General features: G+C 57.4%; 51 protein-coding genes (2 of these 51 only partly in view). 24 read left to right on the plus strand and 27 right to left on the minus strand.

The features are described 5' to 3' along the window. Nucleotides 1–108, minus strand: the start of a protein-coding gene (locus Q8N00_14295) for a hypothetical protein (GenBank protein ID MDP2383963.1). The gene continues 1,215 nt to the left of window position 1, outside the view; 108 of the gene's 1,323 nt are visible here — the first part of the coding sequence; it begins with the start codon at nucleotides 106–108; its stop codon lies off the left edge, out of view. 237 nt (nucleotides 109–345) lie between these two features. Between Q8N00_14295 and Q8N00_14300 the strand changes: the two genes are divergently transcribed. Beyond that, nucleotides 346–1,899 carry a cytochrome P450 gene (locus Q8N00_14300; GenBank protein MDP2383964.1) on the plus strand — a complete coding sequence of 518 codons (1,554 nt, stop codon included), beginning with the start codon at nucleotides 346–348 and terminating at the stop codon, nucleotides 1,897–1,899. 118 nt (nucleotides 1,900–2,017) lie between these two features. Here the strand turns inward: Q8N00_14300 and Q8N00_14305 are convergent, their stop codons facing one another. After that, nucleotides 2,018–2,833, minus strand: coding sequence for a helix-turn-helix transcriptional regulator (locus tag Q8N00_14305; protein MDP2383965.1), 816 nt, complete (start codon nucleotides 2,831–2,833; stop codon nucleotides 2,018–2,020). Nucleotides 2,834–3,103: 270 nt separating this feature from the next. Continuing rightward, complete coding sequence (locus Q8N00_14310) at nucleotides 3,104–3,934, minus strand: ATP-binding protein (GenBank protein MDP2383966.1); 831 nt, start codon at nucleotides 3,932–3,934, stop codon at nucleotides 3,104–3,106. A 269-nt stretch (nucleotides 3,935–4,203) separates the two neighbouring features. Here Q8N00_14310 and Q8N00_14315 point away from each other — a divergent pair, with 269 nt between their 5' ends. Further along, on the plus strand, nucleotides 4,204–4,827 hold the full coding sequence (locus Q8N00_14315) for an acyl-homoserine-lactone synthase (GenBank protein ID MDP2383967.1): 624 nt from the start codon (nucleotides 4,204–4,206) through the stop codon (nucleotides 4,825–4,827). 75 nt (nucleotides 4,828–4,902) lie between these two features. Here Q8N00_14315 and Q8N00_14320 read toward each other — a convergent pair whose 3' ends face one another. Continuing rightward, nucleotides 4,903–5,718: a LuxR family transcriptional regulator gene (locus Q8N00_14320; GenBank protein MDP2383968.1), complete on the minus strand. Its 816-nt coding sequence runs from the start codon at nucleotides 5,716–5,718 to the stop codon at nucleotides 4,903–4,905. A 200-nt stretch (nucleotides 5,719–5,918) separates the two neighbouring features. On the opposite strand from Q8N00_14320, the gene Q8N00_14325 reads away from it, so the two are divergent. Continuing rightward, the gene (locus Q8N00_14325) at nucleotides 5,919–7,274 is read left to right on the plus strand and encodes an outer membrane protein transport protein (protein ID MDP2383969.1); all 1,356 of its coding nucleotides are present in this window, start codon (nucleotides 5,919–5,921) and stop codon (nucleotides 7,272–7,274) included. 265 nt (nucleotides 7,275–7,539) lie between these two features. On the opposite strand, the gene Q8N00_14330 is transcribed toward Q8N00_14325, so the two are convergent. The 6 genes from Q8N00_14330 to Q8N00_14355 all read right to left on the minus strand — a co-directional run bounded on the left by Q8N00_14330 (nucleotide 7,540) and on the right by Q8N00_14355 (nucleotide 15,733). Next, nucleotides 7,540–10,818, minus strand: coding sequence for a PAS domain S-box protein (locus Q8N00_14330; GenBank protein ID MDP2383970.1), 3,279 nt, complete (start codon nucleotides 10,816–10,818; stop codon nucleotides 7,540–7,542). Nucleotides 10,819–11,115: 297 nt separating this feature from the next. Continuing rightward, nucleotides 11,116–12,924 carry an excinuclease ABC subunit UvrC gene (uvrC, locus tag Q8N00_14335; protein ID MDP2383971.1) on the minus strand — a complete coding sequence of 603 codons (1,809 nt, stop codon included), beginning with the start codon at nucleotides 12,922–12,924 and terminating at the stop codon, nucleotides 11,116–11,118. A gap of 116 nt (nucleotides 12,925–13,040) precedes the next feature. After that, nucleotides 13,041–13,910 carry a diaminopimelate epimerase gene (dapF, locus tag Q8N00_14340; GenBank protein ID MDP2383972.1) on the minus strand — a complete coding sequence of 290 codons (870 nt, stop codon included), beginning with the start codon at nucleotides 13,908–13,910 and terminating at the stop codon, nucleotides 13,041–13,043. A 148-nt stretch (nucleotides 13,911–14,058) separates the two neighbouring features. Next, the gene (locus Q8N00_14345) at nucleotides 14,059–14,457 is read right to left on the minus strand and encodes a VOC family protein (protein ID MDP2383973.1); all 399 of its coding nucleotides are present in this window, start codon (nucleotides 14,455–14,457) and stop codon (nucleotides 14,059–14,061) included. An 86-nt stretch (nucleotides 14,458–14,543) separates the two neighbouring features. Beyond that, the gene (locus Q8N00_14350) at nucleotides 14,544–15,023 is read right to left on the minus strand and encodes a GNAT family N-acetyltransferase (GenBank protein MDP2383974.1); all 480 of its coding nucleotides are present in this window, start codon (nucleotides 15,021–15,023) and stop codon (nucleotides 14,544–14,546) included. After that, nucleotides 15,020–15,733: a polysaccharide deacetylase family protein gene (locus Q8N00_14355; GenBank protein MDP2383975.1), complete on the minus strand. Its 714-nt coding sequence runs from the start codon at nucleotides 15,731–15,733 to the stop codon at nucleotides 15,020–15,022. The genes Q8N00_14350 and Q8N00_14355 overlap by 4 nt, the downstream gene beginning before the upstream one ends. On the opposite strand from Q8N00_14355, the gene Q8N00_14360 reads away from it, so the two are divergent. Next, nucleotides 15,732–16,958: a site-2 protease family protein gene (locus Q8N00_14360; protein ID MDP2383976.1), complete on the plus strand. Its 1,227-nt coding sequence runs from the start codon at nucleotides 15,732–15,734 to the stop codon at nucleotides 16,956–16,958. The two genes, Q8N00_14355 and Q8N00_14360, sit on opposite strands and share 2 nt — an antisense overlap. Nucleotides 16,959–17,001: 43 nt before the next feature. Here the strand turns inward: Q8N00_14360 and Q8N00_14365 are convergent, their stop codons facing one another. From Q8N00_14365 to secA, 17 genes are all read right to left on the minus strand, one after another. Then, complete coding sequence (locus tag Q8N00_14365; protein MDP2383977.1) at nucleotides 17,002–18,360, minus strand: hypothetical protein; 1,359 nt, start codon at nucleotides 18,358–18,360, stop codon at nucleotides 17,002–17,004. Nucleotides 18,361–18,530: 170 nt separating this feature from the next. Next, nucleotides 18,531–19,415: a YihY/virulence factor BrkB family protein gene (locus Q8N00_14370; protein MDP2383978.1), complete on the minus strand. Its 885-nt coding sequence runs from the start codon at nucleotides 19,413–19,415 to the stop codon at nucleotides 18,531–18,533. Between the two features lie 327 nt (nucleotides 19,416–19,742). Next, nucleotides 19,743–21,227 carry an NADH-quinone oxidoreductase subunit N gene (locus Q8N00_14375; GenBank protein ID MDP2383979.1) on the minus strand — a complete coding sequence of 495 codons (1,485 nt, stop codon included), beginning with the start codon at nucleotides 21,225–21,227 and terminating at the stop codon, nucleotides 19,743–19,745. Further along, the gene (locus tag Q8N00_14380) at nucleotides 21,224–22,786 is read right to left on the minus strand and encodes an NADH-quinone oxidoreductase subunit M (protein MDP2383980.1); all 1,563 of its coding nucleotides are present in this window, start codon (nucleotides 22,784–22,786) and stop codon (nucleotides 21,224–21,226) included. Before Q8N00_14380 ends, Q8N00_14375 begins: the two co-directional genes overlap by 4 nt. Before the next feature lie 6 nt (nucleotides 22,787–22,792). After that, nucleotides 22,793–24,691 carry an NADH-quinone oxidoreductase subunit L gene (gene nuoL, locus Q8N00_14385; protein ID MDP2383981.1) on the minus strand — a complete coding sequence of 633 codons (1,899 nt, stop codon included), beginning with the start codon at nucleotides 24,689–24,691 and terminating at the stop codon, nucleotides 22,793–22,795. A 115-nt stretch (nucleotides 24,692–24,806) separates the two neighbouring features. Beyond that, a complete protein-coding gene (nuoK, locus tag Q8N00_14390) occupies nucleotides 24,807–25,112 on the minus strand; it encodes an NADH-quinone oxidoreductase subunit NuoK (GenBank protein MDP2383982.1) in 306 nt (101 codons plus the stop codon). Then, nucleotides 25,109–25,627 carry an NADH-quinone oxidoreductase subunit J gene (locus tag Q8N00_14395; GenBank protein MDP2383983.1) on the minus strand — a complete coding sequence of 173 codons (519 nt, stop codon included), beginning with the start codon at nucleotides 25,625–25,627 and terminating at the stop codon, nucleotides 25,109–25,111. The genes nuoK and Q8N00_14395 overlap by 4 nt, the downstream gene beginning before the upstream one ends. 16 nt (nucleotides 25,628–25,643) lie before the next feature. Beyond that, entirely contained in the window at nucleotides 25,644–26,183 is a 540-nt protein-coding gene (gene nuoI / locus Q8N00_14400; GenBank protein MDP2383984.1) for an NADH-quinone oxidoreductase subunit NuoI, read from the minus strand. 112 nt (nucleotides 26,184–26,295) lie between these two features. Then, complete coding sequence (nuoH, locus tag Q8N00_14405) at nucleotides 26,296–27,390, minus strand: NADH-quinone oxidoreductase subunit NuoH (protein ID MDP2383985.1); 1,095 nt, start codon at nucleotides 27,388–27,390, stop codon at nucleotides 26,296–26,298. A gap of 48 nt (nucleotides 27,391–27,438) precedes the next feature. Next, nucleotides 27,439–30,105, minus strand: coding sequence for an NADH-quinone oxidoreductase subunit NuoG (gene nuoG / locus Q8N00_14410; protein ID MDP2383986.1), 2,667 nt, complete (start codon nucleotides 30,103–30,105; stop codon nucleotides 27,439–27,441). 2 nt (nucleotides 30,106–30,107) lie between these two features. Then, nucleotides 30,108–31,415 (minus strand): NADH-quinone oxidoreductase subunit NuoF, encoded by a 1,308-nt coding sequence (nuoF, locus tag Q8N00_14415; protein MDP2383987.1) that lies wholly within the window; start codon nucleotides 31,413–31,415, stop codon nucleotides 30,108–30,110. A gap of 73 nt (nucleotides 31,416–31,488) precedes the next feature. Beyond that, the gene (gene nuoE / locus Q8N00_14420; GenBank protein MDP2383988.1) at nucleotides 31,489–32,028 is read right to left on the minus strand and encodes an NADH-quinone oxidoreductase subunit NuoE; all 540 of its coding nucleotides are present in this window, start codon (nucleotides 32,026–32,028) and stop codon (nucleotides 31,489–31,491) included. 109 nt (nucleotides 32,029–32,137) lie between these two features. Further along, nucleotides 32,138–33,892, minus strand: a complete 1,755-nt coding sequence (nuoD, locus tag Q8N00_14425; protein ID MDP2383989.1) for an NADH dehydrogenase (quinone) subunit D — start codon at nucleotides 33,890–33,892, stop codon at nucleotides 32,138–32,140. Between the two features lie 84 nt (nucleotides 33,893–33,976). Then, on the minus strand, nucleotides 33,977–34,456 hold the full coding sequence (locus Q8N00_14430) for an NADH-quinone oxidoreductase subunit B family protein (protein MDP2383990.1): 480 nt from the start codon (nucleotides 34,454–34,456) through the stop codon (nucleotides 33,977–33,979). Nucleotides 34,457–34,535: 79 nt separating this feature from the next. Next, nucleotides 34,536–34,907, minus strand: coding sequence for an NADH-quinone oxidoreductase subunit A (gene ndhC / locus Q8N00_14435; GenBank protein ID MDP2383991.1), 372 nt, complete (start codon nucleotides 34,905–34,907; stop codon nucleotides 34,536–34,538). Nucleotides 34,908–34,912: 5 nt separating this feature from the next. Continuing rightward, nucleotides 34,913–36,163, minus strand: a complete 1,251-nt coding sequence (locus Q8N00_14440; protein MDP2383992.1) for an SAM-dependent methyltransferase — start codon at nucleotides 36,161–36,163, stop codon at nucleotides 34,913–34,915. A gap of 248 nt (nucleotides 36,164–36,411) precedes the next feature. After that, a complete protein-coding gene (gene secA, locus Q8N00_14445) occupies nucleotides 36,412–39,132 on the minus strand; it encodes a preprotein translocase subunit SecA (protein ID MDP2383993.1) in 2,721 nt (906 codons plus the stop codon). Between the two features lie 173 nt (nucleotides 39,133–39,305). On the opposite strand from secA, the gene Q8N00_14450 reads away from it, so the two are divergent. From Q8N00_14450 to Q8N00_14545, 20 genes are all read left to right on the plus strand, one after another. Continuing rightward, complete coding sequence (locus tag Q8N00_14450; protein ID MDP2383994.1) at nucleotides 39,306–39,611, plus strand: hypothetical protein; 306 nt, start codon at nucleotides 39,306–39,308, stop codon at nucleotides 39,609–39,611. Nucleotides 39,612–39,735: 124 nt separating this feature from the next. Then, nucleotides 39,736–40,851 carry a transporter gene (locus tag Q8N00_14455; protein MDP2383995.1) on the plus strand — a complete coding sequence of 372 codons (1,116 nt, stop codon included), beginning with the start codon at nucleotides 39,736–39,738 and terminating at the stop codon, nucleotides 40,849–40,851. A gap of 30 nt (nucleotides 40,852–40,881) precedes the next feature. Beyond that, the gene (locus tag Q8N00_14460; GenBank protein MDP2383996.1) at nucleotides 40,882–41,436 is read left to right on the plus strand and encodes a TlpA disulfide reductase family protein; all 555 of its coding nucleotides are present in this window, start codon (nucleotides 40,882–40,884) and stop codon (nucleotides 41,434–41,436) included. An 88-nt stretch (nucleotides 41,437–41,524) separates the two neighbouring features. Further along, a complete protein-coding gene (locus Q8N00_14465) occupies nucleotides 41,525–41,950 on the plus strand; it encodes a hypothetical protein (GenBank protein ID MDP2383997.1) in 426 nt (141 codons plus the stop codon). Then, nucleotides 41,950–42,960, plus strand: coding sequence for a TonB family protein (locus Q8N00_14470; protein ID MDP2383998.1), 1,011 nt, complete (start codon nucleotides 41,950–41,952; stop codon nucleotides 42,958–42,960). Before Q8N00_14465 ends, Q8N00_14470 begins: the two co-directional genes overlap by 1 nt. 103 nt (nucleotides 42,961–43,063) lie before the next feature. After that, nucleotides 43,064–44,350, plus strand: coding sequence for a sialidase family protein (locus Q8N00_14475; protein MDP2383999.1), 1,287 nt, complete (start codon nucleotides 43,064–43,066; stop codon nucleotides 44,348–44,350). Nucleotides 44,351–44,597: 247 nt separating this feature from the next. Then, a complete protein-coding gene (locus Q8N00_14480; protein ID MDP2384000.1) occupies nucleotides 44,598–45,110 on the plus strand; it encodes a TlpA disulfide reductase family protein in 513 nt (170 codons plus the stop codon). Then, entirely contained in the window at nucleotides 45,107–45,415 is a 309-nt protein-coding gene (locus Q8N00_14485; GenBank protein ID MDP2384001.1) for a hypothetical protein, read from the plus strand. Before Q8N00_14480 ends, Q8N00_14485 begins: the two co-directional genes overlap by 4 nt. Before the next feature lie 121 nt (nucleotides 45,416–45,536). Then, on the plus strand, nucleotides 45,537–47,861 hold the full coding sequence (locus tag Q8N00_14490) for a TonB-dependent receptor (protein ID MDP2384002.1): 2,325 nt from the start codon (nucleotides 45,537–45,539) through the stop codon (nucleotides 47,859–47,861). Nucleotides 47,862–47,979: 118 nt separating this feature from the next. Beyond that, nucleotides 47,980–48,159 (plus strand): helix-turn-helix domain-containing protein, encoded by a 180-nt coding sequence (locus Q8N00_14495; GenBank protein MDP2384003.1) that lies wholly within the window; start codon nucleotides 47,980–47,982, stop codon nucleotides 48,157–48,159. A 272-nt stretch (nucleotides 48,160–48,431) separates the two neighbouring features. Continuing rightward, nucleotides 48,432–48,986, plus strand: a complete 555-nt coding sequence (locus tag Q8N00_14500) for a redoxin domain-containing protein (GenBank protein ID MDP2384004.1) — start codon at nucleotides 48,432–48,434, stop codon at nucleotides 48,984–48,986. 12 nt (nucleotides 48,987–48,998) lie between these two features. Then, entirely contained in the window at nucleotides 48,999–49,307 is a 309-nt protein-coding gene (locus Q8N00_14505) for a hypothetical protein (protein ID MDP2384005.1), read from the plus strand. A gap of 92 nt (nucleotides 49,308–49,399) precedes the next feature. After that, nucleotides 49,400–50,473, plus strand: coding sequence for a transporter (locus Q8N00_14510; GenBank protein MDP2384006.1), 1,074 nt, complete (start codon nucleotides 49,400–49,402; stop codon nucleotides 50,471–50,473). A gap of 470 nt (nucleotides 50,474–50,943) precedes the next feature. After that, nucleotides 50,944–52,563: a hypothetical protein gene (locus Q8N00_14515; protein ID MDP2384007.1), complete on the plus strand. Its 1,620-nt coding sequence runs from the start codon at nucleotides 50,944–50,946 to the stop codon at nucleotides 52,561–52,563. 82 nt (nucleotides 52,564–52,645) lie between these two features. Continuing rightward, nucleotides 52,646–52,963: an excisionase family DNA-binding protein gene (locus Q8N00_14520; protein ID MDP2384008.1), complete on the plus strand. Its 318-nt coding sequence runs from the start codon at nucleotides 52,646–52,648 to the stop codon at nucleotides 52,961–52,963. Between the two features lie 100 nt (nucleotides 52,964–53,063). Continuing rightward, nucleotides 53,064–53,372: a hypothetical protein gene (locus Q8N00_14525; protein MDP2384009.1), complete on the plus strand. Its 309-nt coding sequence runs from the start codon at nucleotides 53,064–53,066 to the stop codon at nucleotides 53,370–53,372. A 346-nt stretch (nucleotides 53,373–53,718) separates the two neighbouring features. Continuing rightward, complete coding sequence (locus Q8N00_14530) at nucleotides 53,719–53,919, plus strand: hypothetical protein (GenBank protein ID MDP2384010.1); 201 nt, start codon at nucleotides 53,719–53,721, stop codon at nucleotides 53,917–53,919. Further along, nucleotides 53,916–54,269 carry a hypothetical protein gene (locus Q8N00_14535; GenBank protein ID MDP2384011.1) on the plus strand — a complete coding sequence of 118 codons (354 nt, stop codon included), beginning with the start codon at nucleotides 53,916–53,918 and terminating at the stop codon, nucleotides 54,267–54,269. The genes Q8N00_14530 and Q8N00_14535 overlap by 4 nt, the downstream gene beginning before the upstream one ends. 94 nt (nucleotides 54,270–54,363) lie before the next feature. Next, the gene (locus Q8N00_14540) at nucleotides 54,364–55,821 is read left to right on the plus strand and encodes a hypothetical protein (protein MDP2384012.1); all 1,458 of its coding nucleotides are present in this window, start codon (nucleotides 54,364–54,366) and stop codon (nucleotides 55,819–55,821) included. A 73-nt stretch (nucleotides 55,822–55,894) separates the two neighbouring features. Then, nucleotides 55,895–57,671: the 5' portion of a TonB-dependent receptor gene (locus tag Q8N00_14545; GenBank protein MDP2384013.1), read on the plus strand. It continues 485 nt past the right edge of the window; only the first 1,777 of its 2,262 coding nucleotides appear in the window; the start codon lies at nucleotides 55,895–55,897; its stop codon lies beyond the right edge, outside the window.

A 57,671-nucleotide genomic window follows, 5' to 3' on the forward strand; every position in this document is an offset into this window, starting at 1 on the left:
CGGAATTTCCATTCCACATCCGAAGCGACGCGTCTTTCTGTGTCGCAGGACTTCCAGGACTGATTGCAAACCAACCGTATGTGATTGGTGGAGTGTGGGTGCTGTCATGGCATCCTCCTTCTCGTGAGGGACTCAAGACGCGTCTTGAACGTGTGTGGTTCCGAGTCGATGAGGACACGATACTCGGCAGTGGGCAGGAGGGGACCTACCCGAACGGGTAGGTCCCCTCCATACACAATTGTCCTAGCCTGGCGTCGTTGAAGCAGGCAGGTAGCAGCAAAGAAAAGATATCGGCCGTTCACTCATCTTCCTCACGTGCAGAGGAAGTGCCAAGGAGGAGGCATCATGGATACTTCTGCTCAGGCGACATGTCCCTTTCACGTCACATCTGCCACTAAGGAAGGAGGGCGGTCGACATCCGTTCATTCCCACCGGACACTCAAAGAACTCCCTGGGCCGGATGGGCTGCCAATATTGGGAAATATCCTGCAGCTTGATTTGAAACAGCTGCACTCGATTCTTGAGCAATGGGCCGGTACCTATGGATCGATCTATAAGTTTCGAATCGCGCAGAAGACCGTGGTGGCTATTTCCGACACAGGTCTCATCAATGAGGTGTTGCGGAAGCGCCCGGCTGCGTACCGTCGTCTTGAGTCGATAGAGCCTGTTCTTAAGGAAATGGGAATCGATGGCGTGTTCTCAGCGGAGGGCGAGCAATGGCTTCGGCAGCGGCGTACGGCCATGCAGGCGTTGAATACCGCACATCTGAGGAGTTTTTTTCCGACATTGACGAAAGTGACGGAGAGGTTGAAGAAGCGATGGGATCAGGCAACGTCAGATGGTGCCCCGATCGATGTGCAAGAAGATCTGATGCGGTACACCATTGATGTCACCAGTAATCTCGCGTTTGGGTACGATGTGAATACGTTGGAGGGGCAGGGCGACGATATTCAGCGGCATCTTGAGAAAGTATTTCCCATGGTCAATCGGAGAATCAACGCGCCCTTCCCGTATTGGCATTTCGTGAAACTTCCGGCAGACCGCGCCTTAGACGACGCGCTCGTGGCCATCCGTAAGGCACTGGCGGAATTCATTGCTCATAGCCGTGAGCGGCTGGCGCAGAACCCCGAGCTAGCAACGCATCCAACAAATTTTTTGGAGGCCATGCTTGCGGCACGGGATGTTGATGGAGCCGACATCACCGATGAGGAGATCTTCGGCAATGTTCTGACCATGCTGATCGGAGGCGAAGATTCTACTGCTGCGACGATGGCCTGGATGCTTCACTTCTTGACCGAATATCCCGACATTCAGCTTCGAGTTCAACAGGAGCTGGATGAGGTGTTGGGCTCTGCCAACGCGCTGCATGACATGCGCGATGCCGAGCGCCTTACGTATCTGGAGGCGGTGTCGTTCGAGACGATGCGCCTGAAGTCTGTCTTCCCTATCCTGTTTCTTGGAGCCAATAAGGATGTGGAGCTGGGTGGGGTACATATTCCGGAAGGCACGGCGATCTTCCTCCTCACTCGCAAGTGCGGGATGCAGGAACGAGAGTTTACGGCAGCGGATCAGTTTCAGCCAGAGCGGTGGCTTGCTGCTCATGGTGGTCAGGAGGGAGGCCATAATCCCAAAGCCTTTGTGCCCTTTGGAGCAGGTCCCCGATTGTGCCCTGGGCGCAATTTGGCGTTGTTGGAAATGAAGTCCGCAATGGCCATGCTCTTCAGAAATTTTTCCGTTGAAAAACTGGAGGGTGCAAAGCCTGTCGAGGAACACTTTGGCTTTCTTATGGCGCCTGAAAATTTGTCTGTCACCTTTAGACGGAGAACGCAGTGTGTCTCTCAGGAGGCAGGGTACGCGGAGGTTGTCGGCAATTATCCGGCCATGACGGTTGGCGCATAGTCTATCGTACCCAGGCCGTTCACCGTACTGGGGACGAGGGGGTGCACTATCTGCTCGGGGGATAAGGGCGAATACGGAGCGATGGTCTTGTGGTGAATTCTGTGCGAACGTGTGTGGGCTAGAGGGATGGGGGCGTGGTCTCAGGAGAGTTGTCCTGATGTGGGGGCCTGTTCTGGGGAGTCGGGTTTGATGCGCTCCGCTGCCACTGTGCCACCGCTGCCCAACGGTTCTCAACCCCTCCGAGCTTGTAATACACGTTTTTCAGGTGAAACTTGATCGTATTTAGGCTCACGTGGAGAATAATAGAAATTTCCCAATTGGTCTTTCCTTCCGCGACCCAATGCATGATCTCTTCTTCTCGATTTGTGAGGGAAGGTGTTTCCAGGAGAGGGTGACCATCGTTTGCCGTCGAGGTTGCTTGCATATAGGCGAGATGGAGATGCGGTCCAAGAATTTGCATCATGGTTCTGAACTTGTTCATCAGGTGCTGGTCGAAATTACTGAACGCAAAGTAGGTACATAGGCCTAATGCCCCGCGCACTCCGACCGTCAAACATTCCTTAATCCCCGCGTCGAGTTTAAGGCCAGCTACTTCCTTCGAGATTTCGAGATCGAGGAGATCCTCACTCGAGACGGTTCCGATCTGGGTGGCTTCTAAGAGGTGAATGGCAGGATCCCACTTGTAGCCTTGCGTCTCATAGAGGTGGGTATGCTCCCTCCCGTAACTCGAGTGGCCAATCTGTAATTGCTTATTGGAAATATCGAATATCCCGCTCGCAGAATATTCATGAGGCGCGATCGTGCCAAAACATGCAGCCAACATCGGTAATTGGTCTCGATGTTGAATGCTTCGCACCTGGTGCATGATCTCGCCCAAGTGCTGAAACTCTTTTCTGGATGGATATTGGAGGGTTTCAGGTCCTCGAAAGATCACGGGTGCACCTCCAGGTATTTCACGGGTCGGTCGTGAGGTGTGACACTGTTGAGAGGATACAGTGGTGTCTTCAGGGCATGGGCTGCAGGAGATTCGCTGTTGGTGGTCATGTCGTCAGTCCATTCACGCTTGAAGAGACGAGTTTGAGCAATAGATGCTCAGCTGGCCTATCCGATGGTGGTTGCGCGTTGCTGTTCGGCACGGCCATGCTGAAACTCTCCGCCGATGGTCGGTCATACGGCCGTAAAATCCTCGAATCTCTCTTTGCTCTTACGGCTCGACCAGTCGAGAATGAATGCCGGAACTCGTAGTCTCATCGTTGTTGAGTTCCGCCAGGTCTATGTCTAACTGAGGGCCTTCTGCGGTGATGCAGGTGCCTTGACCGATCGTGGACTCGATGTTCAGGTGCCCCCCGATCCTCCGAGCCCGCTCCCGCATATGCGCAAATCCAACGCCCGCTGTTTGTTCTTCCGTGATGTCGAAGCCAGATCCGTTGTCGCGAATGCTCAGGCTGACTCGCGAGCCGATATGCCGAAGGGCGATCTCGACTTCTGTAGCTTGCGCGTGTTGTACGCAATTATTCAACGCTTCTCTCGCGATGGTGACGAATTCATGTCCCTCTTCGTTGGTCAAGATTTCCTCTGCTGTCGAGTCAATCTCCATATCAATCCGCACCTGCCCCATCTGCTCAAGGGTCTGGGCGAGAAATTGCAGCTCTGAGACCAGGTTGAACGGCTCAATGTGGTCGGATTCCACAGCCAGGATCATCCGTCGGATGTCTTGGATGAGACGCTGGAGCTGATCGACGGCCTGGTCGCGTGAATGCACAAGGCCTAACTCGATGGCATAGAGCGCTTGCAGCACAGACTCGTGCAATTCACGCCCGATACGGCTGCGATCGTGAAGCAATGCGCTCAAGCGTTGCTCGGATGCCGTGAGGGCTGCGGTGAGGCTGTCTTCAATCTGTTCATGCAGCAGGCGGGGAATGGACTCACGGGTGCTGTAGGGAATCCCTTGCGCGAGTGTTGTGCGCGGCTGCATCGGTTTGTCGGGAGATTGCCGATACCCGTGGATGAGCTGGAACCCCAGTCGAGATTTCATCAGGTGGAATGTCCTTTCTCCATATGTGACCAGGAACCGCTACGAATTCTCTCCTGGTAGAGCATCCCTGGTTCGAGACTGCACTACTAGTACACGACCGTTCCGCCTCCCGTCACCTGGCGGATCCGCCAGGTGACCAATGGGTCTGAAATTTGGAACCATTCAGGCTCAGTTCCATATTGCTGTAGTAGCTCAACCCAGTGGAGGTACACATGAGCGACGGAGTCAGGCAGGGAGCGCGGCCGATTGCCTTTTGCGAAGGAGAGTTCTTGGTCAAGGCCCTTGAAAGCGAGGAGGAGTTTCGGCAGGCGTATCGTCTTCGGCACAGAGTTTTTGCGGAGAAACTCAGATGGGTGCCAGAGCGGGAGGACCGACTCGAGACTGATATTTATGATGCGTGGAGCACCGCCATCGGTATTTTTTCCAGTCAAAATGAACTCTTGGGAATGGTACGGATGACGCCTGCTCCCTTCCCGTTTATGCTGGAAAGCGAGTTCAGCGGATGCCTGGTTGGATCACATCACGTTCGCAAGGAGCTCGACACCGCGGAAATTACCCGCTTGACTGTGGATCCTGCAATTGTCGATCGAGGTCTTTCCGCTAAGCTGATGCGGACTATTTTTAAGGGCATGTATCACTGGACTCTCGCGAATAATATTCGCTACACCTACCTGGTTGTTGAAAGTAGGCTTCTCCGTGTTGTGCAGCGAATCGGATGGCCCTGCCATGCAATCGGTGCTCCCGCCGCCCTTCCTCCTGCGTATGTGCTGTCAGTTGGGGCGCTGCTCGATCTCGACGAGTTTCGCGCAAATGCAGCGTTGCGGCAACCCGAGATGCTGGCGTGGTTACATTCCACGGAGCCAGTTACGACCGCGACTGTAGAGAAGCTGTGAAGCATTTCTTGGCTTTGAATAGGTGAAGTAGCAGCCTTTTACCGATGCCAGTGAAGTGAAGCGTGAGCAGGAAGGTCAGATCGCGCTCGGAAGACCGTGCAGGGTGGGAAGTCCATGTTCCATGGCCGCGGCGACTGCTTGTGAGCGGGTGGTCACATCGAGTTTGGCGAAGATGCTTGCGAGATGGAATCGTACTGTCCGTTCCGTCACCCCAAGAATCTGGCCGACTTCCCAGTTCGTCTTGCCATTTTTTATCCAATTCAAGATGGTCACTTCGCGTGGGGATAGTTCTTTTACGCACTTTTCCGTTGCGGGCGCATCCTTCCTTGCTGTTCGCATGAGGGCAAGGTGGAGATGGCGTCCAAGGTACTCCACGAGTGGAGCGTATCGCACAGCGTCGGTACTTTCCCCTCCTGCAAAGGAATAAAACGTGGCGAGGCCGCATGTCGGGTCGACCGAACTGGTAGTGATTCCGTCAGCCAGGCCAAACCCTTTAGCGGTTTCGATAAAGTCTAATTCTTCTTTGGAGGTCGCTTGGAGATAGGTATGTTTCCAGACCTGAGTGCTGGGAGATTGAGAGGCTGCTCGGAATACGGGGTCAATGTCGGCGTACCCGTTTTTCCAGTAGAGATAGAGCCATTCATCTGGATAGCTGACATTCACTACGTTTGTGAAACCCTCAAATTTTCCGCTAGGGCTGAGGCGTGCCAATCCACCGAGTAGACGGTCAAAAGGGAAAAGACTCTGAAAGCGAACGAGAGTATCTCTCACGTCATCAGAGGTCTCTGCTTGCGCGGCGTAGTGGAAGACTTCCAGCGCGTGCTGACATTCCTGCTTTGAGAGATTCTCGAATAACTGACCTGGAAAGGAGTTCTTAAGACTTTGCGCCATAGTCAATCCAATCTGAGCAGGAGACTGAACCTTGGGAGTGAATTATACGCCGTCCATGCAATAGATGGAATAGCCATTCCTGCGTCAGCATGATGCCAAATGGCCCTATTCGCAGGTATTTTAGTATTCTGGCATGGAGAAGTGCCCCCCCATTCGGTATGATCCCTCCTCTTTTACACTGAAGAAGGAGCGAGGCAACCATGAACTGGATATTGGGCTCAGTGGTCAGCATGGTAGTTTTTCTTCTGCCATCCTATACATTTGCTCAAGCGATTCGATTTCAACCTCAGGGGGCTGCTGCGGCCGGTCAGGGGAATGCCTTTGCCGCACAGGCGGATGATGCGTCAGCCATTCATTTCAATCCAGCTGGGTTAACTCAGCTGGATGGGGTTCAAAGCATGGTCGGGACGAACCTCATGGGAGGGTCGATCAAATACAAGAGCCCTGCGGGTCTCGATACAAGAGGTGATTTCGGGGGAAGCATCACCTCTCCACCGCCCAGTCAGTTCTATCTAAGCGCGAATCTTGGAGCTCTAGGTCTCTCGGCGCTCTCCCCCGTCACACTAGGGATTGGCCTTACTTCCCCATTTGGTACGAGTACCCGCTACCCGATGAATAGTCCCTTCAATACCGCCGTGACATCGGCGACATTGCCGCTCATCGATATCAAGCCAACATTCGCCTACAAGGTTAATGACGATTTGTCGCTGGGTGTCAGTGCGGATATCTACACCTTCGCGGGCTTTCTTGGGGAGGGGCATGTAGAGCAGCGGCAAGTGGGAGCCGGCTTGTTCGGCGTTCCAGCTGGAACTTCCGTTGAGTTCAACGGGAAAGGGACCGGGGCTGGTGCAACAGTTAGCCTGCTCTATACTCCCCTGAGAAATAATGAGGGCAAACCGATTGCCTCCATCGGACTGGTCTATCGCACCCAGGCGGTCGTGCCGTTGAGCGGATCGTTATCGGTGAACGGGGCGAAGGTTGCCGATGCCCGTACCAATCTTGTGCTGCCGCAGATCTATACCGGAGCGATTGCGGTCTGGCCTGTTCGTACGAATGAGCGGGAATGGAAGCTGGAACTCGATGTGGAATATGTCGGCTGGAAGTCGAATCGCGACCTCGATGTGCATCTCTCGACGGGAGGGGTGATCCCGCAACCACAGCAATGGAAGACGGTGCCGGTGGTGGCGGTCGGCACCGAGTATAAGTGGCTCAACCCTGAATGGCTGCCCCATTGGGATGTGGCCGTTCGATCGGGGTATACCAGAACGGAGAATCCCGTTTCCGACCTGACCTTCAACCCGGGCACGATTTCATTGTCCTCCAACACGCTGTCTATCGGGGCTGGATTCTTGTGTAAGGGCCAGGGACGATTTTTAGGAATGGTGCCTTGCGGAGGGACGTCCGCTCTCTGGCCTAAGGCCATGGGGCTCGATGTGGCGTTCCAGGAATGGTTTTATGAGCCGAGGGCGGTTACCAGTAACCAGAACCCCACCGTCAACGGGACGTACCATGCCTATGTGCATTTGGGGACCGTCAGCCTCAAATTCATGTTTTAGCAGGATGCTGAAAAAGTCCGTCAGCGGCGTTCTCGCGTCGTTCAGACCCTCAACGTACCCTACGGGTACGCTTCGGGTCTTCGCTTGCTGCGGCCTTGCGGGCGGCCTTTTTGAGCATCCTTCTCGATGTGCCCCTGTTGTCCTTACCGTCAAGCTCGTGAGATTCAGGCGCGCCTATAGAGATTTTTCGCAGTATGTTGGTGGAGAAAAGCAGGCACGTTCGCCAATTTTGAAAGCCTGCATCCCACCTCGTGCTCGACGTGGACTATGCCGTGGCTTGTGGGGCAGGTAGAGGGATGTTGAGCACGACCTGCGTGCCTTGTCCAGGACGGGATCTGATCGTAAGCCTCGCGCCGAGTTTTCGCGCCCGTGCCCTCATGTTGGCGAGGCCCAGCCCGGATGATTTCCGGGCTGTTGGGCGGAAGCCCTCCCCATCATCGGAAACTTCCAGTCTGAACTTCCCACGATAGAGTTGGACGGTGACCCTGCGGTGAGCGGCTCCAGCATGTCGGAGGCTGTTGCTCATGGCTTCTTTGGCGATGCTGAGTACAGGGCCGCATTGGGTATGTGAGAGTCCTTCGGCAACGGACTTGTCGATGGCCAGTTCTATGTCGCCTGCGCCGGCAACGGCCAACGATTGTACGATGGCGAGGAGTGCCTGGTCGAATGCGCCATGCTGGATGGCGGGTGCTTGCATGCGAGGGATGAAGCTTCTCACTTCGCGGATGACATCGTTTAGTTGGGCGACGGAGGTATCCAGCCGGCGGGCGTTTGTGGGGGAGGTCCGCTTCACGCGCTGCCGGGTATGTTCCAACCCCATGCCGACCGCATAGAGCGATTGAAGGATACCGTCATGGAGGTCCTGACTAATCCGTTCCCGTTCCTCCGTGACCCGCATCCGTTCGGAAATATCTTTGACCACCGCGAGCAGAAGCGGGCCGGTCTGGCCAGGCAGTTCGATCCCGGTGGTGGTGACGGAGACCCAGATCATATCCCCGGTTTTCCGGATGTAGCGTTTTTCGTAGGTATAGCTGGAACGTGTGTCCTCAAAGAAGGCATTCGTGAGGGCAAGATTGTCGGGTAGATCGTCCGGATGGGTATAGAGGGCATAGGTATTCCCAACGACTTCCCGTTCACTGTATCCTGTCAGAGCGCAGAAAGCCTTGTTGGCACTCAGGAGTCGTTTGTGGTTGTCCATAATGACCAGTCCGACCGGTGCATTTGCCACGAACTGACGCCACTGGACTTCACTGGTGCGGAGGGCCTCTTCTGCCAGCTTTCGTTCTGAAATGTCCCGCGCAAAGGCAAAATTCAACTCCTGGCCTTCGAAGGCCACGTAGTTGACGACGATCTCCACCGGATAGATCTCGCCGTTCTTCGTCCGGTGGCGTGTTTCAAATCGGAGCTGTCCGGCCTGCCGAAGTTCTTCTAATAGACGTGGCGATGGCTCAGTCTGATGGTCGGGATCGATGTCTGCCACACGCATGGAGAGAAGCTCTTCCCTCGAGTACCCGAGCCGTTGGCAGGCTGCATCGTTCACATTGACGAAGCGTGATTCCGTATCGATCCAGAACACCATGTCGGCGGCCCGGTCGACCGCGCATTGGGTGATACGCAGCGCCAGTTCCGCCTGCTTCCGGTCGGTAATGTCGTGGCCGACCGTGATGAGGCAGGGGGTTCCATTGAGAGTGATCCGTTCGCTCGAGACGAGCAGGTAGATGGCCGTACGATCCTTCTTCCACATGCCGAGCTCACGATTCTTAACGGATCCCTCATTCTGCAGTTGTTGAAAGTACCGGGCGCGGTCCTCGGGGGTCGGCCATAGACCGAGCGAGAGAACGGTTTGGCCGATGGCTTCATCCCGTTGGTAGCCGAACAGCGTCAGCGCTGCATCATTCACTTCCAGACAGCGTCCGGTCTCGAATTCCGTGAGAATGATCGGGTGGGGGCTTAATTGGAAGGCTTTGGCGAATCGTTCTTCGCTGACCCGCAGTGCCTCCTGTGCTAGGATACGTGCTTCTTCGGTCTCGATCGCTGACGCCAGAATACCTATGAATCGTTCGTCTGCCTCGGTCGGAATAAAATCGTGCTGAAAGACGATGCAGAGCGATCCGACCGACTCTTGGCCACGGGTTACGACTTTGCCGACGTAGGTTTCCAAGCGAAAGCGGCCGACATTGGGGTCTGTCGTGGCATAGGACGTCTCTGCGAGATGACGAATGGTACGGAGGTGTTTCTCTCCCTGCTGGATAAGGTCGCAACAGAGATGCCCTTTAGCTTGGTCTACCGGATTAAAATCAGGAGGAGTCTGCCATTGGCCGATCGAACAGAGGAGCTCCCCCTCAAGACGAGAGTACAGGGCGCAGGTGCCTCCGAGCAGTTCTCCGGCCAGGGCCGTCAGGCGATTGATGTTCGCCAAGGGATCGCTTCCGAACTCCAGGAAACATTCGTTGATTTTTCTCAATCTCTGCTCAGTCTGCCTGCGGTCTAGCTCTCCGCTGATCCATCGCGCCATTAACTGAAGGAAGTCTTTGTCCGCCTCGCTGAATGTCCCTGGATAGGGGTCTGGCCCGAAGAAACACACCGTGCCATATACTCGGTGCTGTTCCAACAGTTTCGTGCCGATGTAGCTCTCTATGCCCAGGGCGGCATACCCGGGATGATGGCGCCAGTCGGACGATCCTGCATGTTCAAAACACAAGGGCCCTTCCGTCTGCAGCGTGGCGCTACAGAAGGATTGGGAGAGGGGGATCAGTGCGCCTGGGGCCGGATTACCGGTCGCTGGCCAGACCTGATTCAGTTCGATGTAGTCGCCTACGACTCTGGTCAGCACGCCGATCGGCATCCGGAAGCGGAGGCAGCCGAGTTCCAGTACCGTCTGCATTCGTTGCTCGAATGTCAGGCCTGGCGCCGAGGTCGCGGCTTGGAGGGACCGGATGGCCTGCTCGCTTTCGTGCAGCGTCGACTCGACCTGTTTGCGGAGGGTGATGTCGTCGCAGACGACGAGAATCAAGATTTTGCCTGCTCCGTCCTGAATCGCACGCGCACGCTCTTTGACCCACAGCCTGGTGCCGTCCTTACGGATCTTTTGGATTTCCCAGTGGAAGAGCGTAGAGGGACTGGCGGCGCATGCGCTCAATTGTTCGAGCACGGCCTGATGGCTCTGGGGATCGAATACGCGGAGTACAGAGTGATTCGTCAGTTCCTTCTTGCTGTACCCCAGTTGCTCTGCCCCATAGGCATTGACTGACAGGACGGTGCCCTCATGTGAGAGGGTGAAGTACATGGAAGGATTGTCGTCGTACAGGGTCTGGTACTGCTGTTCGTTGGCTTTGAGCGTCGCCTCCACTTGGGTTCTTCGTGCAACCTCCGCCTCAAGATCAGCAACCGCCTGTTCCAGTCCTTCGGCGCGCTCGCGGACTCGTTGCTCAGCGTCTTGGCCACATTCTTGTACCGCGAGCTTCTGTTCGAGTTGCGCCACGAGCGCACGAAGGTGGGCGAGTTCGGTGAAGGGAAGGTTTGTGCGATCCTGAGAAACGCTCATCGCAGGCTCAGTTCAGGTTGCGGCTCAGCCGGTCATATACCCAACGCTGGAGATCAGTGCCGGTACATCCTCGGGGCTTGCAGGCGCTTGTGTGGCATGTCGCAATGCGGGGTGTAGGATAAAGCGGGCAGCTTGAGAAAATCTAGAGCCGTTAGGCCCTGGCCTGAGCCGTTACAGGCGTTCTCTGGAGGGAGAAAGCGGGGTCCCGGCGAGGCGATTGACGGTTTTCGGCTGTGTGTTCATCCACGGAAGCCCCTGCTCGCACCGTCATGTGTGCTGGCATCCACGCCGAGCTCTCTATTCGGCGAGTGCTTTCCGAAGCTCCGTGAGAGTCCTAGTATCAAGACCGGCGTCCTGCAGCGCCTTGTCGCTGGCCGCCGAGATATTTTCGAGACTGCCGAACTGTTTGAGGAGTCGATTCCGTGTGACCTCGCCGATGCCGCGTACGCGATCGAGTGGAGAGGCCAGCATGGACTTGCCTCGCAGTTTGCGATGGAAGGTGATCGCAAAGCGATGAGCCTCGTCGCGGATACGTTGGACGAGATGGGTCGCCGGAGAGTTCGCGCGCAGGAGAATGGGGTTTTTCCGGCCGGGGAGGAAAATCCGCTCCTCCTTTTCACCGCGTGCTTTGGCCAGGCCCATAATAGCCAAGTCTGGATGTCCGACCCGTCTCAGCCCTTCCATGGCCGCGGCGAGTTGGCCGAGCCCTCCGTCGATGAGGATGAGATCCGGGCGCGCGAGATGCTCGCTATCTCCGTAGCGGCGCATGACGACTTCCTGCATGCTGGCGAAGTCGTCGGCGCCAATGACGGTTTGGATGGTGAATCGCCGATAATCCGCTTTCTTCATCTGGCCATCTTCCCACACGACCATGGAGGCGACGGATTGCTGGCCCATCGTATTCGAAATGTCGAACCCCTCGATACGCCGGGGCAGGACCTCCAGCCGGATGAGCCGCTTGAGTTCTTCGACAGCCTGCTGTCCGACTTCTTCGTCTCGCAGGTGGTTGGCGACGGCGGCGGCGGCATTTTCCTCTGCCAGGAGGAGCAATTGGTGTTTCACGCCACGCTCCGGTGCCACGACGCGGACGGTGTTTCCGCGTTTGCCTGAGAGCCATTCTTCGATGACCCTGACGTCGTCGAGTTCGGTGGGAATGAGCAGCTCTTTGGGCGGTTGGCCGTCTTTGTTGTAGAACTGCTCAATGGCCGATCGAACCAGTTCTTCGTCTACGGCGTCGGCTGAATGGGGCCAAAAGAAATCTTTACGTCCGATGAGGAGGCCTCCGCGCACGAAGAGAATCTGGAGATCGACCGCTGTGCCTTGCCGCGCCAGCCCAATCACGTCCTGATCGGTCGTCGTCGTTTGGGTGATACGTTGCTTCTCCAGCGTACGTTCGATGTTGAAGAGCCGGTCACGCAAGCGGGCGGCCTCTTCGAATTCCTCCCGCTCCGCCGCCGATTCCATCTGGGCCCGCAAATCGTCCAGCAACTCATGGTCGCGCCCTTCGAGGAACTGGCGAACCTGGGCGACGATGTGGTGGTAGTCCTCTTTCGATTGATTGCCGGTGCAGGGGGCCATGCAGCGTTTGATTTCGAATTCGATGCAGGCCCGTTCCGCCTTGCCGTTGATGTCGATCGTGCAAGTCGCCAGGGGAAAGGACTTCTTGATCACTTTCAAGGTTTCCCGCAAGGCGCCTGCCGGCGTGTAGGGGCCATAATAGAGCGCGCCGTCTTTCTGTACGCGGCGCACGATGGAGAGGCGGGGAAAGTCCTCTTTAATTGGCAGCCGGAGGTAGGGGTATTGTTTGTCGTCCCGTAAGACCACGTTGAATCGCGGACGATGCTGCTTGATCAGATTGCTTTCCAGAATCAGCGCTTCGAGTTCCGAGCGGGTGACAATCGTTTCGAGGTCTGCGATATGGCCGACCAGGACGGCGTTTTTCGGGGAATGATCGGCCCCTTTCTGAAAGTAGGACCGCACACGGTTGGAGAGGACTGAGGCCTTCCCGATGTAGAGCAGCTCACCCTGTGAATCCCTGAATAGATAGACCCCTGGTTGATCTGGGAGGTGGTCGAGCTTGGATTGCAGTTCTTGGGATGTAGCCATCAGCTGTCAGCCTTCAGCGGTCGGCAAGAATAGAATGCCTTCAGGCAACATTCTACGGTCCGAGACCATCTGTGGCAACTTGTCCGATGGAGTACGGCTGATCGCTGACGGCTCGCTTAGCGCAGGCTGCGCACGAACGATGGACTGAGACTTCCCCGAGCCACTTCTGCGACCGGGCCCTTCATGGTGAGGCTGAAGTCCGAGGTCACTTCAATGTTGAGCTGGCCTCCCGGCATCTTCACCGTGACGGGGCTTTTCACCAATCCGAGTCGGACCGCCGCACTGGCCGCGGCACAGGAGGAGGAGCCGGAGGCCTGGGTTTCACCGGCCCCCCGCTCCCAGATGAGGATGAAGAGTTCTTTCGGGCCGGTTGGCACGGCGAGTTGGACGTTCGTACGTTTCGGGAAGAGGGCATGGTTCTCGAGTGCCGGCCCTAATTTCAGGAGATCCTCCCGTGACCAGGCCTGTCCTGCTGATTTGAAGACGACGCAATGGGGATTGCCGACGCTGACACCGGTGAAGATGAGCGACTGGCCTGCGGCGTCGATGGGCTGTTCGATCAGTTCGCTGGTGGTGAGGGTGCAGGGAAGTGCCGCCGGCTGGAATGTGGCCCGACCCATTTCAACGGTCACGGCGCTGGCATCTCCATGCCGGTCGACATGCAGATCGATCGTCACGAGCCCGCCCTTGGTCTCAACGGTGAAGTGTGTTTTTTTCGTTTTGCCGGTGGCATGGAGATAGCGGGCGAAGATCCGCAGTCCGTTGCCGGACTTTTCCGCTTCACTGCCGTCTGGATTATAGATGCGCAGGCCGAAGTCCGCTTTTTTTGACGGCACCAGCGCAAGAATCCCATCGCTGCCCAAGCCCCAATTGCGGTCGCAGATGGATTTGATCCTCGATGGGCTGAGCGAGAACGAAAGTTCTTTGGGATCCATCACCACATAGTCGTTGCCCAGCCCATGTCCGCGAAAGAAACCGTTCTTCATCCTGACTCCTTTGGTATCTCATCGTTCGTAAGCGTGAAGCGGGGGAACAATACTGTGGCTGGACCGGAATCGTCAATGGGGTCAGTCGGGGCCAGGGCCTGAATCGGTGGGGCCTTCTTCACGAGCGACGAGCGACGCTTGACGAGGTTTATACGATCTTCACGCCAGGAGGCCGTTCGATGAGTTCGATCTCATAACCATCGGGGGCATCGATGAAGATGAAGCGGCTGCCGGATGACGTCTGGGTAGGGCCGTCCGTGATCGTGACGCCCCTTGCGGTGAGGGACGTGATGGTGTCGTCCATGTTCTCGACTTGAAAGGCCAGATGGACGAGGTCTTCCTGGACCTTCACCGGCCCGCTGGGAGGAAAACTCGTCAGCTCAATCAGCTCATCGCTGTTGGGAACTTTCAGGAACGCCAGTTGTGATCCGCGAGGCGAGGTCTTCCGTTCAATCACCTCGAGGCCAAGCACGGTCGTATAGAACCGGATCGTCTGATCCAGATCGCTGACACGCATGCGGGTGTGGAGGAGCTTCGTAACTTTCATGGGACCCATTATAGAAGAAGCCGTCAGCGTTCAGCACTCAGCTGTTAGCCTTCTGAGATTATAATCTGATAACTGAACGCTGAAGGCTATGCTTTTTTCTCCCTCGCCGGGCCATTGGTCTTGCGGAGCAGTATTTCGGCGCTGCCGGGGATCAGAAAGTTCGGCATGGGGCCGATTTCCTGATAGCCGTTCTTCTGGTAGAAGGCACGAGCGGTCGCATTAAAATCGGAGACGCAGGCAAAGAGGTTCTTCGTTCTGGAGAAGACGGAGCGCTCCACCTGAGCCAGGAGAGCGGCACCGATGCCCATCTTTCTTGTTCCTGGGGCCACCCCGAGTAATTCCAGGTAATCACCCAGTAAGAACTTCTCGCGAATGAGCGCCACTCCGGCGACCTTCCCATCAACCAGCGCCACGAGGCTCTCACGTCCCTGTGGCAGCGGGCAGAAGATGCGATGCCAATCCGCACTGGTATAGCCCAATGTTGTCCAAGGTTCGGAGTCCGCTAAGAGTTGTACGACGGCGTCACGGTCCTCCGCCTGCATCGGTCTGATGTCCGGCATGGTCATGGCGTCGCCTCATTACAGATCAGGAGGTCGCTCATGGTCATGGGGGTGAGGCGTCGCTCCGGCAGGAGATGTTCCTGGAGGTTTTGCACGACTTCGTGCGTATGTTTGCCCTTTCCGTTGGCATGCATGACGATGACGCTGCCCTTTCGGACTGATCGCTTCATTCGGTCTTCGATCTGGATTGCCGTAATCGTCGGATCTGGATCGCCGGACACCACATTCCAGAGAATGAATCGAAGGCCAAGGGACCGCACCATATTGACCGTGTCGTCGTTGAATTCCCCATAGGGAGGGCGAAACAGGGTCGCGTCATGATGGTATTTGGTTTTGAGCAGACGAACCGGACCGAGGATTTCTTGTTTCTGTTCGTCCACGGAATGGAGCGGCAGATGGGCATGGATTTCTCCGTGGGTGCCGATTTCAAAGAAGGGGATCTGGAGGAGGGCTTGTACTTGCTGGTCGTGCTTCGCCATCCACTTCCCCGACATGAAGAAGGTGGCAGGGATCTTCTGCTCGATCAAATAATCGATTAAGTTCTGATCGTAACCTGTCCCTTTCTGTACCGGGCAGAGGTCGAACGTCAGGGCCACTCCGGGACAGGAGGAGGGCCCAGATTTGATCACCTGGGCCTGCGCGAAGGGCGGCAGTGCCGGGGTCAGCAGCATTGCGAGGGTCAGGCACAACATGGCGGGCGAGTAGCGCGGGTGCATGGTGGCAAGTATACCTGATCCAGCAGGCGATGCCGAGTTGACGCTCGAAATCTCCCGCTGTTACGGTGGACATATGACGTTATCCAATTGGAAGATCGGTCGTGCGCTCGGTATCCCGATTCACGTACATGCGTCCTGGTTTGTCGTGTTCTTCTTTGTCACCTGGTCCCTGGCGACAGGCTATCTACCGGAGACCTTACCTGGTCTGTCGGCCCCACGCTATTGGGGGATGGGTGGTATTGCCGCGCTCTTGCTGTTTCTCTCCGTCCTGTTGCATGAACTGGGACATTCCTATGTGGCGCTGCGCTATCAGATCCCGATCAGGCAGATCACCCTGTTCATCTTCGGCGGGATGGCGCATATGGGGAAAGAGCCGCCTACTCCGCGGGCGGAGTTTTTGATCGCGATGGCGGGGCCGCTGGTGAGCTTGATTCTGGGGGTCGGCTGTCTCGGCGGAGCCATGGCGACGGATGCGTTGTTTGCAGGATCAGGGCTGCAAGGACTTGTCGTCCTGGGAGGGTTGCTCGGCATGGTCAATGTGCAGCTCGGACTGTTCAATTTGATCCCCGGGTTCCCGTTAGATGGCGGACGGGTCTTACGTGCAGGGCTGTGGGCCTGGAGCAAGGATTTTGATCGAGCGACCGGCCAGGCCGCGTTGACGGGAATCGGATTCGGTGTGGCGATTGGGTTGATCGGCGCGGTCTTGATGGTGGGGACTTGGTTCGGCGCCTGGGAAGATTCCATCGCGACAGACGGGGGCTGGCTCATCTTCATCGGTGCCTTCCTTTTTTCGGCGGCGCTGGCCAGCAGACGGCAAGCCACGATACGGGTTTCGTTATCGTCGGTGAGGATTCGTCAGGTGATGGTGCACCCGGTGGTGCAGGTGCCACCGGACATGACGTTGCAGGATGCGGTCGATCAGTACTTCGTCGCGCATGGATTTAGTGGGTTCCCAGTCTGTGAGGAGGGGCAGGTGCTCGGGGTGGTTACTGTGGGGGATGTGCAGGCTGTTTCGACGGCATTGTGGCCATGGCGCCGCGTGCGCGACATCATGAGTCCCGTGTCGCCATCGTTCTGTATTCCTCCGGACTGGTCGGTCATGCAGGCGATGGAGCGGATGGCTCAGGGCGGGTGGGATCGTCTTGTGGTGATGGAGCATGGAGCGATCGTGGGGCTCATCACCCGATCGGCCATCGCACAGTTTCTGGAACTGCATCGGGCGTAAGACGTGAGACGTGAAGGGTGCGCGCCAAAGGGTGATGCGATGATCAGTCCTGTGCGCGGGCGATGGAAATGTTCTGCGCGATGGAAATACGCAGGAGGTGGACCACGAGCAGGAATCCATAGACGACGCAGAAGAACTTAAAGGTGGCGCGGTAGAAGTCTGTCAACAGGATAGGAAGGCAGAGCGCAAAGAGCAGACTGGCGATGAGCGTCATGAAGGTCAAGCGCTTGCAGAACTCATGGGACGGTTCCCGCCCGATGGCTTTGAGTGCACGGGCATACCGCTCGGCTCGTTGTAGCCTGGCTGTCCGAAGAGTTGTCTCCCCGGGGCCCCAGTAGCGCAAGCGGACGTAGCCTGCCAGAATCAAGAGCCATGGTAAGGCCCACAGCGGCCAATAGGCTGTTCCTCCGTACGTTTCGCTGCTGATCAAGGTGGCGAAGGAGGGGGCATAGAGTAACCCCAGCACCAGCGGCAGGATGCGCTCATCGTTCGGACGTTCGCCATCCGGTCCCCCGTGTATCAGCTCCCGTTCAAAGAGTGGGTAGCCATACTTCAGCACAACGAGCGCGATGGCGGCGCTCATGGTCTTGTCCGGAACATACCGGATAAAGTTCTGGAACCAGTTGACGATCCACCAACTCAGGCTTTCACCCCAGGTAAATCCGAAGATGGATTCAAGGTAGAGATGTGCGGTCTGTTCCCATTGGAGCACGCGCTGGCTCACGGACTCGGCGACCTCAGGATTCAAGGCAAAGGTCGTTTGTTCATGGAGCGCGGCTTGGACGAAGGTTCCCGGCAGACTCATGACGATCGCACCACCGACTCCGAAGATATAGAGGAACCAGGCATGGGAGAAGGCGGAGCTGCGTCCGGTGCGAAGATATTTCTGAAAGCCTGTCTGCCTGGCCATCCAGCCCCAATAACATGCGCCGACGATGTTCACGAGCGACCAGGGGAAAATCACCACATCCGCTCCGGTTTCCGGGTAGAGCAGCCAATTCACGACGGAATTCGAGAGGAGCGCGGCGATGGCTCCCCACCAGGGACCCAAGAGGAACGCCACCAGCGCCGTTCCCGTCATGTCGAGAAAGAGAATACTCTCCAGATGGCGGCTCAACGTGAGCCCGACATAATTGAGGAGCAGGCCGGCTGCGACGATGACGCCGGTTTCGTACAACAGAAGATAGGAGGTCCCTCGAAAGGGTTTGGACGAAAAGAAATCGATCGAGGGAGAGGCGCTGGCGGCGGGACGTTCGGTTGGCGACGGTGATTTCTGTTCTTTCTTCCCTATAAACCGGCTGCTGATATCCAGCAATTTCTCCATCACGGTCAACATGGCCGCGACAAAGCCCGCGATGGTGCCACCGAGCATGAGCATGTCTTTGCCGAAGTCTTCTGGCATGGAGCGGCTCCCGTATTGTACCGGTAGTCATTCTAGCCATCAAGGGAAACCTCCGCCAGGAAAAGTCCAGAAGCTGACAGGCCGATCTGGGTGATCTCGTGTATCTGGTTTTTCCTGTTCACCCAAACATGCAAGACAAACCAAAAAACCAGAGCAACCTGCGATTGGTTTTAGACGGGGGGACCATCCGGCAGGGCTTGCTCTGAATGAGATGTTTTCAAGGCAGTGGACGACAGCACCAGCGCCTGTTGCTGGAGGTGGTGGGCGACTTCGGCGCCGATCAGTAAGAGCGCTGCAGAGTAATAGACCCAGAGGAGCAATAGAATGACTTCCAAGAGAGATCCGTAGAGGTGCGCGTAGAGGGTGGCATAGGTGCCATAGGTCACGAACAACAGTTTGGCCGAAACCCAGAGCATACTGAACGTCAGAGCCCCGATCATGGCCTCACGCCATTGCGGCCGTCGCCGGGGCACGAGTCGGTAGAGGCCTGTGACGGTCAGGAAGGCCAGCCCGAAGGGAAGGGTATAGGTGAGGAATAGATCGTGGGCTGCGAGGGCCAGAAGGTCCAGCCCCCAGAGTTTTGGCGCGTATCCCGTTAAGAAGTTGACGGTTTGAGTGGCGACATAGGAAAGAATCAGCACGAGCCCGGTCACACCGAGGGACGCTACCGCGATGGCCGTCGAGATGAGGGGATGGCGGCGCCAGGCGCTTTCGAAGACGACGTTCAACGCATAGTCGAGTTCATAGAATACCAATGCGCCGAACCAGGCGACGGCCAGAAACACGGCCCATCGGACGGTTTCAAGGCCGCTCACCCGATGCAATTCATCTGCGACATGTTCGCCCAGTGAAGGAAGGAAGCCCTTGAGGAAACTGAGGAGCACCTGTTCCCCGATCACGTCCTGACTCACCACAAAACTCAGGGCGTAGAGCAGGAGAAAGACGAGAGGGAAGAGCGAGAGCAGGGAGAAGAACGCGAGAGATGCAGCCAGACTGGCACAGCCATGGCGTTGAAACGATCGGAGCAGGTCTCGGAGAAAACGAAAGGGCTGCATAGGTGTACTGCGTGATGGGCTTGTCGCAAGCGTAGCACGAGTGGCTCTCTTGCGCACCTGTTTCGCTCGCATTGTTCACGTTGGATTCCACGGTATTCGCCAACGGTCTAGCGAAGGATATCGGGCCAGTAGGATGCTCAAAAAGACTGTCCAGCAAGGCCGCAGCGAGTGAAGACCGGAGGCGTACCCCCTGGGGCGCACGGTGCGACGAATAAGGAGCACCAAGTCTGTGCGCGCCGCCGAGTGGTGAGGCGGCCGGGTCCCCGTTGAGGATCTGAACGATGCGAGAACGACGCTGGCAGGATTTTTCAGCATCCTGCCAGAGGATTATTTGAGCGTCAGGACTGATTGTAGCGCAAAGCTGACGAGAGGGTTGGGGAAGAGGCCGAAGAGAATGACGCCGGCAACGGCGCAGGCTAACACGAAGGAGAGGGCCGGCGACGTCACGAGACGTGGCGCAACCGCAGCGGGATCGGGCTCGCGCATATACATCACCATCACGACCCGCATGTAGTAGTACGCCGATACGGCGGCAAAGAGCAGGGCGATGGCGGCGAGCCAGGCCAAGCCTGCGTCGACTGCCGCCATGAAGACATAGAACTTTCCGATGAAACCGGCGGTCGGCGGAATGCCCGCGAGTGAGACCATGAAGACCAGCATGAGAAAGGCCGCGAGCGGTTGGCGCTTTGCGAGGCCCGTGAAATCCTCAATCTCTTCGCCCTCGCGCTCACCCTTCCGGAGCATGCCGATCACCGCGAAGGCTCCGAGCGTCATGAACGAATAGAGGGCGAGATAGATCATGACGCTGGCCAGGCCTGGCGTGGATCCCGACGGGCCGACGGCGCGGCCTGCCGCCACAAAGCCGATCAAGGCGTAGCCTGCATGGGCGATGCTGGAATAGGCCAACATCCGTTTGATGTTGGTTTGCACGATGGCCACGACATTTCCGAGCACCAGGGTGACAAGGGCGATGAGCAGGAACAGGAGCGACCAGTCGGCCTTGAGTCCGCCAAGGCCTTCCACGAAGACACGCATGAAGGCGGCAAAGCTGGCCGCTTTTGCCGCTACTGCCATAAAGGCCGTCACAGAGGTCGGCGCTCCTTGATAGACATCGGGCGTCCACATATGGAACGGCACGGCGGCGAGCTTAAAGCTGAAGCCCACAGCCACGAGAATCGTGGCGATCAGCACGAGGGGGTCGTTGGCCCCGTGCGTGCCGATGGCGATGGCGATCGAGGCCAATTTGGAGCTGCCGGCCATCCCGTAGAGCAAGGAGATGCCGTACAAGAGAATCCCTGAGGAGAAGGCACCGAGGACGAAGTATTTGGCGGCAGCCTCCAGCGAACGGGGTTTCGATCGATTGAGCCCGGTCATGACGTAGAGCGAGAGCGACATGAGTTCGGTGCCGAGATACATCGTGAGCAAGTCGGCGCTTGAGACCATGACCATCATGCCGGACAAGGCGAGGAGGATGAACCCGTAGTACTCGCCCAGGTGGATGTGTTCGGCCTTCAGATACGGCAGCGACATCAAGATCGTCAGGCCGGTCACGCCATAGAGCAGGACCTTCCAGAATCTGGCATAGGCATCGATCACCGCCAGATCACTAAAGGCAGAGACCCGGACATTTAACGTGGCAATTTGTCCGCCGGTGAGCCCAAGGCAGAGGGCGAGGGCGCCCAGGCTCAGCCAGGCCAGGAGATCCCGCCGCGAGGCCGGTGTGATGGGGTCCAGTGCGATGACAAGACAGGCCGTCGCAACGACAATGAGCTCAGGAAGCAGGGCTAAGAGGTCGGTGCCGTAGAGGTTCATCGCGAGATCCCTTCAGTCGTCAGCGGCTGTCCACCGTCTGCCAACAGCGGCGAGGCTCCTCCGGCAGAGAGTTGGGTCGTCGGTGCCACCTTCGCTCGGGACATGGAGGCGATCATGCCGTTCACGCTTTGATGCATCCGGCTCACGAGCGGATTCGGAAAGAATCCGATCCAAAAGACCAACAGAGCCAACGGCACCAGCGTGGCGAGCTCTCGCCGGTTGAGGTCCTTCAGCTTCGGGAGTTGGTGCGGGAGCGGGACGCCAAAGACGACTCGCTGAATCATCCAGAGAATATAGGCGGCGGCGAGGATGATGCCCAACGAGGCAAAGGCGGTGGCAACTTTGCTCCAGAGGAAGGTGCCGACGAGCACGAGGAACTCTCCGACAAAACTATTGGTGCCGGGGAGGCCGAGTGACGACAAGGCGAAAATCACCAACAAGGTGGCATATTGCGGCATCGGTGACGCCAGGCCGACATTGTCGGCGATCAATCGGCTGTGGGTGCGCTCATAGATCATGCCGACGCAGAGGAACAGCGCGCCGGTCGTAATCCCATGGTTCACCATTTGGAGCACGGCTCCTTCGATGCCCTGTTGGTTCAAGACAAAGATCCCGAGGGTCACGAACCCCATGTGGCTCACACTTGAATAGGCGATCAGCTTCTTGAGATCCACCTGGGCCAGCGCCATATAGGCGCCATAGATGATCGCGACGATGGAGAGGGCGACCATCATGGGCATGAAGGAACGGCTGGCGTCCGGCAGCATCGGCAAACTGAATCGCAGAAATCCATAGGTGCCCATTTTCAGCAAAATGCTGGCGAGGATGACGCTGCCGGCTGTCGGGGCTTCAACGTGGGCGTCCGGGAGCCAGGTGTGAAATGGGAACATGGGGACTTTGACCGCGAAAGCGGCGAAGAAGGCCAGGAAGAGCCACATTTGCAGCGACGCCGGGTAGGTCCCTTGGCTCAACGCGAGGATGTCGAACGTATGTCCTCCATAAAAGTAGAGGGCGAAGATGGCGACCAATAACAGCACGCTCCCCGCAAGGGTATAGAGAAAGAACTTGATGGCCGCATAGAGCCGATTCGGTCCTCCCCAGACACCGATGAGGAGATACATCGGAATCAACATGGCTTCCCAGAAGATATAGAACAAGACGAAGTCTAAGGCGACGAATACCCCGAGCATGGCTGTCTCCATGATCAGTAGCATGGCCATGAAGCCCTGCACTCTTATCGTGATCGCAGTCCAGGAGGCCAGGACGCACAGGGGCATAATCGCAACGGTCATCAAGACCAGCGGAAGGCTGATTCCATCGAGGCCCAGGCTGTAGTAAATGGGGGGCGCGGTAATCCAGGCGATATGTTCGGTGAACTGCATCTGGCTCGATTGAGGATCGAAGAGCCACCAGAGCGGGAGCGCGATACAGAGGTCTGCCAAGGTCGCGGCCAGCGCAATCCAGCGAGCGGTCGATTCCGTCACGACATACATCGCGGCAGCTCCCACAAGGGGGAGGACGAGGAGGAGTGAGAGCCAGGGAAATCCGCCGCTATGCATACAACCTCAGAACATCAAAAAGACGGTCAGGATCACCACGACCCCGAGCGCCATACCGAGCGCATAATGTTGCGTCTGTCCGCTTTGTGTGAGCCTCAAGATCCAGCCGCTCCAGGCGATCGCACGGGCCACACCATTCACCGCGCCATCGATCACGGCGACATCGACACGTTTCCACAGTTCGGTGGCGGCAGAAAAGGTGGGGCGGACGATCGTCCGATCGTAGGCCTCATCGACATACCATTTGTTCAGTGAGCCGCGATAGAGCGATTGCCACCGCCTGGCGAATTGATCGGGGAGTGACGGGTGGAGGACGTAGACATAATAGGCGGCGGCGATCCCGAGTAAGCCCATACTCGTGGCTGCGATCGTGATGGCGATGGCGGCTCCCCCCTCGTGCGTCGCGCCGCCAGTGCCGGTCTCAAACATCGGCCCGAGAAACTCTGGAATGCCGAGATACCCTGTGGCGATGCTCAGTAAGGCGAGGACGATGAGCGGTATGGTCATGGTCTGCGAGGGTTCATGGATATGGCCTGCGTGATGAGGGTCGACATGCGAAGGGCCCCAAAACGTGACGAAGACCAGCCGGAAGCTGTAGAACGCCGTCATCAGCGCCGTAATGAGTCCGAGCACGGTGAGGAACTGACCGAGGGGGCCGGCGGACCAGGTCGCAATCAACAGCTCGTCTTTGCTGAAGGACCCTGATGTCAGCGGGAAGCCAGACAGTGCAAGCGAGCCCACCACGAAGGTCCAATAGGTCACCGGCAATTTATCTTTCAAGCCGCCCATGCGCCGCATGTCCTGCTCGTGATGCAGGGCGATAATGACCGACCCGCAACCGAGAAAGAGGAGGGCCTTGAAGGCCCCGTGGGTCAGGAGATGGTACATACCTGAGGCATAGGCGCCGAGACCGCAGGCCATGATCATGTAGCCAAGTTGACTGACCGTCGAATAGGCCACGACGCGTTTGATGTCGGTCTGGGTCATGGCGATCGTGGCACCGACGACCATGGTCAACCCGCCGGTGAGCGCCACGACCACCATGGCGGCGGGAGACAAATTATAGAGCGGAGCCAAGCGCGCCACCATGAAGACACCGGCCGTAACCATCGTCGCGGCATGAATGAGGGCCGAGATGGGGGTGGGGCCTTCCATCGCATCCGGCAGCCAGACGTGGAGCGGCACTTGAGCGGATTTGCCGATGGCGCCGGTGAAGAGGAGGAGACAGATGAGTGTCAAGACGGAGACATCCCAGGTTCCACCAAACGGCCCGAGGATATTGATGACGCTTCCCACAGACTCGTGGGCGACGGCAAATATTTCAGAATAGTCGAGCGATCCGAAGCTGTACCAGACTAAGAGCAGGCCGAGCATGAAGCCGAAATCGCCGACGCGGTTGACGATGAAGGCTTTGGTGGCGGCGGCGCAGGCAGCCGGACGATCGTACCAATGGCCGATGAGCAGGTAGGAGCAGAGCCCGACCGCTTCCCAGAAGATGAAGAGTTGCAGCAGGTTGTCCGCCATGACCAACATCAACATCGAGAAGGTAAAGAGGGCAATATAGCTGAAGAAGCGGGCATAGCCTGGATCTCGATCCATGTACCCGATGGTATAGATGTGGACGAGTGAACTGACGGTCGTGACCAGGAGCAACATCACGGCGGTCAGCCGGTCGATGGAGAAGCCGATGTGAATATCGAGCGCGCCAGAGGTCAGCCAGGTGTAGAGGGGGAAGCTGGTCTGATGTCCACCTGCCACATCGAAAAAGACCAGGAGCGAGAGCAGCCACGACACGACGACAGCAGGGACGGCGACGAGATGGGCCTGGTCCTTAATCCAAGGTCCGAAAAGTCCGAGGATCAGGAACGACGCTAATGGAAGCAGCGGAATGAGTTCGTACGTCATCGAAAATCGTCTCTCGTCGTTCGTCGCTCGTGAAACGGCACAAGCGCGAAGTGCCGCAATACGCACAATCCGTCAATTCCGAGCGACGCGTCACGTTTCACGAAAGACGGTTCTTTTACCATTTCAGTAACTGAAATTCGTCGATGTTGATCGTGGATTTGGCTCGATATAAGGCGATGATAATCGCCAATCCGACTGCCACTTCTGCCGCCGCGACGGTCAGGGCGAAGAAGACGAAGACCTGCCCTCCCACATCGTGGAAGTACTGCGAAAAGGCGACGAAGTTGATATTCGTCGCATTTAACATCAATTCAACCGACAGCAAGATAATGATGATGTTCCGGCGAAGAAGCACGCCGGTGACTCCCGTCAGAAATACGATGCCGCTCAGCACGAGATAGTAGGACAACGGGATCGTCATGATGCCGCAGGCTCCTCAGGGTCTTTCTTGGCCAGGATGATGGCGCCGATCATCGCGACGAGCAAAATCAAGGACGCCACCTCAAAGGGAAAGAGATAGGTGGTGTAGAGCACGTCGCCAATCGCTTCGGTATTACCGGCTTCCCCGACGGTCGTTTCCGTGCCGGTTGCCACGGTCGGGGCCGTCCAGCCCTTCATGGCCGTAAGGATGACGGCTTCGACGAAGAGGGTCAGCCCTACTGCGGCGGCCATGGGCCATTGCCGATGGTAGCGGATGTCCTGCTTCAGGCTCAGCAACATGACGACGAAGAGATAGAGGACCAAGATGGCCCCGGCATAGACGATGATTTGCACGGCGGCGAGGAATTCCGCGTGGAGGGTCACGTAGAGTCCCGCCACGTGAAAAAACATGACGAGCAGCGCCATCGCACTGTAGATCGGGTTGCGTACCGCGATCACGAGCACCGATGTTGTGGCGATCACGAATGCGAAATAAAAAAAGAATGCCTGTTCCATCTCTCCCTAGAGCCCCTTAGGACGGCTTTTGCGGCAGGTGTTTGAACGCCACGTTGAAGAACGCCACATTCGGGTGTTGGAGTTCCAACTGTTTCTCGCGAACGGGAAACGACCGGTCGCCGATGGCGAGCAACTGCTGCTTATTCAGGTGCAGCTGCCGCTTGTCGTACACCGCCCATTCATATTCGCGTGTCATGCCGAGGGCATCCACCGGACAGGCATCGACGCACAGCCCGCAAAACAGGCAGCGGGTCATGTCCATGTAATATTCTTTCGAGTAACGTTTGGTTGGCTCGCCCGGCACTTCGGCGCTGACCACGCGAATGACCCGCGAGGGGCAGGCCGCTTCACAGAGATCGCAGCCGACACATTTTTCCGTTCCGTCGTCGTACCGTAACAGGGCCAGCATGCCGCGGTAGTTGTCCGGCAACGTCCGTTTTTCATGCGGGTATTGCAGAGTGATCGGTCGATAATGGATCAAATGCGACATGGTCGCTTTCATGCCTACGAGGAGGTCGTAGAAGGTAATGGTTTTGATCCAGGTCTTGAAATTCATGTTTATCTGGTCTGTTTTGTCTATCTGGTTTATTTGGTTGTTCTGCGTTGTCTCGGTGAACTCGATACCGTGCCTTCTACCCAGAGAAACCAAACACACCGAATGAACCGCGTCAGCCCCGTGGAAAGAAATAGGCGGTGATGGCTGTGACGACGATATTGGCCAGCGCGATCGGTAACATGACCTTCCAGCCGAACCGCATCAATTGATCGTAGCGTAGCCGGGGTAATGTGGCGCGCAACCAGAAAAAGAGGAAGAGGAACAGATAGACCTTGACCGTGAACCAGGCGACGTTTTCCACCCAGGCCAGCTGTTCGAGGCCGATATAGCCGAGGATCGTGCCTGGATAGGGGGCGTTCCAGCCACCCAGGAACAACGAGGCGGCGACGCAAGAGACGAGGACCATGTTGGCGTATTCGGCGATGAAGAAGAACGCGAAGCGCATGCCGCTATATTCCGTAAAGAATCCGGCCACGAGTTCGCTTTCCGCTTCCGGCAGGTCGAAGGGGACACGATTGGTCTCGGCCACGGCAGAAATGACGAAGACGACAAAGGCGAAAATCTGGGTATGGATCGGGAAAAACCCGTCGGGGCGTGCACCCCAGATGAACCAATGCCAGAAGCCGCCGGCCTGGGCTTCCGTGATCGTGACGAGGCTCAAAGATCCTGCCAGCAGCAGCACTCCGATGATCGCGAGTCCGACGTTCAACTCGTAGCTGATGACCTGGGCCGCGGAGCGCAAGCCTCCCAGGAGTGAATACTTACTATTGGAAGACCAGCCGCCCAGGATAATGCCGTAGGCACCGATTGAGGTAAAGGCCAGGATGTACAAGATGCCGATGTTGATGTCGCTGATGATGAAGGGTTTGATCGTGATGCCAAAGACATCGACGGTCATGGCCGGGCCGAAGGGAATGACCGCAAATCCGATCATGGCGGGCACCATAGCCAGGATCGGGGCCAGGGTGAACATCGCCTTGTTGGCGCCGGCCGGCACGATGTCTTCTTTGAAGAACAGTTTGAGTCCGTCTGCGATCGGTTGAAGGATGCCGTAGGGGCCGACTTCCATCGGACCCATGCGATCCTGCATCCAGCCGAGCACCTTTCGCTCGGCCAGGGTTAGGATCATGACTGTCAACATTACGATGCCCATCACCGCCGCTATTTGGGCAAGCGAAACCGCAAGGCGCAGGCTTAGTTCAGTCACGACAACACTCCCGGATGACAAGTGAAATAACCATGGGTTCTCGTCTGCTCACGTTGTTTTCATGACCGATACGGAGACTGTCCGATAGGATGGAACCTTCGTCTCCAGATCGATGACACAGTCAAAGAGGCGCAACGCGTCCTGGGTAAAGTGATCGGGAAGCCAGGCCAATCCCTCTGGTACGCGATCGAGTACTTTCACCGTGGTGGTGAATTCACCCCGGCTGTTCGAGAGGCGAACGCGATTCCCCGTATCGAGGGAGAATCGGGCCGCATCCATGGGGTTCATCTGCAAGAATCCGCTCGGTTCGATCTGTAGCAGCCCCTTTGAACGGGTCGACAGCTTCCCTGAATGGAACAGGCTTTGGACGAGCCCAAGCTGGACCGTGCCTTCCGGACGCATGGTTCGCGCGGGCAGAGTATACCGAGACACAAGGTCCTGGCGATATCCCCCGCCTGTATATCGGTCGACAGCGGCAGCATCCACCTTGGGAGGGATCGGCGTTGGGCTGAGCGATCCATATCCGGGAATGACGGTCCTGATTTCTTTGAGGATCTCCTTCGCATCGCCGTATTCCAATGGCATGCCGAGGAACACGGAGATGGCCGACAGGATTTCCCAGTCGGGACGGCTGTCCCCCACCGGATCGATCGCAGGCCGAACGGCTTGAATATGACCTTCTGTATTGGTGAAGGTCCCGAATTTCTCCATGGCGGAAGCGGCTGGGAGCACCACATGGGCGAGCGCAGCCGTTTCTGTCAGGAACAGTTCCTGGCAGACGAGGAGATCGAGTTTGCCCAAGGCCTCTTTGACTCTGGTCTGGGGAGGAAGGCTCCCGACGGGATTTTCTCCGATGACGAAGAGGCTCTTAATGATTCCAGCTTGTGCCCGGTCGATCATCTCGATAAGAGTGGCCCCTGCGGCCAGAGGGAGCTCTTCTTTCCAGGCACGAACCATCTGCGCGCGTGCGTCCTGAGCGGTGAGGTCGAGTGCGCCAGGCAGCAGTTCCGAAACCGCTCCCATTTCAACCGCTCCTTGATCGTTATTCTCTTCTGCCAGGGGAGCAAATCCGCAACCTGGTTCGGTTAATTTTCCGGTCACGAGCAGGAGATCGAGAAGATTGAGGCAGATACCATAAGCACCCTGGCTGCGCAGCAGCGTTTGCCCGGCCAGCGCGACCACACGCCGTCCCTTGGCGAGTGCCGAGGCCATGCTGGCGAAGGATTCGCGCGATATCCCTGTGTGCAGGGTCAGGTCGTCCCAGGATAGTTGTTGGACTGCTTGAGAGATGGACGAGACATAGTCCGCTGCCCGCTGACGGAGCATATTGTCGATATGGTTGCCCTCGACCACTGCTTTCAATAGGCCCAGGACGGCTGTGCCGAACTGGGATGGGGCTACGCAGAGGTGATGCTGCGACAGGGTGGTAATGTTGCTGATCGTGCCGATCGCCGGCTGGAGCGCCTCGATTGTCAACAGGGTCGCGTCGTGTTTCTTGACGGCCTCTTTGACTTGAAGGCCGGTGATCGGGTTGGCTTCCGTGATGTTGGTGCCGACCAATAGCAGTACGTCCGCTTGCACGATGTCTTCGAAGGTGACGGTCCAGCGATGTGTGCCTTGGACCCGCCGCAGGGCCTGGGTTCCGTTGATATGGCCGTACCGGGCGCTACTGTCGAGATTGTTCGTCCCGATTGTGAGGCGCATGAATTTTTGGAACAGATAGAGCTCTTCGTTGGTGCAGCGGCCGGAAATCAGTCCGCCGAAGGCTTGAGCGCCATGCGCCAGCTTGATCCGTTTGGTCTGTTCAGCCACATATTCCAAGGCCTCTTCCCATGTGGTTTCGACCAGCAACCCGTTCCGTCTGATCAGGGGTTGGGTGATCCGGTCGGGATGGCTCGTGGCGTGGAATCCAAAAAACCCGCGGGCGCAGAGGTCGCCGTTGTTCCGTCCGGCACCCTGGGCGCTGTTCACTTCGATCAGTTCCTGGCCCTTGGTTTGGACCGTGATCTGGCAACCGTCTCCGCAAAATGAACAGACCGTATCAGCGCGTTTCAGCATCCAAGGGCGGTATTCGTACATCGAGAGTCGGCTGGTGATGGCACCGACCGGACAAATCTGCACGCAGCCGCCGCAGAACTCGCAGTCTAAGGGGTGGGCGCCAAACGATTTGATCTCGGTCATCGTGCCTCGTCCGACCGGAGCGAGGGCTTTGACATCCATGACTTCGTCGCAGTAGCGGACGCAACGCAGACATTGCACACAGCGGTTCATCTGGGTTTCGATGAGGGGGCTGAAGTACTCCTTCTGGAAGATACGTTTGGTCTCCGCAAATCGGCTGGTGGTCGCCGTATATTCATGGGAAAAGTCCTGGAGGTCGCACTTGCCTCCCTGGTCGCAGACCGGGCAATCCAGCGGGTGATTGGCCAGGATGAATTCCAGCACCGACTTGTGGGCATCCTGGACGACCGTCGTCGCGGTCCGAACGGACATGCCCTCGGTGGCAACCGTACTGCAGGAGGTCTGGAGCTTCGGCATCTTTTCGACTTCGACCAGACACATCCGGCAATTGGCATCCGGCTTGAGCTTCGGGTGGTAACAGAAGTGTGGAACCATGACGCCGACACGACGAGCGGCTTCGATCACCAGGGTGCCCTTGGGCACCGAGATGGGAATGCCGTCGATCGTCAAGCGAACGGTGTCGGTCGTTGTCGCCATCGTTAGGGTTGAGCCATGATCCGTTTCGGGTGGATCAGGTTGGCCGCCTCCGCTTCGTGAATCAGTTTGACGTATTCAGGCCGCCAATGTTTCAGCGTGCTCATAATCGGCGATATTTCCGCGTCGCCGAACGCGCAGACCGTCCGGCCCGCGATGTTCTTGCATAGATCGACCAAGGTTTCAAGGTCTTCCATCCGCCCTCGCTTCGCGTGGATCCGTCGCATGGTTTGCACCAGCCAGGAGCTGCCCTCCCGGCAGGGGGTACATTTGCCGCAGGATTCATGGTAGAAAAATTCCATGAGGCGGAGCGCGGCCCAGACCATGTCCGTGCCCTCTTCCATCACGGTAACCCCGCCTGAGCCGAGCATCGAGCCGGCGGCGGCGACGGACTCGAAGTCAAGTTTGACGTCGAGGCTGTCCGGCGTCAGGAACGGCGCGGAGGCTCCGCCTGGAATGAAGGCCTTGAGGGGCTTGTCCGAGCGCATGCCTCCGGCCTCCTCGTAGATCAACTCCCGGAAGGTGACCCCCATTGGCACTTCGTAGTTGCCCGGCCGTTTGACATGGCCGCTGACACAGAAAATTCTGGTGCCGGTGCTCTTGGGCGGGGAGCCGATCGACGCGAACCATTCGGGCCCACGGTTGATGATGTGTGGAAGGTTCGCGAGGGTTTCGACGTTATTCACCACGGTCGGTTTGTTATAGAGACCATGGGTTGCCGGGAATGGCGGTTTGACGCGAGGCAGCCCGCGCTTGCCCTCAAGCGACTCCAGTAACGCCGTCTCTTCACCGCAAATATAGGCGCCGGCGCCTCGGTGGACCCAGACATTGGCGGTGATCCCTGTGCCCAGGATGTTCGTGCCGATATAGCCGGCGGTGCGCGCTTCGGCGATCGCCGTTTCCAAGATTTTGGCCCCGAGGACGAATTCGCCGCGGATATAAATGTAGGCGGATTCTGCGCCGATGGCGTAGCACGCGAGCAGGATGCCTTCCAGGATTTGATGGGGGTCTCGTTCGATGAGCTGACGATCCTTGAACGTGCCGGGCTCGCTCTCGTCCGCGTTGCAACAGAGATAACGAGGGCCTTGGTAGTCCTTGGGCAGGAATCCCCATTTGACGCCGGTCGGGAAGCCCGCGCCGCCTCGTCCACGGAGCCCCGATTTCATCACGGTGCCGGTTACGTCGGTGGGCGGTACCTTGCCCACAACCTTGCGGAGCGCCTGGTAGCCGCCCGTCTTCTCATAGTCCGCCAGCGACCCGGAGTAGCCGGACTGCAGCATATTCTTCAACAGGACTGGTTCGTGTTTCGACATAATTTCAGCGTGAAACGTAAAAAGTGAAACGTAGAACGTAAGATTCTGGCTTTGTCGTGTGGCGTTTCACGTCTTACGCCTCACGTTTCACGGCATTCGCCGGCTCCGGCCACATAAATGGGCCGGTTTTGAGGGAACAGGTTCCATCTTTCTTGAGATCGGTCAGGATGCGGTCAAACTTCTCTTCCGTCAGCCGTTCGTAATAGTCCTCGTTGATCTGCATCATCGGCGCGGTGCCGCAGGCTGCAAGGCATTCGACCGTGCTGAGGGTAAAGAGCCTGTCGGCCGTCGTTTCGCCCGGTCCAATTCCGAGTTTCGTCTTCACCCATCCAATGACCGTATCCGACCCGACCAGCGCACACATCAGGGACTTGCAGATTTGGAGATGAAATTTTCCCACGGGCTTGAGATTGAGCATCGTGTAAAACGTGGCCGTCTCATAGACCTGGGGCGGGGTCAGCAGCAAGAGCCCCGCGATCTCCTTCATCGCCGCTTCGGACACGTAGCCCGCATCCTGTTGAGCCAGATACAGCAACGGAATCAACGCCGAGCGCTTCATCGGGTAGTGAGACAGGATCTCGTCGATTTCTTTCTGATACTTATTTTTCAACATTCCACTTCCTCAATAGTGAGGCGACGGGGTGATGGGGCCGACTGCGCGCGTCCAACAAGGGCCTTCTGAGGCCGCGCGTTGCGCGAGCAAGGCTCTATCCCACGAGCCCTCACCTATCACACTCGCCCATCACGATGTCATAGGTCCCGAAGATCGTGATGATGTCTGAAATCAAATAGCCTCTCGCCATATGGTCGAAGGCGCCCATGTGCACAAAGGATGGCGAGCGAATTTTCATGCGATAGGGGCGTGGACTGCCGTCGCTGACGATGAAAAATCCCAATTCGCCCTTCGGGGCTTCGGTCGCACAGTAAGTCTCGGCCTTCGGTGGTTTGATGCCTTGGGTGTAAATGATGAAATGATGAATCAGGCTTTCCATGTCCCGCATGACCAGCTCTTTGGGCGGCGGAATATATTGCGGCGCTTCGGCCATGATCGGTCCCGCCGGTAGCTGATCGAGACATTGGGCGATGATTCTGGCGCTTTGCCGCATTTCTTCCATGCGAATCCAGTACCGGTCGTAGGTGTCGCCATGTTTGCCGACCGGCACGTCCCACTCGACTTTGTCATACACGCCGTACGGCTCTTCTTTGCGGATATCGTAGGCGACGCCGGACCCGCGCAAGACCGGCCCGGTGCAGCCGAAATTGATCGCGTCTTCGGCCGAAAGGACGGCCACGTTCTTCGTGCGGCCCAGCCAGATGCGATTCGATGCGATGAGCGAGTCGTATTCCTTGACCTTCTCGGGAAAGGTCTGGAGAAACGTCTTCATCCGTTGGACCAGTTCGGGCGTGAAGTCGCTGTCGACGCCGCCGATGCGGTAATAGTTCAATGTCAGACGGGCGCCGCAGAGCTTTTCGAACATGTCCAAGAGAATCTCGCGTTCCCGGAAGGTCCAGAAGAATACGGTCATGGCGCCGATATCGAGGGCCTGGGTGCCGAGCCAGAAGAGGTGCCCGATGATACGTTGCATCTCGGCCACGATGGTCCTGATGTATTCGGCCCGGACCGGTACCGTAATCTCGAGGAGTTTCTCCACGGCCCGCACGTAGGCATAGTTGTTGGACATGGCACAGACATAGTCGAGCCGATCCGTGTGCGGGATGATCTGCATGTAGGTCAATCCCTCTGACAATTTCTCGACGCCTCGATGTAGGTAGCCGAGGTCCGGTGTGGCTTTCACGATCCGTTCGCCGTCCAATTCGAGGACCACACGCAAGACGCCGTGGGTGCTTGGATGCTGTGGCCCCATGTTCAGCAACAGCTCTTCTTTCCGCCGGGAACTGGGCAAGCCTGGTTCAGCGCGAAAGGCGTTCTTCTGCTCTTCGGGGATCTCAAACAGACTCACGTCGAGCGGGGAGTCGTCCATTTTGGGGATGAAGTCGAACTCGCTGCGCCAGCCACGGCCTTCGGTCGGGAAGTCTTTCCGCAAGGGGTATCCCTCAGCATAATCTTCCGGCATCAAGATGCGCCGGAGATCGGGATGGCCGGAAAAACGAATGCCCATCATGTCGAACACTTCGCGTTCCAGGAACTCCGCTCCCTTCCAGATGCCGGTGACCGACGCAATCGTCGGGTCGTCTTCCGTGAGGCGGACCTTAAGGCGAAGACGTTGGCGAAGCGGGAGCGAATGCAAGTGGTAGACGACTTCGAACCGCAGCCGGTCTTCTGGATAATCGACCGAGCAGATATCCGTGAGGTGGTCGAAGGTTGCTCCCGGCGCATCGTATAAATAGCGCGCAATGTCCAACAAGCACGCGGCCGCAACGGAGACGGCCGTTTCAGCACGTGCCGCATCGACGTAGGTCGCGAGGATCGCGTCAGGGAATTTCGCCTTCAGGCTATCGAGTAAAGCTTGCATCATCCTCATTGCGAGAAGTGCGAGATTCGCGAGACACGCGCGATTGACTCGTCACGCATGCCCCGCCATTCTCGTTCGCCTCGCGGGCTATTTTACGAACACCTTTTCCCGCTGAATCTTTTCTTGGAGCTTCAATAATCCATCGATCAACGCTTCAGGACGGGGCGGACAACCAGGCACGTACACATCGACCGGAATGATCTGGTCGACGCCCTGGACCACGGCGTAACTATTGTAGTGGTTGCCGGACGTGGCGCAGGAGCCCATCGAAATAACGTAGCGTGGTTCCGGCATCTGGTCGTAGATGCGGCGGATCACCGGCGCCATCTTGCGCGACACCGTGCCGGCGATGATCATGAGATCGGACTGTCGCGGCGAGGCCCGAAAGACCCCGGCGCCGAACCGATCCAGGTCGTACCGCGACGACACGCTCGCAATCATTTCGATGGCGCAGCAGGCAAGCCCGAAGGTCATCGGCCAAAGGGCCGATTTCCGGGACCAATTCACGACTGCATCCAGATTGGTCGTCAGAATATTCGCCTCAAATTGCCGTTCTAAAAAGCTCATAAATGTAACTCCAGGCTAGGGGCTAGAGGCCAAAGGCAATGGGCGGTTTCCCCCTTGCCACTCGCCTCTAGCCTCGCGTCTAATCCCACTCGAGCGCCCCCTTCTTCCAGGCGTACCAGAATCCGACCAGCAGAATACCCAAAAATACGAGCATTTCGATCAGTCCCAGCAGGCCGAGCGACTGATATCGGACGGCCCAGGGGACCATGAAAATGATCTCAATATCGAAGATGACGAACAGCATCGCGATGATGTAGTAGCGCATCGGGAACTGAATGCGCGCGTCTGAAAACAACGGGCTTCCGCTCTCATAGGGCGTCAGCTTGGCGCGATAGGGACGGCTTGGACGGACGAACCAGCCGGCGCCAAGCGAGACCGCGCCGAAGACAATGGCAATGCCGATAAACAGGAGAATCGGTATGTAGTTCTCTGGAATAGCGGTGTTACCCATTTTCGTTACGCCTGTAGGCTAGGGGCTAGAGGTGAGTGGCGAGAGGTCGGATAGTGCCCCCTTGCCTCTTGCCCCTTGCCTTGCGCCTGATCCGATATCAGTGCCGAGCCAAAGAAGGGTTTGAACTTCAGCCCGTCAAGGTCCGGCCGTTCAACCCCGCGATGCTGCATCAGGATTTTGAAGGTCCGTCCCATCCCGTCTGGCTTGAGGAGATGGATGGCCGCGCCGAACTCTGGACTCTCCGGGTCGAGCTGGCCGATCATCTCTTCCACCCCGAGCCCCATGAGAAAACTCATCTGGTTCGTAAAGCCTGTCACCGCCAAGCCAGCGGCAGCTCCGACGGTCGCCAGGCCGGTGAAGTCCACATGGGCGGTCATGTCTTGTTCGCCGATACGCACATAGGGCACATCGCCGGTCAACTGTTGGTAGTAGCAGAGGAAGGTGCCGTCCTTCCGCTCTGGTCCGTACAAGTCTTCTGCCGTATGACCATAGTCGATCGTCACCACGAATCCACGATCGATCCGTTGCGCGACTTGTGCCATCCAGTCCAAGGCCTGAAGATTGACCTCGGTTCGGTACCCGTCCGGCCAGCTCGGTTCGAGCTTCTGGATATATCGATCGAGCGCAGGATTCGACAGGGGCTTGAGACATTCCTCAAAGCGCCCATCCCGATAGTCGACAAAGAGTTCTTGTGCCTGACCGGCGACCTTTTGAATGCGGTGAACCGGGAAGGCATCCACGAGTTCATTGCTGAAGAACAGGCCGGCTACGCTCTGAAGGGCGAGGGCATCCAATCCTTCGACCCAGGTCACCAGCCCGGGCTGATTCACCCAGGGGGCCAGATTCTGTCGCTGGAGTGCCTGCATCGCAGGGCTCCGCTCGATGAGCACATAGCGGACACGTGAAGCGAAGTCATCCTGTTTGGCATGGATCTCCGCCAGACAATCCCGGGCTAATAAGCCTTTGCCTGCACCCATTTCGACGATTGTGAAGGGAGTGGGGCGACCCAGTAGTTCATCCATTTGCCGGGCCTGCGCAGCAATGGCACGGCCAAGGATCGGATGTACATCGGAGCTGGTGTAGAAATCGCCGGACCAGCCGATCCGTTCAGCGTTCGCACCTTCCGGTTGACGCATGTAATAGCCGTAGTGAGGATGGTAGAGGGCCAGTTCCATGAAACGGACGAAGGGAATCGGTCCGTTCCGGGTGATTTCGGACGAAATCGCAGCGACGAGTTCCGGATGTCCCAATGACACAGACCACTCCTTCGGCTCTGTGAAGACAGCTCGAACCAACCCGAGAAAACGGGCAGACTATGCCTGCACCTCAGGGAGGGGAAAAGAGGCGTAGATTAACTTTCCGGTCGCCGCTAAGTCAAGGCGAGATCAGGGGGAATCTGTAACGCATCGTGCGTTTCCGACTCTGTCAGACCGGTCTTTTTGAATAGAAGAAAGATGTGGCGGGTAAGCCCTGAGGAGGGGAGCAAGTTCGGTCTGCTGTCAGCTTATATTCCGTGGCACTTCTTATATTTTTTCCCGCTGCCGCAGGGGCAGGGGTCGTTGCGGCCGACTTTGTCGTCGCTGTGATGCACCGTCTGAGGTGCGACCGGTTCTTCACCGCGATTGAGGATGAAGGTGGGCTGGGGGCGTGAGATGACGGGTGGTGGTGGTGGAGCTGCGGCTTGCTCCTCGTTCCGGACTGCCTGGACATGGAAGAGCCGATCGAGCGCATCGGCCTTGACCCGTTCCATCATGCCGGCAAAGAGATCGTACCCCTCGCGCTTGTACTCAATGAGCGGATCTTTCTGTCCGTAGCCGCGCAGGCCGATGCCGTCGCGCAGGTGATCCATTCCCAGGAGGTGGTCTTTCCAATGGTGGTCGACGACCTGGAGCATGAAGTTCTTTTCCAGGAAGCGCATCAAATCTGAGCCGAGATCCTGTTCCCTCTGGTCATAGGCCTGGCGTACCTGCATACGCAGGTCTTCGATTAAGGCATCGCGTCCCATGTCTCGGAGTGCCTCGCCGCCGTCGCTCTTGCCCTGGGAGATGTCGAAGGCGAACTGGCTATGCATGAGCTCCGCGAGCCCCTTGATGTCCCATTCTTCGGGGTATTGTTCGGCCGGGCAATAGATGTTCAGCGCGGCGTCCACTAGGCCGTCCATCATGTCGAGCAGGTCGTCTTTCAGATTCGATCCGCCCAAGACGGCGCGCCGGTGTTGGTAGATCACCTCGCGCTGCTTGTTCATGACGTCGTCGTATTCGAGCAGCTGTTTCCGGATTTCGAAGTTGTGGGCCTCGACCTTCTTCTGGGCATTGGCGATGGCCCTGGTGACCATTCCATGCTCGATCGGGACGCCTTCTTCCATGCCGAGCTTGAGCATCAGTTGGGAGACCCGCTCGGAGGCGAAGATCCGCATCAGGTCGTCTTCCAACGACAGATAAAATCGTGACGAACCGGGATCGCCTTGGCGACCGGCGCGGCCACGGAGCTGGTTGTCGATCCGGCGGCTTTCGTGGCGTTCGGTTCCGAGAATGTGGAGTCCGCCGGCCGCGATGACCGCCTGCTTGTCCTTCTCGCAGTCGGACCGGATCTCTTCGGAGATCTCCAGCTTGCGTGCTTCCGGCAGGTTCTCTTCCCGGTAGAGGATCTGTTTGAACATGAAGTCGGGATTACCGCCCAGGAGAATGTCGGTGCCGCGGCCCGCCATGTTCGTGGCGATGGTGACGGCGCCCTTGCGGCCGGCCTGGGCGATGATCTCGGCTTCCCGTTCATGCTGCTTGGCGTTGAGGACGTTATGTTTGACGCCGTTCCGACTCAAGATGCCGGCGAGCCGCTCCGATTTTTCGATGGAAATCGTGCCGACTAGGACAGGCTGGCCGCGCTCGTGACAATCCTTGATGTCTTCGACGATCGCGGCGAACTTTTCTTTCTCGGTCCGGTAGACGACGTCGGCATAATCCAGCCGGACCATTTTGCGATTGGTCGGGACCACGTTCACGTCGAGATTGTAAATCTTGGCAAATTCCGCCGCTTCCGTGTCCGCCGTGCCGGTCATGCCGCCGAGCTTCTTGTACATCCGGAAATAATTCTGGAAGGTGACCGAGGCCAGCGTTTGATTCTCGTTGGCGATCTTGACGCCTTCTTTGGCCTCGACGGCTTGGTGCAGCCCGTCGCTCCAGCGGCGTCCCGCCATGAGTCGGCCGGTGAACTCGTCCACGATGATGACTTCGCCGTCTTTCACTACATAGTCCACGTCCCGCTTGTAGAGGGCATAGGCCTGGAGGGCTTTGACGACGTGATGGACGAGATCCATATGGTCGGGGTCGTAGAGATTGTCCACGCCGAGCAATTGTTCGACCCGGACGTTGCCGTCTTCGGTCAACGACGCGGTCTTCGTCTTTTCTTCAACCGTGTAGTCCTGTTCCGGCTTCAGCTGCGGGATGATCGAGTTGATGCGGTAGTAGAGGTCGGTCGTTTCATCCGTCGGACCGGAGATAATCAAGGGTGTGCGGGCTTCGTCGATGAGAATGCTGTCGACTTCATCCACGATAGCGAAGTTCAGCTCGCGTTGCACGCACTGCGCGAGATCGGTGACAACCAGATTGTCGCGAAGGTAATCGAACCCGTACTCGTTATTGGTGCCGTAGGTGATGTCGGCACGATAGGCCTCGGGCCTCGTGCAGGGACGGAGAGACTGGAGCCGTTTGTCGGACGCGTCATAGGTCGGATCGAAGAAAAATGAGGCGTCATGCTGAATGATACCGATTGTCAGTCCCAGCGCGTGATACAGCACGCTCATCCATTGGGCATCGCGCTTGGCGAGGTAGTCGTTCACGGTGATGAGATGGACACCTTTTCCTTCGAGGGCATTCAGATAGACCGGCAGCGTGGCCACCAGGGTTTTCCCCTCGCCGGTCTTCATTTCGGAGATGCGGCCCCGGTGAAGAATGATACCGCCGATCAACTGCACGTCGAAATGGCGCATGCTCAGCTTGCGGCGGGACATCTCGCGGCAGACGGCGAAGGCCTCCGGCAGGATATCGTCCAACGTTTCGCCGGCTGCGATACGCGCCTTGAACTCAGGGGTTTTATCCGCGAGCGCCTGATCGGAGAGCGGCGTCAGGCCGGATTCCAGGCCATTGATCCGCTCAACCGTCGGGTGGAGCGCCTTGATTTCACGATCGTTTTTGCTGCCGAAGATCAGATTGAGTAATTGCGTAACCATAGTACTGTTGATCGGAACGAACGCCGATGCCTCCGAAAGTAATCCGCGCAGTATACAGGATCTTTTCCCTGAATCCTACAATCCAATCAGCAGAGGCTCAGGTGTCGAGTTGTCGGCTTGACAGGCCCAGCAGTCTCCATTAGCATTCAGCCAAATCACTCGGTCTGTATACGATGAACCACACCGTTCTCAAATATGTGTCGATCCTTCTCGTGTTCTTGGTCCTCTCCGTCGGCGGATTGGCTCAGGCACAGTCGGTCGAACATGCCGGACACCATGCCCACCATCAGGCTGCGACGCATGGCACGGTGCTGTGCTCCTGGATGTGTGCCGCCGGGACGGTGCTCGATAGTGCGTTCGTCACATTTGAAGCCGAACTCAGTCCGATTGCTCTCGTCACGCTTCCCCATGCTGCGCAGCCCTTAATCGAGCTGTGCCAGCCTTCTCCCAGCCGCGCGCCGCCATCGTTCTCTCTGTAGTCTTCGTTGCTCAAAATAGATAGCCCGTAACCGGGCACATTCCGTTTCTCACACAACCCACTGAGTGGGCTGCAGGGTAGGCGGATAGGGACGATTCCTCGAGAGAGAAAGGGCGAGCTTCATCATGGCAGGAACCAGGTTTTCCCTCGGATTCATTCTCAGTCTTGCAGTCATGGTCTCACCATGGGCTGACCTCCAACCCGCGCAGGCGTCCTGCGGAGCGGTGTCCTGTTTCGTCGTCATCGGGTCGCAGCAACAAGTACCTCAGGCGGGCCTCCTCACAGCGAATGCGATGTACAATTACACGCCGATGCGATTACTGGATGGAACCAATGGAGTTATCCCAGCGGTCGACCAAGCGAGCCGGCAGATGATTTTGAATCATCATCAGGAGACTCGGACCATTACGCAGCAGGCAACGCTCGACCTGAATTATGGGGTCACCGATCGGTTTGGATTGCAACTGACGCTTCCGTACATGTGGCGCACGCATAAGCACATCGATGGCATCGGAGAAGATGGAGCCAATGGCGAAGGGGCGGCGAGCAATTTCGGTGCGAATGGCATCGGGGATATCCGTGTCGGTCTCAAATATAATGTGCTGCCGACGTTGCGGAGTATGGTGGTGCTGGGATTCGGCGTTTATCTTCCGACCGGCAATACCCATGCACATGACAGTGCCGGGAGCATTATGGAGTCGCCCTCACAGCTCGGTCGTGGGCAAGTCGGGTTGAACCCCACCATGTATCAAACGTATGAACTGATCCCGCATCGGCTCAATCAGTTTTCTTCGGCCAGTTACCGGCACACCCTCCGGAATAACGACGGTTATCAGTTCGGCGATGAATATATGCTCAATGCCGGATTGAATCTCGTGGCGACACCGTGGCTGGTCCTCACGGGCCAGGTGAATTATCGCTACCTCGTGCACGATAATTTCAGTTCTTCGCTCTCTCGTTCTGCAACGCCTGCCGACGCGACGTTTCCTGATGAACCTCAGGTGATTGATCCGACCATTAAAAATCGTTCAGTCCCAACCACTGGCTCGACCTATCATGCGTTTTCTCCAGGATTTCAGGTCAACCTAGGGCAGATGATTGAGTCGAGTTGGACCAATATGACGTCGTTCTATTTCTTCGCGCAGATTCCATTTGCGCGGGATTCCAACAACAGTCTGGCGCAGGGAACCAGTTACATCTTTGGGCTGACACGTTCGTTCCAAATGCTGAACCCCTCCTAAGGGGAAACGGCTGACGCGGAGGAGGCTGTCATGAGATTGAGGAACACCAACAACCTGCTTGTTGCGAGCATGCTGCTCATCGCATCGATGGGATGGCCTGCCTTCGATGGCTGGAGTATGGGCTCGCGTGTTCCGGCGGTCGGCATGCCAGCGGAAGATTTTCGCCTGGTCGATCTGGAGGGCAACGCACAGAGCCTCAGCCAGCATCGTGGCAAGATCGTACTCGTGAACTTCTGGGCCACCTGGTGCAAGCCCTGCACGACTGAAATGCCGGCCATGCAGGCCAGCTTTGAGAAGCTTCGTGACAAAGGGTTCGTGGTGCTGGCGATCAACGAGCTGGAAGACGATGTGAAAGTACGTGAACACATCAAGCAGTATGGCCATACGTTCCCGGTTCTCATGGATCGCGACAACAAAGTCGCCAACCAGTTCGGGGTATTCGGGCTTCCCGTCAGCGTCTTCATCGACCAAGAGGGGCGAGTGCAGGAATACATCAAGGGCGGGTTGCTCACCGAGCAGAAGATACAGGAAATAGTCGTTCGGCTTCAGACCCAATCCGGGGTGAAAGCGGCGTCGCTGAAATAGAGATGATCGTATGGTTGCAGCGAGAGGATGTCAGAAAGGTTCAAGCATGAGAAGTGATACGAAAGCGGATCGAAGGATCTATTGTTTGGTGAGATGTGCCCTGGTCGCGGGATGTGTTGTCGTTGGGCTGCTCCTCACGCCGATGGCACAGGCCGAGTCTAAATCCGAGAAAGTCTTCACCGCAGTGGTCACAGATGCGCAGGGGGTCGATACCGAAATCCGCAATCTTATTTTCTATTGGGAAGAAAAAATCAGCGAGACCGCCTTCGTCCCTCACGAACTGCGGCATCTCCCGGTCAAGCGCGGGAGTACGACCAACAACATCCCGTTCGACAAGATCAAGCAAGTCGAGGCCAAACCGGCCGGTAGTGAAGGGATCACGATGCTGGTCACGCTGGCGAACGGCAAGACCGGTGAGTTCGTGTTGACGATACCGGGTAGCTTCCGTGGTGAGTCGGATTTCGGTCAGGCCGACGTGCAGGCCAAGTCGGTGGCCAAGGTGGTGATCAAGTGATGTTCAGTTCAGATGGCCAGTATCGCCTGCAAGGATGGGCGGTGTCTGCGCTCTTTCACGGCGTCGCATTGACCCTGGCCCTTGGCCTCATGGCTCAGGGTAAGTCGGTCGTGCCGAAAGAAGCCTTCAAGTGGGACGTAGCCCTGGTCGAGCCGCAACGGACACAAGCTGCAACGACGCCAACTCAGGAGCCAGCGAAGCCGACAACGCGGCAAGCCGCCCCGGCCCCCGCGCAACCCCAGATGGTTACGCAGCAAGTGCAGACTCGCGAGGTGACGCCGGTGGTGCAGCGTGAGATCCGCCAGGTGGTCGAGCCGAGCCAGCCGATTCAACAGACCATGGCGGTGCAAACGAGGACCGAGACGGTGACGCCAATCAAGGAACAACAGCCGGCAGTGGTTCAGCAGGCTCAGCAGGCCGTCGTCGAGTCGATTGCTCCCGTCATGCACCATGAAGCCGTAAGCACTGAACCGGCGATCATTGCGGCATCGGTGCAGCAGGCCGTGAGTCATCCCGAGCCAGTAACCAGCGCCTCAACACATGCTGTTGAAGCGCGCGCCATAGAGACCGCTTCGTTGACCCGCGATCCGGACATGCCTGCCTCCCCGGTGCCGGCCGCTGCTGCTGCAAGCGACGGGAAGCCTACCGAGGCTGTCGTCAGAGAGGTGGCGCCGCAAGTCGCCATGGCAACGAGTCCGGCGCCAGCGCCAGCTGTCAAAGCCGACTATGGCTGGCTGGCCGAATCGCTAAGGCGACGACTGGCAGAGGTGAAACGGTACCCCAGCGCCGCGCGCCTCAATGGCTTGGAAGGAAAGGTTGTGCTCCGTGCAGTCATTCGAGCCGATGGCCATCTGTCGGACGTGAAGGTGCATCGAAGTTCCGGTCATGAGTCGCTTGATAATGCAGCCATGGAGGCCATCCGGTTGGCCTGTCCGCTGCATCTGAAAAATGCGATTGGCGCTGCCGAGATAGCGGTACTCGTGCCGATGGTCTATAGCCTCGGGGGGTAGTCGAAGGAGTCGTTTGCGTCGATGTTCTGAGTGAGCGCAGGCCAATGTTCAAGTGGGCGCGAGATGTTTCTGTCCATTCGAGGGTCGAAGTGAGGTACGCCAGATGATTGAGCGAAAATTCAGTATCAAAAGACTGGCCTGGACGGTTGGAATTGCGATCGGCGCTGTCTCGCTTGCGTCGATCGCGCTGGCTGAGCCGGAGCAGGCTTTGCGGTTCGGTCCGAAACTGACGACGGATCATAACGTAAGAGCAGTCGTGGGGCCTTCCGTCCGGATCGACGAACAAGGCCGTATCTCGATGGCCTGGGTAGAAGAGGACAAGAATACACGCACGGTGTTCTACTCGAGAACAGAAAAGCCGGAAGGGCCGATCGGGGCTCCAGTCACCGTGAACCAACCGACCGACGCGCCCTACATGCGGCAGGAAGCGCCGGCGCTAGCCGTGGCCGGAGACGAGGTGTTTCTGACCTGGGCCTTGACCCATCCGAAATCGACGGCGGACAAGCCGTTTTCAAATGAACTGAGGCTGAGTCGGTCCACGGACGGCGGCAGAACCTTTCTCCCGTCGATTCTGGTGAACGACGATGAGCAGGTTATCGGCCACAGCTTCGATTCGCTTCACGTCGCCGCTGACGGTGTGGTGCATGTAGTCTGGATCGATGGGCGAGAGGGCAAGAAGGAATCCGGCACCTTTGTGACGCGTTCGACCGATCATGGCCGCACCGTCGTGAAGAACCTCAAGGTGGACGAGAATACCTGTGTCTGTTGCCGGACGTCACTCACGACAGGACCGGACGGGACGCTCTATGTGGCCTGGCGCAAGATTCTCCCCGGCGATCTCCGCGAAACGGTGGTCGCGCGTTCCACTGACGGCGGGCAGACCTTTACGGAACCGGTCATCGTGGGCCATGACCAGTGGGTGTTCCCCGGCTGTCCGCATCGGCCCGCCTCGATCGGGACGGATCGGCTCGGAAGACTCTATGTCGTCTGGTATACCGAGGGGATGGATGAGACCCCTGCGGTGTTCCTGGCCTATTCGGACGACCGTGGCGCCACCTTTTCTCCCAAACAAAAACTGAACGTCTCCAAGGGAACCTTTCCCGATCATCCGCAAATGGCGGTCGATCCGGAGGGGCGTCTGATCATCGTTTGGGAAGAACAGTCGCCCGTTCGGCGTGAAGTTGTGATGAGCCTGTCCCTCGATCGAGGACAGACATTCAGCGCGCCGAAGAAATTGAATGAGAAAAAAGGTCAGACGCCCACCCTCTCGATGAATGCGAAAGGGCTCGCGGCCTTGGCGTGGATGGAGCATGCCATGCCGAACCATCGGATGGTCGTGCAAACGATCCAGTTACCGGTGATGAAAGTTGTCGCGAGGCAGGAGCCGTAACGAGTACAGGATGCTGAAAAAGCCCACCAGCTGCGTTCTCGCATCGTTCAGACCCTCAACGTACCCCTGCGGGTACGCCTCGGCCCTTCACTCGCTGCGGCCTTGCTGGACGGTCTTTTTGAGCACCCTGTTGGATATGTTTTCATTGGCTCAGTCGAGTAGACCTTCGAAGCTCTGGCGTGGCCAAACGGTTCCTCCGCAGCCTGCCATCGTGTATGCATTACTGCGCCGAGTTGTGATCCTGTCGATGCTCGCTTTCATGAGCGTCATCTCGGCTGGCCCTGCGTCGGCGAGCGACCCCTTTGTCTCGCTCAAGATGAGCCGGTTGCCGGCCGGGAGCATGGTCGCGCCCTTTGAACTCACGGCGCTGGACGGCACAGTCGTCAAGTCGAGCGAGTTAGCAGGGAAGGTCGTGCTGGTGAATTTCTGGGCCACCTGGTGCGGGCCCTGCAAAGAAGAAATGCCATCTCTGGCGCGCCTGCAGCAGCAGGTAGACCCTGCGCATTTCGCCCTCCTCACGGTTACAACGGATCTGCAGCGGCAGGGCATCACACACTTTCTCTCTCACATCGGAGTCAGCCTGCCGGTGCTGTTCGATGAAGATCAGGAAGTATCACGCTCCTTCATGGTCCGAGGCCTCCCAACCACGATTGTCATTGGACGGGATGGCACGCTCGTCGGGCGTGCCGTCGGACCTCGTGCCTGGGATAGCCCGGAGGCGGTGGCGGTGATGCGGCAGGTCATGGAGCGCGGGAAATGAGGAAGTGTTTCGTCCCGCTGGTTCTGGCCCTTGCGACGCTGTATCTGACGCTTTCGGTCAGCGCCGTGGCCTGCCTCTTTGCGCATGAGAACCAGCCGCGCTCGGCTCATCATCACACCGGAGGTGTGACGCATTCTTCGCTGTGCGCCTGGGCCTGCCACGCCAGCCCGACCGTCGATCTTCCTGCGACCTCGCCACAGACGCAACCGCTTCACGTTGTCGCCATGTTGCTGTTGGTCGCGGTGTCCGTATCGTCGTTCCTCTTCCAGCAGTCGGCGCAGTCCCGCGCGCCTCCTCGTTCATAACGTTTCATCCACGCATCGTGCATTCGTCATCTCTCCTGTACTGACCGTGCTGCACATTGTGCGGCCGCTGTCTGTGCGGAGGCAATTGTGTCAGTTCTCATTCTAAGAAGGAGTAGGGGTCATGGTGTCGTTCAAGAGAGTCGGGCAAGTCGTGATGGCAGTCGCAGTACTTGGAAGCGTCCACGCGATGGATCACGTTGCGTCAGCACAGGAGCCGGCTCAGCCGGCCGCCTCGCAACGAGAAGGGCAGTTGCGCGATCAACTCAAGGGCATTCTCCACGAGCTGGACGAGCTTCAGAAAGCGCGGGAGGGGGCCATGCCGCCGAGCGAAAGGCCGAAGGTGGTCACTGAAACAGTGGCACCCGAAGCATCTGAGGCTATGCCGGAGTATGAGCTGTCAGACCTCAGCATCGTCAGCAAACGGTTTCAGAAGAGGCCGGAGGGCCTTTCGTTGTCGGCGACGATCCCGGCGGAAACGAACTCACAGCCGACCAGAACGATGAAGGAATCCATGGAATCGCTTCCGGGTGTGGTCCTGCGCCAGGCGAACGGGCCGCGTGACTTCAGCATTACGATTCGCGGACAGGGCGTCAAAACCTCCTTCGCGACTCGCGACATCAAAATTTACGAAGACGGATTTATCCAGACCCAATCCGACGGGCTGTCGCGGCTCGATCTCCATGATCCCTGGTTTATGAGGAGCGTCGAAGTCACTCGAGGCGCGTCGTCGTCCCTGTACGACAACTATGCGCTCGGTGGAATGGTGCAGTTCAGGACTAGGCGGGGAGGCGACATCAACGGAGTAGAGACGTTTCTGTCCGGTGGTTCCTACGGATACCAAAAGTATGGCCTCGCGGTTGGCCAAGAAACGGAAAAAGTCGACATTGCCATGTTGGCCAGTCAGGTCTCTGAAGACGGCTATATCCGGAACAGCAATTACAACACCCAGACGTTCAACTTTAATGTCCGCTTCAAGGCAGATGACAAACAGAATTTCTACTTTAAGGCGATCACCAACTGGCTGAATACGAAAGTGCCGACCAGACTGACTCAAGCCCAGTTTCATGCCGATGACAGGCAGGCCGGTGGAGCGCAAACGACATGCACGCCCGGCACCTATAACGGCGGTTGCGCAAACTCGCTCTTGCTCAATCAGGGCCGCGTCGATCGTCGCACGATCATCGGGGGCATGTACGAGCGGCAGATCGACGCGAACACGGTGCTGACGATGGAGGCCGACTATGACGTCAAAGACATCCAGCAGTCATTTTCGCAGATCAGCGAGAACACCAATCCCAACTACAAGCACTACACCGATTTGCGGCACGACGGCCGGCTTGGAACGATGCCGCTGAAGAGCTATGTCGGGTTCTTTACCAACCAGATGGACCAGAAAGCCAATCAGTTCCAGAATCTGGCCGACGGGTTCGGAACGAAAGGAACGTTGATCCAGAATTCACGCGGATCCATTTTCAACATCGGTGCCCGCTTCAGGGAGGAGCTGGAATTCGTGCCGGCCTGGACCCTCGCGGCCGGGCTTGGGTTCGAACAGTCCCGTCTTAGCACACAGGCGACCAACTACAATGGAACCGGGGGGTTGGCTTCGCGAGCCAACGCGAGCCGTGAATACTCGAACTGGGCACCGGAAACATCGCTCACCTGGAAGCCTGCTGATGGGTATCGGCATTGGGTTCGAGGCTCGGTGGGATACGGCATTCCTCAAATGAGCCAGCTCTTACGAGATCCCGTCACGGGACTTCCCGGGACCAACTTCGATTTGAAGCCGCAGAAGAACCTGAATGTGGAAATCGGTACGGAGTCCAAGCTGCACAAGACCCTCACCGTTCAACTCGTCGGGTTTATGACCTTCTTCAAAGACGAGATCATCACGCAGACGATCTCGGGAACAAACACGGCTTCCGTCAATGCGGACTCCTCTAAGTACAAAGGCATTGAAGCCTCTTTCGATTGGCGGCCGGTGACAGGCACGCGCATATCCGGCGCCTACACCCATGTCGAGGCCAGATACGTCAATTTCTCAGATAGAACTGCGACCGGGTTCCTGGTCCGAGACGGTAACAAGGTGCCTAATGTGCCGACCGATGTGTTGAACTCCAAAGTTGAATACGATCATGCGCCGACCGGTTGGGGCGGCTGGGTCGAAGGCAGCTATTACAACAGCTACTTCCTGAACAACAGCAACACGTTCAGCATTCCCTCCTATGTCGTCGCGAATGTGAACATTCACAAGAATTTCGAGCTGCACAATTCCTGGTTCCGGTTCGCCAAATTCTACCTGGAGCTGGACAACATTGCGGATAAGAAATACGCCGCATCCGGTCAGGTCATCGGTGGCGAAACCGCCGGCGCTGCCGCGGGCAACCAGGCCTTCTTTGCCGGTTATGGCCGGGCCATCTATGGCGGTGTGACGTTGGGGCTGTTCTAGCTTGTCGGGATATGCAGAGTGGTCCTGAGCTGAAGGGAGGGCGTCTTTGAGGCGCCCTCCTCCACCAGGGGCTTTGGATAATGCGATGAGTCACATGACGACAGAAGCGAGGGGCACCATGAACAAGTCATTACTGCGGGTCAATGAAGCGGCGGTAGTTCTAAACGTGAGCCGCTGGACGGTCTATCGATGGGTGGATGAAGGGAAGTTGAGCGCCACAAAAATCGGCAAGCAGAGCCTGCGCGTGATCGGGAACTCGGTCGACAAGCTGATCTCCGAGAATCGGACCGATCACTGAGCGTCGGCAGCGTAACGTGGCGGTGCAGGGGAGCGAGAAAATAAGATCAAGGACGGCTCATGCGTTTTCACCAGGATTTCAGGTTAGCCTAGGGCAGATGATTGAGTCGAGCTGGACCAACATGACGGCGTTCTATTTTTCACGCAGATTCCATTTGCGAGGGATTCCAACAACAGTCTGGCGCAGGGAACCAGTTGCATTTTTGGGCTGACACACTCGTTCCAAATACTGAACCCATCGTAAGGGGAACGGCTGAAGCGGAGGCGGCAGACATGAGATTAAGGAACACCAATACCCTGCTTGTTGCGATCATGCTGCTCATCGCATCGGTGGGATGGCCCGCCTTCGACGGGTGGAGCATGGGGTCGCGTGTTCCGGCGGTCGGTATGCCAGCGGAAGATTTTTACCTGGTCGATCTGGATGGCCAGTCGCAGAGCCTCAGTCGGTACCGCGGCAAGATCGTGCTCCTGAACTTCTGGGCCACCTGGTGTAAGCCCTGCACGACTGAAATGCCGGCCATACAGGCCAGCTTCGACAAGCTCCGTGACAAAGGGTTTGTGGTGCTGGCGATCAACGAGTTGGAAGACGATGTGAAAGTGCGCGAACACATCAAGCAGTATGGCCATACGTTTCCGGTCCTCATGGATCGCGACAACAAAGTCGCCAACCAGTTCGGCGTGTTCGGGTTACCCGTGAGCGTGTTCATCGACCAGGAGGGGCGCGTGCAGGAATACATCAAGGGTGGGTTGCTCACCGAGCAGCTGATCCACGACGTGGTTGCGAAGATTCACAAACAGGAGCCGGTCAAGGCGGCATCGCTTCGATAAGCATCTTATTTTATGATGGTGAAGCTCAGACAATCCTGGCTGGTCTGGTCGTTGCTGGTCTGTCTCGTTCTTGTGAACGGACTTCTCACGGTGCCGGCGGTCGCCCATGCCGAGCACCATGCCAAGCATCAGGCCGGCACCCATTCCACCGGCCTCTGTGCCTGGCAATGTGCCGCCGGTCAGAGCATCGAGACGACTACGGTGGTCTTCGTTTCGACATTGCAATTCGTGCATCTAGCCGACGATCCGCAGCTCAATCAGATATCGATCGCAGCTCCCTTCTTCCTCTTCGTACGCGGACCTCCCTCGCTCCTCGGCTAATTTCTTCGATTCACGGCATCAGCAATAGATAGAGAGGCGACGGAGCATCCGCGGCCTCTCGTGCACCACCATCTTAACCTCTAGTGAGACACATGATGTTCCCATTCCGATCACGGCGGCTCGTCCTTCTCTCTCTCAGTCTTTGCTTTCTGAGCGCAGGGGCCCTGCGTCCCGATCCGGTGCAGGCCTCCTGCGGCTCCGTGAGCTGTTTTGTGGTCATCGGCTCCCAGCAGCAGGTGCCAATGGCCGGTTTGCTGACCGTGAATGCAATTTACAACTACACGCCGATGGAGGCGCCGGAGGGACAGGGCGGGAGCATTCCGTTTTCCAACCAGGGGAACAAGACTCTGACGCTGGCGAACCTGAACGCCAGTCAGATTCGCACGCTCATGCGAACTGCGACCCTCGACATGAACTATGGCCTGACCGACCGATTCGGACTCCAAGTTACGGTGCCCTACAAGCATGTGAACTCCGATGCCCAGATCGGGGGCCTCACGCCGGTGCCCTATAGTGACAAGGGGGTCGGGGATATCAGGGTCAGTCTCAAGTACAACGTGCTGCCGACTCTACGTAGCATGATCGTGGTGGGCATGGGCGTCGATCTGCCGACCGGCGACTATGGGCAACGGGTGCAGGGTGGATCGCTAGCCGAATCGACGCTGCAAATCGGCAGGGGCAATTTCGGCCTCGTGCCGACCTTTTACCAAAGCTATGAGTTGATTCCGCACCGCCTCAATCAGTTTGCCTTGGCGAGCTATCGGCATACGTTGAAGAACAGCGATGGATATAAATTTGGGGACGAAGTGAACCTCAGCGCAGGGCTTAACATCATCCCGGTTGAGAGTGCCCAATGGCTCGTCCTGACACAGCAAGTGAATTATCGCTGGATGCAGAACGATGCGATGGATGCCTCCCTGTTTCAGTTCAATCCAGGCGGCGCGGCTATTCTGCTCGATCCGACCGTGAAGTTCCGCTCCATTCCTACCACCGGCTCGACTTACATGGCCTATTCGCCCGGCATCATGCTGAACCTTTGGGACTATGCCTCGATGTATTTCATCGCGCAGATTCCGGTCATGCGCGATTTCAATGGCAACTTGGAGCAACAAATCAGTTATGTCTTTGGAATGACCAAGTCTTTCCAATTGCTCGGCGGGTCGTAAGGGATTCCGAAGGTGATGGGCCTGTCCTCACAGATTTTGGGAAGCCGGATGTGGCGCAGATTCGCTCGCACAACGGCATGTGTCTGCATCCTGCTCTGGTTGGTCGGGTCTGTTTCCATAGCGTATGGAAACCTCACTCCGCTATGGACCACGCCGCATTGCCCTCAGGGGCAAGGGCATAGCGGGCAACAGAATCACAGCCATTGCGTGTGGCATTGTGATGGGGTTGACGCGCAGGCGTCCACTGGACGCGGTGGTGGGGCATCCGCTACTCCGAACGGATATATGTCGGGCCATCTTGGTGCGATCCCCCTTATCGCAGTGCTCAGTGCAGGAATCGTCGCCCGAGGCCCTCCTCAGTTTCTTGTCGGTTTCGAGTAAAAGAATCGGCCATCAGGACACACGTTGAGGCTCCTGCGAAGGAGCGAAATGCGACGAAATGAAACAGACGAGGAAGGAACGATAGAACCATGAGATCCATCATCAACCCACAACTCTTTTCATCATGTGCGAAGACGGGAGTGCTCGGGCTAGCGCTCATCGGTCTCGCGAGCTGTAGCTCAGGAGATTCCCCCACTGGAACAGTGACGACAGGTGGCAGCGCGGCATTACAAGGGCCGTTGGTCTTTGTGAACAATACGGGAGACCGGACCCTGTCCACCCTTGCTTTGAGAGGAGATTCTGGCAGCTCCGTCATCAACACGTTGGGGCCCACTGTCTTCGGCAACGTTGCGTTGGGCGACATGCAGTTCTCGTTGGGGGAATGGGTGTTCGTCAATCTTGCAGCGACCAATCAAGTTGCGACGATCGATCCCCTTACTGGGGCGACGCCGGTCCACGAAGTCAATCTGACGGCCGGCACCAGGCCGGTCCATATCTATCGCGATCCGACCGATCAAGAGGTTATGTGGGTCATGAATGACGGTGACAATGCAATTGGAACCATCACGCCAGGAGACGATCTAATCAACTGCGCGGCGCAAGGGGGCGGTTCGGTCACGATCATCCATAACTCGCATCTTGGTCCAGGTGCGACCCCCCCGACCGTTGAAAGAACCGTCTGTGTGCTTGCGGACGGGCATAAGGTCACCGCGTTCTCTCAACCGACAGCTGCCGACACCACGATCCCCAGACGGGCGTTCGTCTCCAGCAGCACCGCGGGAGAAATTGCCGTGATCGACAATACTCCTATTCCAGGTTTGGACCCGAACTGGCGCCTGATCAATCGAATCGATCTGTGCGACGGGGTAAAGGAATCGACGCGCCCGACACCGGCGACCTGTAATGTTGAGGATGCGACATTGAACACCGCGTTCACGACGAACAATTCGAACCCTCACGGGATTCGGTGGTCGAAACTCACCGGCAAGGTCTATAGCATTCAAGAAAACTACCGCACCATTGTCGAGATAGATCCTACGACTTTGGCGGTGACGCTGGTGGCGGATCTTTCTGCTACGAACTACACGGCTTTCGGTATTTCTCCGGATGGACGGTTCTTGCTACTGCGCGGCAGCAGCGCGGCTCCATTTGGAACCAGGTTGGGTGTGATTGATTTGGCAATTGCCGGAAATCCCCGAGCCATCAGCGATCTCACAATTCCTGAATTAGACGGCGCCGGCCCCGGAGCGTTCAAGTTTTCGCCGGATGGTAGACGCTTTTATATTGTGGCCAGCAATACGTCCACAACGAAGAAAGACCATCTGTTTGCGTTCAATGCATCGGACCTGACGGCGAATCCTCCTGCATTGACATTGCTGCGGGACGTCGGCCTGATTTCAACCGTCAATGGTGCACATTCTTTTGATGTGCTGGCACAGCCACCGACCGGATCGCCGACCGGCACTCTCGCAGAAGCGAGATACCTTGTCGTGTCGAACGGCACGGACAATTCTGTCTCCGTCATCAATGCGACAGACAATCAGATCAAGCAAACAGTTACAGTGGGGACCACACCTGGATCAGTGATGGTCTATTTCCCTGGTTCAGCCGCAGGTGGACACCAGGCGATCTCATCTGTAACCGGTGGGGCCTCCTCATCTGTGGCGGTCTTGCCTGAGCTGCTCGACGACCACGGGATGCCGGAGTAGTCGAGCGCCGGCCGTATCTTGTTCATGCTGAGTCGAAGGGGGCAGGGTATCCTGCCCCCTTCGGAACAGAGACCATTTCGCCATGGAGGGAATTACGGATAGAGCACTCTTGCTCGTGAGAGAAGCCGCAGATTTCTTGTCGGTAAGCCGCTGGGCCATCTATCGGTGGGTCGAAGAGGGGCGCTTGCGCGGCACGAAGATCTGGTGGGGTAGTTTGCGAATCTTTCACGAATCCATCGCGGGGTTGGTCCGGAACAAACAGGTCGCCATTCTCTGCGTAGTCATGAACAACGTCCTTCGGCGTCGCGGCAGCGAACTGCTCGCGCAATACAAACGCATCATGGATCATGAGCTGAACCTATCCTCACGCATGTGCAGGTTAGCCTGCTGTGTCCTGTAGCGCAGGTCCGTAGGCATCGTTTGGCGTCAATTTATCGGGAGCGTATTCAAGGTACTCGAAAAGTTCGAGTGGTGTATTCATAATCAAGGAGGAACGTTCAATGAAGCAGACATGGATGACGGTCATGGCAGTAGCGGTGCTTGGTGTGGGTCTTTGCCTGCAGCCGGCGGTCTCGCTGGCGGGGAAGGGAGAGGATCATAACCAGGAGGTGATCAAGCACGCCAAGGAAGGGGTTGCGCATACGAAGGAAGCGATCAAGCATATCGAAGAAGCCGTGAAGGGCACCGGCGACGCGCATGCCAAGGAAGCGCTGCAACATGCGAACGAAGCGATTACTCATGCGGAAGAATCGATCGCCCATGCCGAGATGGCAGCCAAGAAGCCTGAAGGAAAAAAGAAGAGCAAGTAACGTTCATCGTCTGACCCTGCTGCCGCCGGTGCCTTCGGTCATCGGCAGCAGCAGGGTGAAAACCCTCTGTCAGCACCACTCATTCCGACCTTCCCGCAATCTCGTGGGCCATTGGATCTCCATTGTGCTCGAATAGTTTTCCCATAGTCTGCTTGGGCATCTGCGACGGACGTTTAGACGAACCTCGCATCACCATTCACGCCGACTTCAGCGATCAAGGCCGCCTCTTCTCATTCTGTGACTTGTAGTATCCGTGAGCATCTGTGAGTAGGCGTCGGTAGACAAGATGCCTGCACAGTCCTACAGTTCGCCCTCTCTGAATACGCAGAGATGAAGGGGAGTCGAGATGCGACGGGGCGTGCCTCTGTTGACGGTCTATTTTCTGCTATTGGCGGTGGTTCTCTCGCCGACGAAGGCTGAGAGCGAGCGCACGGCTGTCTTCATGTTTGGTTTGATACGCCAAGCCCTTGGCATGCTTCAGCCGATGAATCTCAGTACTCTGCAGCATGGCATCGTCACCCGTATGGCCTTGACCGGACAGTCATGATGCAATCGCTCATGCGGAATCGTCACATCGGAATCTGGAGAAAAATCTTCGTCTGCAGCGTCCTCATTCTGTATGTTCTCGTCAGCGTGGCGGCTCTGGCCTGTGGAGCGCCTGCGGAGTGGGTTCAGCATCGGCACCATGCGGCGCCGCTCAACCATTCCTCCCATTCTCTGCTCTGCGCTTTTGCCTGTCAGGCTAACCTCGGTGCAAGTCTGTCGGTGGGCCTGGTTGGACTCTTCGTCGCAGGCTCTTGGCTGGTGGTATACGGCTCTGTGTTGCGTTCCCTTGCCATCTATCCGCGTCAGTGGCGATTTGTCCGTGGTCCACCCAGTCCAGTTCGTTTCTTCTAGTTGCCCTACTTCATCAGTCAGCGGCTCGTCCACGTCTAGGGGCTTGTCTCCCTTAGCGTGTCGTATTTTCATGCGAGCGAAGGAGTTTTTTGCGATGTCTATTCTCGGTTTGGCTAAGACGGTCAGTGTGGTTGTTGGTGTGGGGTGTGCGTTGTGGTGCGGCATGATCGTCGCCTCCGGCGCCGCTCCATCCGACGGGATATCACTATTGTCGGCTGAGTCCCAGGCTGTGAAGAACTATGCGTTTCTCCATGGCCGGTGGTTTGACGGCACAGGTTTCACCCAGGAGACCTGGTACTCGGTCCAAGGACGACTGACTCGCACGGCACCGGCTGGGGTTGTCGAGACCATGGATCTTGCCGGTGCCTTCGTTGTTCCTCCCTTCGGGGAAGCGCACAACCACAACGTGGAAGGTGAATGGAATGTGAACGCCGTGAGCAACCGATATTTGAAGGATGGAGTGTTCTACGTCAAGAATCCGAATAACGTGCGGGAGTTTGGGGTGACGGTCAGGAATAGCCTGAATCGTCCTGACACCATCGACGCAGTCTTCGCCCATGCAGGCATGACCGGGACGGGCGGCCACCCCATTGCCCTGTACGAGGACATCCTTCGCCTGCATCGCTACGAGCCGGTGATCGGTCATCGAGAAGCTGGATGGTTCCAGGGGCGGGCCTACGTCGTGGTGAATAGGGGGCAGGATCTGGATGAGCAGTGGGCGTTGATTACCAGCGGCAAGCCCGACTTTCTCAAGGTCTATCTTGTGCACTCGGAGCATTTCTCAGCCCGCCAACACGAAGGGCCTCTAAACCGACGGACAGGGTTGAACCCTGCGCTCTTGCCCAGGATCGTGGCCAAAGCCCATGCGGCTGGTCTGCCGATTACCGCGCATGTCGAATCGGCATCAGACTTCAGAGTTGCGGTGCAGGCCGGGGTGGATGAGATTGCCCATGTGCCGGGCTGGCTGGTGGAGAGTGCGTCGGATGCCGAGCGGGCTCGACTCATCGAAGCGGACGCGCGGCTCGCAGCAGCAAAGGGCATCGTCGTGGGCACGACGACGGTGGCGGGAGAGGCGATGCCCGGGGCCGCGAGCGGCCATGCTCATGGGCACAAGCCTGATCATATGAAACCGGAAACGGGCTCGGTTCCTCACGATGGCGGCGTGGACCTTCGCGCATTGGCGCGTGACGTGCAGCGCGCCAACCTCACCCTTCTACACCGTCACGGAGCCAAACTGGCGATCGGCAGCGACCATGCCGACACGTCGTTGGCTGAAGTGATGAATCTCAAAATGCTGCTTCCTTTCGACAATCTGACCCTCCTGAAATTGTGGTGCGAAGCCACACCGGCGGCGATCTTCCCCGGCCGCAAGATTGCCCGGTTCGAGGAAGGATATGAAACCAGTTTCCTGGCGCTTGCCGGGAACCCGCTCGAAGATTTTACCCAGGTGCAGGCGATCCGCTTGCGTTTCAAACAAGGATTCTTCCTGCCGTCCCCGGTAGAGGGAGACGGGGCATCGTCAACGGTGACAGGGCACCCGCACGGGCATTAGTGCAGGTGCCAAACCAGACGAGTCAACTATCACCATGCATGTTTATGCTTATTCACTCATGAGGAGATCGTGTATGAGTCGCGCAAGAACGTGGAACACAACCTGTGCCCTCTTGGCCTGTATCGTGATGAGCGTGATCGCATCAATTCCATCTGTGGCCTGGGGCGCAGAGGAACCAGTCGGACAGGAGGCCTCCGAGTTGACGATGGAGACGGTGAAGATCGAAGGGCAGCGGATCGAAAACGTAAACGATATCAAAAAGGAATTCGCACGCAGGCCGGGGAGCAATATTCTCATTGAGGAAAAGCAGATCACGGAATCTCGTGCGCTCAATCTCCAGGATGTCTTACAGTTTGCGCCGGGTGTGCGGTTCCAGTCACGCTTTGGAGCGGATGAGGGACAGTTTTCGATCAGAGGCACCTCGCTCCGCAATAACTTTCATCATCGGGGCATCAACATTCTTATCAATGGGATTTATTTTGGCGATGCGGATGGATTCTCGGACTTCGAGTCCATTGATCTCTTGGCCTATGAGCGGATCGAGGTCTATAAGGGGGCCAATGCATTGCGTTATGGCGCGAACTCCATTGGTGGTGCCATCAACTTCGTGCCCCGGACTGGCTACAGTGCGTCGATGCTGCAGATGCGGTTCTTGGCCGGAAGTTTCGGCATGGTCAGCGGCCAGGTCTCCAGCGGGAAAGTCACGGAGCCGTTTAAGGTCGGCAGCATGACCGCCACCGCCGATTATTATGTCAGTGTGTCCGGTAACCGCCAGGACGGATTTCAGGATCACAGTCAGCAGGCCCGTCAGCGCATCAATGCCAACGTGGGGTTGCAGCTCGGAAACCATCAGGAGATTAGAGCCTATTTTCTGCAGGCCAACGTCTCCGAAGCGATTCCCGGTTCATTAACCAATGCCCAGCTCTTTCAGAACCGGAGTCAGGCGGGCGGCCAAACCCCGCCGGGGACCCCTCCGTTCTTTGCCTGTGTGTCGAATAATCAAACGTGTAATTGGGGACGCTACTATAACCAGCAGCGCATCGGACTCGCCTATCGCAATGAGTTTGCTCCGAACCAGGCCTTTGAAATCATCCCCTATTTTTCGAACCAGTATGTCGACCATCCGATTTTTCAGACGATCCGGCAGGACAACACCAATGTCGGCGGCGAGTTCCGCTACGTCAATACCAACCAGCTGTTCGGACTCAACCATTCCTTTGTCGCCGGATTCCAACCCCGCTACGGAAATCAGCATCAAACGCGGTTTGTGAATATCAACGGCAACATCGGAGCCATGACACAGAATTACTTTGCCCGGACGACCTACTTCGGGGCTTATGCGGAAGATTCGCTCGATGCGACCAAGGATTTTACCATCGTCATCGGCGGTCGATGGGACAATAGCGGACGCCAGGCCAATGTGCAAAACTTCAGCCCGGCTGGCAATCCGTTCGATCCCACGATTCCTTCTACGCTGAGCAACACTCAGCAGCCGCTCCGGCATTTTGACGCCATCAGCCCGAAATTAGGTTTTGTCTATCGCACCACTCCGACCTCGCAAGCGTACTTTAATGCCAGCCGGGCGTATGAAGCGCCGCTCAATGTCGAATTACTCTCGTCCGTTAACGCGAACGGGAGTGCCAATACTGGGTTTCTCGACCTGGATGCGCAGCGGGCCTGGCAGTTTGAGCTGGGGCATCGCGGTACTTCAGCCAATAAGCGCTACTCCTGGGATGTGACCGCCTACGACTTGGAGATGAGGAAGGAGATCCTCGCCTCGAACATCAACAACCAGAGCACCTTTCAGAATGCTAACGGGACACGCCATACGGGCGTCGAAGCCGGCGGAG

Source organism: Nitrospirota bacterium, assembly GCA_030684575.1.
Taxonomy (GTDB): Bacteria; Nitrospirota; Nitrospiria; order Nitrospirales; family Nitrospiraceae; genus Palsa-1315.

Bases quoted from the DNA above. Each gene is read 5' to 3' on its own strand.
- Q8N00_14300 (MDP2383964.1), top strand. From the start codon at position 346: ATGGATACTTCTGCTCAGGCGACATGTCCCTTTCACGTCACATCTGCC.
- Q8N00_14310 (MDP2383966.1), bottom strand. From the start codon at position 3,934: ATGAAATCTCGACTGGGGTTCCAGCTCATCCACGGGTATCGGCAATCT.
- Q8N00_14320 (MDP2383968.1), bottom strand. From the start codon at position 5,718: ATGGCGCAAAGTCTTAAGAACTCCTTTCCAGGTCAGTTATTCGAGAAT.
- Q8N00_14325 (MDP2383969.1), top strand. From the start codon at position 5,919: ATGAACTGGATATTGGGCTCAGTGGTCAGCATGGTAGTTTTTCTTCTG.
- Q8N00_14330 (MDP2383970.1), bottom strand. From the start codon at position 10,818: ATGAGCGTTTCTCAGGATCGCACAAACCTTCCCTTCACCGAACTCGCC.
- uvrC (MDP2383971.1), bottom strand. From the start codon at position 12,924: ATGGCTACATCCCAAGAACTGCAATCCAAGCTCGACCACCTCCCAGAT.
- dapF (MDP2383972.1), bottom strand. From the start codon at position 13,910: ATGAAGAACGGTTTCTTTCGCGGACATGGGCTGGGCAACGACTATGTG.
- Q8N00_14345 (MDP2383973.1), bottom strand. From the start codon at position 14,457: ATGAAAGTTACGAAGCTCCTCCACACCCGCATGCGTGTCAGCGATCTG.
- Q8N00_14350 (MDP2383974.1), bottom strand. From the start codon at position 15,023: ATGACCATGCCGGACATCAGACCGATGCAGGCGGAGGACCGTGACGCC.
- Q8N00_14360 (MDP2383976.1), top strand. From the start codon at position 15,732: ATGGTGGCAAGTATACCTGATCCAGCAGGCGATGCCGAGTTGACGCTC.
- Q8N00_14355 (MDP2383975.1), bottom strand. From the start codon at position 15,733: ATGCACCCGCGCTACTCGCCCGCCATGTTGTGCCTGACCCTCGCAATG.
- Q8N00_14365 (MDP2383977.1), bottom strand. From the start codon at position 18,360: ATGCCAGAAGACTTCGGCAAAGACATGCTCATGCTCGGTGGCACCATC.
- Q8N00_14370 (MDP2383978.1), bottom strand. From the start codon at position 19,415: ATGCAGCCCTTTCGTTTTCTCCGAGACCTGCTCCGATCGTTTCAACGC.
- Q8N00_14375 (MDP2383979.1), bottom strand. From the start codon at position 21,227: ATGAACCTCTACGGCACCGACCTCTTAGCCCTGCTTCCTGAGCTCATT.
- Q8N00_14380 (MDP2383980.1), bottom strand. From the start codon at position 22,786: ATGCATAGCGGCGGATTTCCCTGGCTCTCACTCCTCCTCGTCCTCCCC.
- nuoL (MDP2383981.1), bottom strand. From the start codon at position 24,691: ATGACGTACGAACTCATTCCGCTGCTTCCATTAGCGTCGTTCCTGATC.
- nuoK (MDP2383982.1), bottom strand. From the start codon at position 25,112: ATGACGATCCCGTTGTCCTACTATCTCGTGCTGAGCGGCATCGTATTT.
- Q8N00_14395 (MDP2383983.1), bottom strand. From the start codon at position 25,627: ATGGAACAGGCATTCTTTTTTTATTTCGCATTCGTGATCGCCACAACA.
- nuoI (MDP2383984.1), bottom strand. From the start codon at position 26,183: ATGAATTTCAAGACCTGGATCAAAACCATTACCTTCTACGACCTCCTC.
- nuoG (MDP2383986.1), bottom strand. From the start codon at position 30,105: ATGGCGACAACGACCGACACCGTTCGCTTGACGATCGACGGCATTCCC.
- nuoF (MDP2383987.1), bottom strand. From the start codon at position 31,415: ATGTCGAAACACGAACCAGTCCTGTTGAAGAATATGCTGCAGTCCGGC.
- nuoE (MDP2383988.1), bottom strand. From the start codon at position 32,028: ATGTTGAAAAATAAGTATCAGAAAGAAATCGACGAGATCCTGTCTCAC.
- nuoD (MDP2383989.1), bottom strand. From the start codon at position 33,892: ATGATGCAAGCTTTACTCGATAGCCTGAAGGCGAAATTCCCTGACGCG.
- Q8N00_14430 (MDP2383990.1), bottom strand. From the start codon at position 34,456: ATGAGCTTTTTAGAACGGCAATTTGAGGCGAATATTCTGACGACCAAT.
- ndhC (MDP2383991.1), bottom strand. From the start codon at position 34,907: ATGGGTAACACCGCTATTCCAGAGAACTACATACCGATTCTCCTGTTT.
- secA (MDP2383993.1), bottom strand. From the start codon at position 39,132: ATGGTTACGCAATTACTCAATCTGATCTTCGGCAGCAAAAACGATCGT.
- Q8N00_14450 (MDP2383994.1), top strand. From the start codon at position 39,306: ATGAACCACACCGTTCTCAAATATGTGTCGATCCTTCTCGTGTTCTTG.
- Q8N00_14455 (MDP2383995.1), top strand. From the start codon at position 39,736: ATGGCAGGAACCAGGTTTTCCCTCGGATTCATTCTCAGTCTTGCAGTC.
- Q8N00_14460 (MDP2383996.1), top strand. From the start codon at position 40,882: ATGAGATTGAGGAACACCAACAACCTGCTTGTTGCGAGCATGCTGCTC.
- Q8N00_14470 (MDP2383998.1), top strand. From the start codon at position 41,950: ATGTTCAGTTCAGATGGCCAGTATCGCCTGCAAGGATGGGCGGTGTCT.
- Q8N00_14475 (MDP2383999.1), top strand. From the start codon at position 43,064: ATGATTGAGCGAAAATTCAGTATCAAAAGACTGGCCTGGACGGTTGGA.
- Q8N00_14480 (MDP2384000.1), top strand. From the start codon at position 44,598: ATGCTCGCTTTCATGAGCGTCATCTCGGCTGGCCCTGCGTCGGCGAGC.
- Q8N00_14485 (MDP2384001.1), top strand. From the start codon at position 45,107: ATGAGGAAGTGTTTCGTCCCGCTGGTTCTGGCCCTTGCGACGCTGTAT.
- Q8N00_14490 (MDP2384002.1), top strand. From the start codon at position 45,537: ATGGTGTCGTTCAAGAGAGTCGGGCAAGTCGTGATGGCAGTCGCAGTA.
- Q8N00_14495 (MDP2384003.1), top strand. From the start codon at position 47,980: ATGAACAAGTCATTACTGCGGGTCAATGAAGCGGCGGTAGTTCTAAAC.
- Q8N00_14500 (MDP2384004.1), top strand. From the start codon at position 48,432: ATGAGATTAAGGAACACCAATACCCTGCTTGTTGCGATCATGCTGCTC.
- Q8N00_14505 (MDP2384005.1), top strand. From the start codon at position 48,999: ATGATGGTGAAGCTCAGACAATCCTGGCTGGTCTGGTCGTTGCTGGTC.
- Q8N00_14510 (MDP2384006.1), top strand. From the start codon at position 49,400: ATGATGTTCCCATTCCGATCACGGCGGCTCGTCCTTCTCTCTCTCAGT.
- Q8N00_14515 (MDP2384007.1), top strand. From the start codon at position 50,944: ATGAGATCCATCATCAACCCACAACTCTTTTCATCATGTGCGAAGACG.
- Q8N00_14520 (MDP2384008.1), top strand. From the start codon at position 52,646: ATGGAGGGAATTACGGATAGAGCACTCTTGCTCGTGAGAGAAGCCGCA.
- Q8N00_14525 (MDP2384009.1), top strand. From the start codon at position 53,064: ATGAAGCAGACATGGATGACGGTCATGGCAGTAGCGGTGCTTGGTGTG.
- Q8N00_14530 (MDP2384010.1), top strand. From the start codon at position 53,719: ATGCGACGGGGCGTGCCTCTGTTGACGGTCTATTTTCTGCTATTGGCG.
- Q8N00_14535 (MDP2384011.1), top strand. From the start codon at position 53,916: ATGATGCAATCGCTCATGCGGAATCGTCACATCGGAATCTGGAGAAAA.
- Q8N00_14540 (MDP2384012.1), top strand. From the start codon at position 54,364: ATGTCTATTCTCGGTTTGGCTAAGACGGTCAGTGTGGTTGTTGGTGTG.